Source organism: Streptomyces mashuensis (assembly GCF_014654785.1).
GTDB lineage: Bacteria > Actinomycetota > Actinomycetes > Streptomycetales > Streptomycetaceae > Streptomyces > Streptomyces mashuensis.
In genome coordinates this window covers 385,562-441,926 of the sequence record NZ_BNBD01000005.1, presented here as the reverse complement: position 1 = coordinate 441,926, position 56,365 = coordinate 385,562, and the positions used below count along the sequence as shown (strand labels likewise).

The 56,365-nt window shown below is 73.5% G+C and carries 53 protein-coding genes and 2 pseudogenes (1 of these 55 only partly in view); 13 read left to right on the top strand and 42 right to left on the bottom strand.

The window, feature by feature from the left end; genetic code table 11:
- Nucleotides 1-13: 13 nt before the first annotated feature.
- On the bottom strand, nt 14-1,015 hold the full coding sequence (locus tag IE305_RS16285; protein WP_373311652.1) for a LysR family transcriptional regulator: 1,002 nt from the start codon (nt 1,013-1,015) through the stop codon (nt 14-16).
- 66 nt (nt 1,016-1,081) lie between these two features.
- Between IE305_RS16285 and IE305_RS16280 the strand changes: the two genes are divergently transcribed.
- Nucleotides 1,082-2,395, top strand: a complete 1,314-nt coding sequence (locus IE305_RS16280) for an MFS transporter (RefSeq protein WP_190130279.1) — start codon at nt 1,082-1,084, stop codon at nt 2,393-2,395.
- A 50-nt stretch (nt 2,396-2,445) separates the two neighbouring features.
- Here IE305_RS16280 and IE305_RS16275 read toward each other — a convergent pair whose 3' ends face one another.
- The 5 genes from IE305_RS16275 to IE305_RS16255 form a co-directional block, all read right to left on the bottom strand.
- The gene (locus IE305_RS16275) at nt 2,446-3,582 is read right to left on the bottom strand and encodes a HEAT repeat domain-containing protein (RefSeq protein ID WP_190130278.1); all 1,137 of its coding nucleotides are present in this window, start codon (nt 3,580-3,582) and stop codon (nt 2,446-2,448) included.
- A complete protein-coding gene (locus IE305_RS16270) occupies nt 3,579-4,208 on the bottom strand; it encodes a DUF4291 domain-containing protein (protein ID WP_229891060.1) in 630 nt (209 codons plus the stop codon). Before IE305_RS16270 ends, IE305_RS16275 begins: the two co-directional genes overlap by 4 nt.
- 65 nt (nt 4,209-4,273) lie before the next feature.
- Entirely contained in the window at nt 4,274-4,870 is a 597-nt protein-coding gene (locus IE305_RS16265; RefSeq protein ID WP_229891027.1) for a Uma2 family endonuclease, read from the bottom strand.
- 109 nt (nt 4,871-4,979) lie between these two features.
- Nucleotides 4,980-6,071 (bottom strand): endonuclease/exonuclease/phosphatase family protein, encoded by a 1,092-nt coding sequence (locus IE305_RS16260; RefSeq protein WP_190130277.1) that lies wholly within the window; start codon nt 6,069-6,071, stop codon nt 4,980-4,982.
- A gap of 93 nt (nt 6,072-6,164) precedes the next feature.
- Entirely contained in the window at nt 6,165-6,830 is a 666-nt protein-coding gene (locus IE305_RS16255) for a DUF4097 family beta strand repeat-containing protein (RefSeq protein WP_190130276.1), read from the bottom strand.
- Nucleotides 6,831-7,078: 248 nt separating this feature from the next.
- On the opposite strand from IE305_RS16255, the gene IE305_RS16250 reads away from it, so the two are divergent.
- The 3 genes from IE305_RS16250 (at nt 7,079) to IE305_RS16240 (ending at nt 10,446) form a co-directional block, all read left to right on the top strand.
- Nucleotides 7,079-7,798, top strand: coding sequence for a GbsR/MarR family transcriptional regulator (locus IE305_RS16250; protein ID WP_190130275.1), 720 nt, complete (start codon nt 7,079-7,081; stop codon nt 7,796-7,798).
- Between the two features lie 187 nt (nt 7,799-7,985).
- Entirely contained in the window at nt 7,986-10,106 is a 2,121-nt protein-coding gene (locus IE305_RS16245) for a SpoIIE family protein phosphatase (protein WP_190130274.1), read from the top strand.
- Between the two features lie 25 nt (nt 10,107-10,131).
- The gene (locus IE305_RS16240) at nt 10,132-10,446 is read left to right on the top strand and encodes a hypothetical protein (RefSeq protein ID WP_190130273.1); all 315 of its coding nucleotides are present in this window, start codon (nt 10,132-10,134) and stop codon (nt 10,444-10,446) included.
- Nucleotides 10,447-10,487: 41 nt separating this feature from the next.
- Here the strand turns inward: IE305_RS16240 and IE305_RS16235 are convergent, their stop codons facing one another.
- From IE305_RS16235 to IE305_RS16220, 5 genes and pseudogenes are all read right to left on the bottom strand, one after another.
- Nucleotides 10,488-10,973 carry a DUF5959 family protein gene (locus tag IE305_RS16235; RefSeq protein WP_190130272.1) on the bottom strand — a complete coding sequence of 162 codons (486 nt, stop codon included), beginning with the start codon at nt 10,971-10,973 and terminating at the stop codon, nt 10,488-10,490.
- 384 nt (nt 10,974-11,357) lie between these two features.
- Nucleotides 11,358-11,489 carry a hypothetical protein gene (locus IE305_RS33505; RefSeq protein ID WP_268255932.1) on the bottom strand — a complete coding sequence of 44 codons (132 nt, stop codon included), beginning with the start codon at nt 11,487-11,489 and terminating at the stop codon, nt 11,358-11,360.
- A gap of 6 nt (nt 11,490-11,495) precedes the next feature.
- Nucleotides 11,496-11,651, bottom strand: a pseudogene (locus tag IE305_RS33050) (DUF397 domain-containing protein); the annotation flags it as partial.
- An 8-nt stretch (nt 11,652-11,659) separates the two neighbouring features.
- Nucleotides 11,660-11,863: a DUF397 domain-containing protein gene (locus IE305_RS16225; RefSeq protein ID WP_190130270.1), complete on the bottom strand. Its 204-nt coding sequence runs from the start codon at nt 11,861-11,863 to the stop codon at nt 11,660-11,662.
- Nucleotides 11,864-11,873: 10 nt separating this feature from the next.
- Nucleotides 11,874-12,752 carry a DUF5753 domain-containing protein gene (locus IE305_RS16220; protein ID WP_190130269.1) on the bottom strand — a complete coding sequence of 293 codons (879 nt, stop codon included), beginning with the start codon at nt 12,750-12,752 and terminating at the stop codon, nt 11,874-11,876.
- A 255-nt stretch (nt 12,753-13,007) separates the two neighbouring features.
- Between IE305_RS16220 and IE305_RS16215 the strand changes: the two genes are divergently transcribed.
- Together IE305_RS16215 and IE305_RS33795 are read left to right on the top strand one after the other, a co-directional pair.
- Complete coding sequence (locus IE305_RS16215) at nt 13,008-13,589, top strand: ATP-binding protein (RefSeq protein WP_229891025.1); 582 nt, start codon at nt 13,008-13,010, stop codon at nt 13,587-13,589.
- A complete protein-coding gene (locus IE305_RS33795; RefSeq protein ID WP_373311645.1) occupies nt 13,487-13,900 on the top strand; it encodes a DUF6255 family natural product biosynthesis protein in 414 nt (137 codons plus the stop codon). The genes IE305_RS16215 and IE305_RS33795 overlap by 103 nt, the downstream gene beginning before the upstream one ends.
- On the opposite strand, the gene IE305_RS16210 is transcribed toward IE305_RS33795, so the two are convergent.
- Genes IE305_RS16210 through IE305_RS16165 form a run of 10 tightly spaced genes read right to left on the bottom strand, consistent with a single transcriptional unit; the run spans nt 13,881 to nt 26,048 of the window.
- Nucleotides 13,881-14,744, bottom strand: coding sequence for an alanyl-tRNA editing protein (locus IE305_RS16210; RefSeq protein ID WP_190130268.1), 864 nt, complete (start codon nt 14,742-14,744; stop codon nt 13,881-13,883). The genes IE305_RS33795 and IE305_RS16210 overlap by 20 nt on opposite strands.
- Nucleotides 14,741-15,970 carry an ATP-grasp domain-containing protein gene (locus IE305_RS16205; RefSeq protein WP_190130267.1) on the bottom strand — a complete coding sequence of 410 codons (1,230 nt, stop codon included), beginning with the start codon at nt 15,968-15,970 and terminating at the stop codon, nt 14,741-14,743. Before IE305_RS16205 ends, IE305_RS16210 begins: the two co-directional genes overlap by 4 nt.
- A gap of 19 nt (nt 15,971-15,989) precedes the next feature.
- Entirely contained in the window at nt 15,990-17,627 is a 1,638-nt protein-coding gene (locus tag IE305_RS16200) for a class I tRNA ligase family protein (protein ID WP_190130266.1), read from the bottom strand.
- Between the two features lie 59 nt (nt 17,628-17,686).
- Nucleotides 17,687-18,766, bottom strand: coding sequence for an FAD-dependent oxidoreductase (locus tag IE305_RS16195; RefSeq protein ID WP_190130265.1), 1,080 nt, complete (start codon nt 18,764-18,766; stop codon nt 17,687-17,689).
- Nucleotides 18,767-18,769: 3 nt separating this feature from the next.
- Nucleotides 18,770-19,147 (bottom strand): cupin domain-containing protein, encoded by a 378-nt coding sequence (locus tag IE305_RS16190; protein ID WP_190130264.1) that lies wholly within the window; start codon nt 19,145-19,147, stop codon nt 18,770-18,772.
- Nucleotides 19,134-20,405 carry a lysine N(6)-hydroxylase/L-ornithine N(5)-oxygenase family protein gene (locus IE305_RS16185; protein WP_190130263.1) on the bottom strand — a complete coding sequence of 424 codons (1,272 nt, stop codon included), beginning with the start codon at nt 20,403-20,405 and terminating at the stop codon, nt 19,134-19,136. The genes IE305_RS16190 and IE305_RS16185 overlap by 14 nt, the downstream gene beginning before the upstream one ends.
- Nucleotides 20,398-21,690, bottom strand: a complete 1,293-nt coding sequence (locus IE305_RS16180; protein WP_190130262.1) for an ATP-grasp domain-containing protein — start codon at nt 21,688-21,690, stop codon at nt 20,398-20,400. Before IE305_RS16180 ends, IE305_RS16185 begins: the two co-directional genes overlap by 8 nt.
- Entirely contained in the window at nt 21,687-22,949 is a 1,263-nt protein-coding gene (locus IE305_RS16175; protein ID WP_190130261.1) for an MFS transporter, read from the bottom strand. Before IE305_RS16175 ends, IE305_RS16180 begins: the two co-directional genes overlap by 4 nt.
- Complete coding sequence (locus IE305_RS16170; RefSeq protein WP_190130260.1) at nt 22,949-24,226, bottom strand: ATP-grasp domain-containing protein; 1,278 nt, start codon at nt 24,224-24,226, stop codon at nt 22,949-22,951. Before IE305_RS16170 ends, IE305_RS16175 begins: the two co-directional genes overlap by 1 nt.
- Nucleotides 24,227-24,272: 46 nt before the next feature.
- Nucleotides 24,273-26,048 carry a DUF4350 domain-containing protein gene (locus IE305_RS16165; protein ID WP_190130259.1) on the bottom strand — a complete coding sequence of 592 codons (1,776 nt, stop codon included), beginning with the start codon at nt 26,046-26,048 and terminating at the stop codon, nt 24,273-24,275.
- 137 nt (nt 26,049-26,185) lie between these two features.
- Here IE305_RS16165 and IE305_RS16160 point away from each other — a divergent pair, with 137 nt between their 5' ends.
- On the top strand, nt 26,186-26,617 hold the full coding sequence (locus IE305_RS16160; protein ID WP_190130258.1) for a GNAT family N-acetyltransferase: 432 nt from the start codon (nt 26,186-26,188) through the stop codon (nt 26,615-26,617).
- Between the two features lie 74 nt (nt 26,618-26,691).
- Here IE305_RS16160 and IE305_RS16155 read toward each other — a convergent pair whose 3' ends face one another.
- The 11 genes and pseudogenes from IE305_RS16155 to IE305_RS16110 form a co-directional block, all read right to left on the bottom strand.
- Nucleotides 26,692-27,975 carry a thymidine phosphorylase gene (locus IE305_RS16155; RefSeq protein WP_190130257.1) on the bottom strand — a complete coding sequence of 428 codons (1,284 nt, stop codon included), beginning with the start codon at nt 27,973-27,975 and terminating at the stop codon, nt 26,692-26,694.
- Between the two features lie 96 nt (nt 27,976-28,071).
- The gene (locus IE305_RS16150; RefSeq protein ID WP_190130256.1) at nt 28,072-28,467 is read right to left on the bottom strand and encodes a cytidine deaminase; all 396 of its coding nucleotides are present in this window, start codon (nt 28,465-28,467) and stop codon (nt 28,072-28,074) included.
- The gene (locus tag IE305_RS16145; protein ID WP_229891056.1) at nt 28,464-29,723 is read right to left on the bottom strand and encodes an ABC transporter permease; all 1,260 of its coding nucleotides are present in this window, start codon (nt 29,721-29,723) and stop codon (nt 28,464-28,466) included. The genes IE305_RS16150 and IE305_RS16145 overlap by 4 nt, the downstream gene beginning before the upstream one ends.
- Before the next feature lie 32 nt (nt 29,724-29,755).
- Nucleotides 29,756-30,862: an ABC transporter permease gene (locus IE305_RS16140; RefSeq protein WP_190130254.1), complete on the bottom strand. Its 1,107-nt coding sequence runs from the start codon at nt 30,860-30,862 to the stop codon at nt 29,756-29,758.
- Nucleotides 30,859-32,463 (bottom strand): ABC transporter ATP-binding protein, encoded by a 1,605-nt coding sequence (locus IE305_RS16135; protein ID WP_190130253.1) that lies wholly within the window; start codon nt 32,461-32,463, stop codon nt 30,859-30,861. The genes IE305_RS16140 and IE305_RS16135 overlap by 4 nt, the downstream gene beginning before the upstream one ends.
- A gap of 273 nt (nt 32,464-32,736) precedes the next feature.
- Nucleotides 32,737-33,768, bottom strand: coding sequence for a BMP family lipoprotein (locus tag IE305_RS16130; RefSeq protein WP_190130252.1), 1,032 nt, complete (start codon nt 33,766-33,768; stop codon nt 32,737-32,739).
- 240 nt (nt 33,769-34,008) lie between these two features.
- Nucleotides 34,009-35,247, bottom strand: a complete 1,239-nt coding sequence (locus IE305_RS16125; protein ID WP_190130251.1) for an amidohydrolase — start codon at nt 35,245-35,247, stop codon at nt 34,009-34,011.
- A 106-nt stretch (nt 35,248-35,353) separates the two neighbouring features.
- The gene (locus IE305_RS16120) at nt 35,354-36,532 is read right to left on the bottom strand and encodes a hypothetical protein (RefSeq protein WP_190130250.1); all 1,179 of its coding nucleotides are present in this window, start codon (nt 36,530-36,532) and stop codon (nt 35,354-35,356) included.
- A 16-nt stretch (nt 36,533-36,548) separates the two neighbouring features.
- Nucleotides 36,549-37,457, bottom strand: coding sequence for an N-acetylneuraminate synthase family protein (locus IE305_RS33045; RefSeq protein ID WP_229891055.1), 909 nt, complete (start codon nt 37,455-37,457; stop codon nt 36,549-36,551).
- Nucleotides 37,458-37,811: 354 nt separating this feature from the next.
- Nucleotides 37,812-38,180 (bottom strand): annotated as a pseudogene (locus tag IE305_RS33040) (cytidylyltransferase domain-containing protein); the annotation flags it as partial.
- A 17-nt stretch (nt 38,181-38,197) separates the two neighbouring features.
- The gene (locus tag IE305_RS16110; RefSeq protein ID WP_373311644.1) at nt 38,198-39,568 is read right to left on the bottom strand and encodes a DUF6716 putative glycosyltransferase; all 1,371 of its coding nucleotides are present in this window, start codon (nt 39,566-39,568) and stop codon (nt 38,198-38,200) included.
- 186 nt (nt 39,569-39,754) lie between these two features.
- On the opposite strand from IE305_RS16110, the gene IE305_RS16105 reads away from it, so the two are divergent.
- From IE305_RS16105 to IE305_RS16095, 3 genes are read left to right on the top strand one after another with little or no spacing between them, the layout of a single operon-like run.
- Nucleotides 39,755-40,825 carry a glycosyltransferase family 2 protein gene (locus tag IE305_RS16105; RefSeq protein WP_190130248.1) on the top strand — a complete coding sequence of 357 codons (1,071 nt, stop codon included), beginning with the start codon at nt 39,755-39,757 and terminating at the stop codon, nt 40,823-40,825.
- Nucleotides 40,822-42,204 carry a polysialyltransferase family glycosyltransferase gene (locus IE305_RS16100; protein WP_190130247.1) on the top strand — a complete coding sequence of 461 codons (1,383 nt, stop codon included), beginning with the start codon at nt 40,822-40,824 and terminating at the stop codon, nt 42,202-42,204. The genes IE305_RS16105 and IE305_RS16100 overlap by 4 nt, the downstream gene beginning before the upstream one ends.
- Nucleotides 42,201-43,316 (top strand): acyltransferase family protein, encoded by a 1,116-nt coding sequence (locus IE305_RS16095; RefSeq protein WP_190130246.1) that lies wholly within the window; start codon nt 42,201-42,203, stop codon nt 43,314-43,316. Before IE305_RS16100 ends, IE305_RS16095 begins: the two co-directional genes overlap by 4 nt.
- Nucleotides 43,317-43,358: 42 nt before the next feature.
- On the opposite strand, the gene IE305_RS16090 is transcribed toward IE305_RS16095, so the two are convergent.
- A complete protein-coding gene (locus IE305_RS16090; protein ID WP_190130245.1) occupies nt 43,359-44,012 on the bottom strand; it encodes a TetR/AcrR family transcriptional regulator C-terminal domain-containing protein in 654 nt (217 codons plus the stop codon).
- A gap of 69 nt (nt 44,013-44,081) precedes the next feature.
- Between IE305_RS16090 and IE305_RS16085 the strand changes: the two genes are divergently transcribed.
- On the top strand, nt 44,082-45,635 hold the full coding sequence (locus IE305_RS16085) for an FAD-dependent monooxygenase (protein ID WP_190130244.1): 1,554 nt from the start codon (nt 44,082-44,084) through the stop codon (nt 45,633-45,635).
- A 20-nt stretch (nt 45,636-45,655) separates the two neighbouring features.
- Here IE305_RS16085 and IE305_RS16080 read toward each other — a convergent pair whose 3' ends face one another.
- From IE305_RS16080 to IE305_RS16070, 3 genes are all read right to left on the bottom strand, one after another.
- A complete protein-coding gene (locus IE305_RS16080; protein ID WP_190130243.1) occupies nt 45,656-46,051 on the bottom strand; it encodes a VOC family protein in 396 nt (131 codons plus the stop codon).
- Between the two features lie 65 nt (nt 46,052-46,116).
- Entirely contained in the window at nt 46,117-47,526 is a 1,410-nt protein-coding gene (locus IE305_RS16075; protein ID WP_190130242.1) for a GntP family permease, read from the bottom strand.
- Between the two features lie 74 nt (nt 47,527-47,600).
- Entirely contained in the window at nt 47,601-48,110 is a 510-nt protein-coding gene (locus tag IE305_RS16070) for a gluconokinase (protein ID WP_190130241.1), read from the bottom strand.
- Between the two features lie 152 nt (nt 48,111-48,262).
- On the opposite strand from IE305_RS16070, the gene IE305_RS16065 reads away from it, so the two are divergent.
- Nucleotides 48,263-48,970 (top strand): FadR/GntR family transcriptional regulator, encoded by a 708-nt coding sequence (locus IE305_RS16065; protein ID WP_190130240.1) that lies wholly within the window; start codon nt 48,263-48,265, stop codon nt 48,968-48,970.
- Between the two features lie 11 nt (nt 48,971-48,981).
- On the opposite strand, the gene IE305_RS16060 is transcribed toward IE305_RS16065, so the two are convergent.
- Nucleotides 48,982-50,415, bottom strand: a complete 1,434-nt coding sequence (locus IE305_RS16060) for an amidase (RefSeq protein ID WP_190130350.1) — start codon at nt 50,413-50,415, stop codon at nt 48,982-48,984.
- A gap of 159 nt (nt 50,416-50,574) precedes the next feature.
- On the opposite strand from IE305_RS16060, the gene IE305_RS16055 reads away from it, so the two are divergent.
- Nucleotides 50,575-52,101, top strand: a complete 1,527-nt coding sequence (locus tag IE305_RS16055) for an alpha/beta hydrolase (RefSeq protein WP_190130239.1) — start codon at nt 50,575-50,577, stop codon at nt 52,099-52,101.
- 22 nt (nt 52,102-52,123) lie between these two features.
- On the opposite strand, the gene IE305_RS16050 is transcribed toward IE305_RS16055, so the two are convergent.
- The 5 genes from IE305_RS16050 to IE305_RS16030 all read right to left on the bottom strand — a co-directional run.
- The gene (locus tag IE305_RS16050; protein WP_190130238.1) at nt 52,124-52,342 is read right to left on the bottom strand and encodes a hypothetical protein; all 219 of its coding nucleotides are present in this window, start codon (nt 52,340-52,342) and stop codon (nt 52,124-52,126) included.
- Between the two features lie 40 nt (nt 52,343-52,382).
- Entirely contained in the window at nt 52,383-53,966 is a 1,584-nt protein-coding gene (locus IE305_RS16045; RefSeq protein ID WP_190130237.1) for an acyl-CoA mutase large subunit family protein, read from the bottom strand.
- 230 nt (nt 53,967-54,196) lie between these two features.
- Nucleotides 54,197-55,243, bottom strand: coding sequence for a hypothetical protein (locus IE305_RS16040; RefSeq protein WP_190130236.1), 1,047 nt, complete (start codon nt 55,241-55,243; stop codon nt 54,197-54,199).
- A complete protein-coding gene (locus IE305_RS16035; RefSeq protein ID WP_190130235.1) occupies nt 55,243-55,899 on the bottom strand; it encodes an RNA polymerase sigma factor in 657 nt (218 codons plus the stop codon). Before IE305_RS16035 ends, IE305_RS16040 begins: the two co-directional genes overlap by 1 nt.
- A gap of 34 nt (nt 55,900-55,933) precedes the next feature.
- A protein-coding gene (locus IE305_RS16030; RefSeq protein WP_229891053.1) for a DUF4328 domain-containing protein crosses the window boundary here: on the bottom strand, nt 55,934-56,365 show its end. It continues 480 nt past the right edge of the window; 432 of the gene's 912 nt are visible here — the last part of the coding sequence; its start codon lies beyond the right edge, outside the window; the stop codon is at nt 55,934-55,936.

The following is a 56,365-nucleotide window of genomic DNA, read 5'->3' as shown; positions in this document are numbered from 1 at the left end:
ACCGCACCGCACGTCAGCGGTGCAGCAGCAGTTGACCGCGGCGGGAGAGCAGGAAGCGTTTGAAGGCGGCGACCGGGGGTGTGTCGGGGTGGCCGCCCAGCCAGGCGACGCCTATTTCGCGGACCGCGCGCGGGGCGGTGACCGTCAGTTCCACCACGCCCGGGCGCGGCACCGCCGGCGGGGGCAGCAGGCCCACGCCCAGGCCCGCCGCGACCAGGCCGCGCAAGGTCTCCGGGTCCTCGCCCTCGAACGCGATCTTCGGTGCGAAGCCGGCCTCCGCGCACAGCGCGTCGGTGATGCGGCGCAGGCCGTAGCCCGGTTCGAGGGTGACGAACTGCTCGGCCGCCGCCTCCGCCAGGCGGATGCGCTTCCGCACGGCCAGCGGGTGGTCGTCGGGCACCACCAGGCGCAGCTTCTGCTCGTCGAGGCGGCGCGCGACCAGGTCGGGGGCGTCGGGGACGGGTGAGGTGAGGCAGAGGTCGAGGTCGCCGTGGCGGAGGCGTTCCAGCATGGCCTCGCCGTAGTTCTGGATCAGCTGGAAGCGGACCCGGGGGTGGTCGGCGCGGAAGGCGCGGATGAGTTCGGGTACGGTCTCCGAGCCCATGGTGTGCAGGAAGCCGAACGCGACCTTGCCGGTCGCGGGGTCGGCGTCGGCCCGTACCGACTCGGCGGCGCGGTCCACTTCGGCGAGGGCGCGTTCGACGGAGGCGTGGAACGCACGGCCGGCGGCCGTGAGGGAGACGGTGCGGCCGTGCCGGGCGAACAACGCGACGCCCAGGTCGTCCTCCAGCCGGGCCATCGCCCGGCTCAGCGTCGACTGCGGCATGCCGAGGCTGTGCGCGGCGCGCGTGACGTGCTCGTACCGGGCGACGGCCGCGAACTGCGCGAGGCGGGGCGTGAGCGTCACCGCCCAGGAGCCGGTCTCCAGCTCCTCCGTTGTCGGGACGTCAAAGTTTTCGGTAACACTCCTGTTGCCGCGGCGTGACAACGACCTCTGTGACCTGCGCTCATGCACCACAGGAACGATTATGGCGAGTCCGTGCATTGGACGCATCAGATGCACGGTGCATACGTTCGATGCATGCCTCCCGCCGATATCAAGGCATCCGGCGCCCCGCTGCGCCCGGATGCCTCTGCTCCGTCTGCTCCCTCCGCTCCGTCGTCCCGCGCCTCCGACGACCGCCTCGCGCCCGGCGCCCCCGGCTACCGCCGGATGAGCTTCGCCCTCTTCGCGGCCGGCGTCGCCACCTTCGCGCTCCTCTACTCCACGCAGGCGCTCCTCCCGGCGATCTCCGGCGACCTCGGTGTGACGGCCGATCAGGCCAGCTGGACCGTGTCCGCCGCGACCGGCGGCCTCGCCCTGGCGGTCGTCCCGGTCAGCGCCCTGTCGGAGCGCTTCGGACGGCGGACGACGATGACGGTGGCGCTGTGCGTCGCGGCGTGCGTGGCCCTGCTGGTGCCGCTCGCGCCCACCCTCGGCTGGCTGGTCGCACTGCGCGCCGTGCAGGGCGCGGCCCTGGCGGGCGTGCCGGCGTCGGCGATGGCGTACCTGGCCGAGGAGGTCCGGCCGAAGGCACTGGTCGGCGCGATCGGCCTGTTCGTCGCGGGCAACGCGATCGGCGGCATGTCCGGCCGCATCCTGGCCGGCTGGGTCGCCCAGGCGTGGGGCTGGCGCGCCGGCCTCGCCGCGGTGGGCGCCCTGGCGGTGCTGTGCACGGTGGTGTTCCGGCTGATGGTGCCGCGGGCACGGCACTTCACCCCCGCGACGGTCTCGGCCCGCTCCCTGGGCCGTACGCTCGCCACGCACCTCTCCGACCCGCTGCTGCGCCGCCTGTACGCGCTGGGTGCGCTGTTCATGACGGTGTTCGGCGCGGTGTACACGGTGATCGGCTACCGCCTGGCGGAGGCCCCGTTCTCGCTGCCGCAGGGCGTCGTGGGCTCGATCTTCCTGATCTACCTGGTGGGTACGGTCTCCTCGGCCGCCGCCGGCAAGATCGTCGGCCGCCTGGGCCGGCGCGGCGCGCTGTACATCGCGGTGGGCGCGACGGGCGCGGGCCTGCTGCTGACGCTGTCGGCGTCGCTGCTGTCGGTCCTGCTGGGCCTGGTGCTGATCACGGCGGGCTTCTTCGCGGGCCACGCGGTCGCCTCGTCGGCGGTCAGCCGCACCGCCACCACGGGCCGCGCCCAGGCGTCGGCGCTCTACCAGACCGCGTACTACGTCGGCAGCTCGGTGGGCGGCACGCTCGGCGCGATGGCCTTCCGCTCGGCGGGCTGGGACGGCACGGTGGTCCTGGGCCTGGCCGCGATGGTCGCGGCGGCGTCGATCACGCTGTACGCGACGCGGAAGGCGATCCTGGAGCAGCGGCGGCGTGTGGTGATGACGTCGAAGGCGTGACGTGAGTGACGACGGAGGGCCGGCCCTGGGGGCCGGCCCTCCTTTTGTTGTCAACGGTTGCGGCGGTGTCGCCGGACCTGGTCCATGTCCCAGTAGTACGGCGAGGTCCGGTCGATGGTGCGGTCGAGGGCGTCCAGCAGGTCGTCGCCGCGCGGGTCGTCGCGCAGGGCGAGCCGGATCGCGGCGGTGATGCGTACGGCCTCCTCCGGGTCGGCGAGGCGGGCGGCGAGGGCGTCGGAGGGGGCGGGGTCGTCGGCGGGGGCGTTGAGGAGGGCCCGGCAGGCGGCCTCGCGGACCTGCGCGTCCGTGTCCCGGGTGCAGGCGAGGGCGGCGGCGAGGGCGTCGGCCCGCCCTTGCCGGACCGGCCAGTGCAGGCCGCCGACCGCCGCGGCCCGGACCTGGGCGTCGGCGTGGCGGGTGAGGCCGGGCATCGGCTCCTCGGCGCGGGGCTCCATGGCCTCGGCCAGTCCGGTGGTGAGGGGCCGCAGCACGCGGGGGTCTTCCTCCCGGGCCGCCCAGGGGAGGAAGAGGTCGACGAGGAGGGTGTCGAAGGGGGATTCCTCCTCCTCGCCGCTCTGGTCGTAGAGGTTGATGAGACGCAGCACCTCCGCGCCGAAGCAGCGGGCGAGCGGGTCGGGGTGGTGCTGCAGGGTGGCCGCGGCGTCCAGGACGAGCCGCAGTGCGCGGGGACCCTTGCGTGACGCGGCCGCAACGGTGGTCGCGCCCCACACGGGGTGGTCGACGTCGGGCTCGGTCAGGGCGCGGGCGAGCAGTTCGGCGAAGGGCGTCGCGATGCCGGAGGTCCACTCGAAGTGGGTGAGGAGCGCGGGGTGGGGCCGGGCCAGGGCGAGGGCGTCGCGGCCCTCGCGGTCCCGGGCCCGGGGGTCGGACCCGGCGAAGTGCAGGGCGAGGGCGATGTCGTGGGCGCCGCGGGCGACGGCGCGCAGGAGGGGCGTACGGCCGTCGGCGTCGGCGGCGTTCAAGCCCAGCTCTTCGGCGTCGGCCAGCAACAGCAGGGCGTCGAGGGCCCGCTGGTCGAGGGCGTCCGCGGCCAGGCGCAGGGCGGCAGCGAGGTGCGGGCCGCGCGCGTGCGGGCTGTCGTAGGGCTCCAGGAGGGCGGCCATGGCCGCGGTGTCGCTGGTGCGCACGGCGGCGAGGAGGGGGTGCTCGGGTTCGGCGGAGGTCATGCGCACAGGTGCTGGAGGAGTCCTTCGGTGAGGGGGTACGGCTCTTCGCGCGGCAGCAGTTCGCGCGCCGCGGTGAGGTCGTCGGCGCGGACCAGGTCGTGGATGCGGTGTGCGAGCGGCGTGACGTCGCGGATGGCGACGGTCCATTCGTCGGCGTACCGCCGGGCGGCGTCACCGGCGAGGCCGAGCTGCAACGACCGGTACGGCAGCGGCTGGAGGTGCAGATCGCGTTCGGGGTCCCACTGCACGCGCGCGGGCGCCTCGCGCAACTGCCGCTTCCAGGCGGCGGCGTCGGCGTGCAGCTGCCGGTCGTAGTGCGAGAGGCAGGCGTGCCGCAGGGCCCACTCGAAGCCGTCCCGGGTGATCTCGACGGCGAGGACGGTCTCCTGGTCCTGCTTGGTGGCCCAGCCGCAGCGGTACATCATCCACAGGAAGGACGGCTTGATCCACGTCATCCGGTCCCGCTTCCAGGCGGCCGGGAACCGCCCCTCGGCGGCTGCGGGCCGCCCGATGGCGGGCGCGTACGCCTGGTAGACGGTGACGGTGCCGGCGGTGTGGACGGCGCGTATGCGGTGGGTGGGCTCGGGCGGGGCCGGCAGGTCTTGCAGGTCTGACGGGTCTGGCAGCTCTGGCACGGGTCCAGGGTGCGGGCGGGGGGCGGTTTTGCGCCAGCGAATTACCTGGGAGCGAATTACAGGGGCGCGGGGAAGCCGTCCGTCTCCAGCGTGAAGCCGAAGGGCTCCGGCAGGGGGACGGGGTCGCCGAACTTCCCCGCGTGGAGCAGGCAGTAGACGTCACCCTTGGGCTCGCCGTAGAGCGTGATGGTGGGGCGCCCGGGCGCCCAGCGGTCGACGAGGAGGTAAAGAGGAACTCCGGCTCGGGCGTAGCCTGCGGCCTTCTTGATCCTGTCGTGATGGGCGTTGTCCTTGGAGGTGATCTCGATGACGAGCTCGGCAGCAGCGGCGGGTACGTAATGACCTGAGCTCTCCAGCAGCAGAGCCTCGGGCAGCACCACCAGGTCCGGAACGTACAGTCCGCGCCGCGAAGGTACGGCCAGGACCTGCGTCCGGTAGATCCCCCACTCGTCGGGGATCACCCGGTACAGGCGACGGTGAAGAAGGTTGGCGATGTGGTTGTGGGCGTTGGCGGGTGGGGGTGACACGGTGACGAGCCCCTCGATGACTTCCACCTTGCACCCCTGCGGCCCGTTCGTCTCCTCCCACATGCGGACGAGATCGTCCCAGTCGAGACGGTCTCCCCGGGAGTCGGCGGCGGTGAGTGCGCTCACGGCGGTCTCCTGGCTTCGGCGTCACCAATGCCAGCATGCCGAAGCGTTCCGTGACCGGTCCACCGACCCGGTTAGCCCGAAAGAATGATCGAGGGCAACTGCAGTTCCCTCACAGGTCCAGGTCCGCGTACAGCGAACAGTGGTCGGACGCCTCCGTCGCGCGCGACGTCACCGTCGGGAACGACGTGATGACGCCCGGGGCGTAGATGCCGCGCTGCTCCAGCGTCACGTTCTGCACCTTGCCCCACAGGTCCGGCGAGAACATCAAGTAGTCGATTTTGTTCTCGGGCTTGGCACCGGTGCCGAAGGTGCCGGGCGGGCCCGTGTAGCTGCTGTGGCTCATGGCGTCCCGCAGACCGGTCGCCAGGACGGCCGCCACGCCCGCACTGTCGGGGGTGTCGTTCATGTCACCGGCGACGACGACGTGCGACGAGCGTTCCAGCGCCGCCCGGTAGATCTCCGCGACGCGCTCGCCCTGCCGCTTGCGCTTCTCGTCGCCGCCGCCGAGCTTGCTCTTGAAGTGGTTGCCCAGCAGCCACAGCGAGGGTCCGCCGTCGAACTCGATCTCGTACTCCGGGCAGTCCCGACTGAAGATCGTCTTCCCGTCGGTCTTGTCCTCGTCGAAGATGTGCGAACGGATCGAGACGATGGGCCGCCGGCTCAGTACGCCGACGTCGATGCCACGGATGTCGTTCCCGTCGATGAGCATGTTGAACGGGTAGGGCTTCTCGTGCAGCAGGCCGCCCAGCACGTGGGAGTTGAAGCGGTCCAGCGTCAGCCGGTTCTCCACCTCGACGGTCAGCAGCACGTCCGCGTTCACGGCCGCGACGACGCGGGCGGTGTTCTCCACCGCCGTCCAGTCGAGGTCGCCGTCCACGAGCTCCGCCCAGCCGACCCAGTCGCCCCGGCCGGCCGCACCCACGGTGGTCGTACCGCCCTGCTTCTTGAGGAGCTTGGCGCCACCGCGGGGCTCGTTGAGCACGATCGTGTGGTCCGACGCGTCCGAGCCGACCGCGTGCGCGGCGAGGAGCGCGAGGATCTCCGTCTTGTCGTTCGAGGTGTAGGTGGTGTGGTCGAGGAGCTCGACCAGTTTCCGGAAGTCTTTCAGCACCGTCTGACGCTGTGCCTCGTCCTCGATTCCGTAAGCCACGGGCCGGCGGAAGAGGTTCTCGCAGTTGAAGGTACCGATGCGCATGGTCATGGGGGTTTCCTCCTCCCTTACCACAATTGTCCTGACCATGCGCGGAGGATGTCCAACGGACGGGCCACTCCTGTCGGCCCACTCCTGTCGGCACTACAGGCTGCGGGCGGTGATGTCGCCGTAGGAGGTGGTGGCGCGGATGTCGAGACCGGCGGTCCCGTCGCTCTTGAGGGCGTTGCTGATGCGGCCGTAGGTGGTGCCGGCGTCGAGGGCGGCCGAGACGCCGGCGGCTGCGGCCACCTCGATGTCGCCGGACTGGGTGCGGAGCACGACGGTGCCGCGCACGGCCTCGGCGATCCGGATGTCGCCCCGCGCGGTGCTGATCTCGGCGGGGCCGCCCAGCCGGCCGACCTCGACGTCGCCGTCGGTCGCGGCGAGGCGGAGGCTCGCGGCCTCGTCGACCTTGATGCTGCGGTACGCGCCCTCGAAGACGACGTCACCGAGGCGGCCCACGCCGCGCAGCTCACAAGCGGCGGTCCGCGCCTCGACGTTGGAGCCGGCGGGCAGCTGGACGGTGACCTCCACGGAGCCGGAGGGACCGAACAGCTGGTTCTTGGGCTCGGGGACGCGGATCTGGAGGACGCCGTCGGCGTAGGCGACGGTGGTCTCCTCGGCGGTCCGGACGTCGCGGCTCTTGGCGGGGTTGGCGGGCAGGACCTCGACGGTGGCGTCGGTGCGGTCGGCGGCGATGAGCTGGATGCGGCCGGCGGGGATGTCGAGGACGGCGGAGATGGTGGCGGGGGTGGCGAACTTCTGCATGGTGAGCTCCTGGGGCTTGCGCCGCGTTGTCGCGTCGCGTTGTTTCCGACGAGAGAAAAGCTACGTTGCACTTCACGGTTCCGGCAACAGCAACGTTGCACGGGAATGCCATTTACGCAGCTCAGAGCAGAGAATTCGTTGCAACGAATCGAAAAGCAACGCAACATCACTCACCGCCATCGTTGCAATGAAGTGACGATGAACGCTATCCTGGGGGGAACGGACGCCGGACGACGAAGGAGACCGCGATGCCGGGCGGCAGACTCACCCAGCAGGAACGTCAGCAGATCGCGCTGGGACTGGCCGACGGCCTCGCCTACGCCGAGATCGCCCGCCGCCTCGACCGCCCGACCTCCACGGTCACGCGCGAGGTCATGCGCAACGGCGGCCCCACCGCCTACCGCGCCGACCTGGCCCACCGCGCCACCGAACGCCGCGCCCACCGCCGCAGGCAGGCCACGCCCCGGGGAACGGAGGCGCCCCCGCAGGCGCACGGGCGCGACGCCGAGGCCGTGCGCGAGTACGAGGAGGCGTTCACCACCGTCCTCATGCAGTCGGGCACACCCAAGATGATGGCGCGCGTGCTGGCCTGTCTGTGCATCAGCGACACGGGCAGCCTCACCGCGTCGGAACTCGTCCAGCGCCTCCAGGTCAGCCCGGCGTCCATCTCGAAGGCGGTCGCGTTCCTGGAGAGCCAGGGCCTGGTCCGCCGGGAGCGCGACGAACGCCGCCGCGACCGCTACGTCGTCGACGACGACGTCTGGTACCAGTCGATGATGGCCAGCGTCCGCGGCACGGCCCACGTCGCCGAAACGGCCCGGCGCGGCGTCGGCGTCCTGGGCCAGGGCACTCCGGCCGCCGTCCGCCTGGAGAACATCGCCCGCTTCCTCGACTACGTGTCGGAGAGCATCGCGCGAGCGGCCGACCAGGCCCGGGAGGTCCTCCACACGAAGCCGGGGGCGCCCTAGGCGGCGCCCTGGGCGGCGCCCTAGGGGACGGGCAGGCGGGTCCCGCCGGATGGGCCGCCTGAGGCTGCGCCGGGGCGCGGACCGGGCGAGGCTGGAAGGTGGGCCGGGCGAGGCTGGGAGGTGGGCCGGGCGAGGCTGGGAGGTGAGCCGGGCGAGGCTGCGAGGTGGGCTGGCGAGGAGAAGTGCGATGACCGGTCACTGCGATCAGCCGGGGCCGGCTGATCCTCTGGGCGAGGCGCTGGCGGCGGTCGTGTACCGCACAGGTGCCGCGCACGGGGGTGTCTACCTGCGCGATCCGCGAGAGCCCGTGCTGGTTCTGGCGGTGATGTGCGGGCTGCCGGTGGAGGCGTCGGTACCGTACCGCCGAGTGCTGCTGACCCTGCCGGGCCCGACGGCCGACGCCGTACGGGAGGAGCGCCTGGTGTGGGTGGGGCAACAGGACGACATGGCCCGTCGGTACCCGCGTGCGGCGGCGTACTTCCCCTACCGGATCGGCCTCGCGTCCGCTCTCCTCAAGGGAGCGCGTCACTGCTGGGGTGCGCTGAACCTGGTGTGGCCGGCCGGGCGGTCGGCCCGTCTCGGCATCCGCGAGCGGGAGCGCATCGTCCGCGGCGCCCGGCGCATCGCGCATGCCCTGGACCGTGCCGCCGGCCCACTGGAGATCCCGGAGGAGCCACGCCTCGTCCCCACGTACCGCGCCGCCGCGGAACCGGGGCCTCCGGCGTTCGTGGCGGCCGACGTGCTCGACCGCCTGCCCGTGGGCGCGCTCGCCATGGACGTGGAAGGGCGTATCACGCTCGCCAACCCCGCCGCCGTCCGTCTCCTGGGCCGCTCCGCCGGAGACCTGCTGGGGACGCTGCCGTGGGAGTCACTGCCCTGGGTGAACACCGCCGCGTACGCGGACGCCCACCGCGCCGCGGTGAGCAGCCGCGAGCCGTCCACCCTGACCGTCCTCCGGCCACCGGACCGGTGGCTCGACCTCCGGATCTACCCGGACGAAAGCGGCATCACCCTCCTCATCACTCCCCACGCCTCCGAGGGAGGCCCGCCCCGGCCCGCCGGCCTGCCGTACGCCGGCACGACGTCCGAAGCGGGGATCTACCCGCTGATGCGCCTGGCCGCCGCGCTCACCGAGACCGTGCGGGTGCAGGACGTCGTCGACCAGGTCGCCCACCAGGTCCTGCCCACCTTCGGCGCCCAGGGCATGATCGTGGCAACCATTGAAGCCGACCGCATGCCGGTCGTCGGGCACTGCGGTTTCGCCCCGGAGGTCGTCGAACGGCTCGACAGCCTGCCCACGAACGCCGTCATCAGCCCCGTCGGCCGGTCCCTGGCCACCGGTACCGCCGCCTTCTTCGCCGACCGCACCGAGCTGGCCCGCGCCCACCCCGAGACGCCACCGATCAGCGACAAACAGGCCTGGGCGTTCCTCCCACTGATCACTTCCGGGCGCCCCATCGGCTACTGCCTCCTCGCCTACGACCGGCCCCACACCTTCACCGCCGCCGAACGCTCCCTCCTCACACCGCTGTCGGGGCTCATCGCCCAGGCCCTGGACCGTGCCCGCCTCTACGACGCCAAGCACAACCTCGCCCACGCCCTCCAGCAGACCCTGCTGCCCCAGGCCCTGCCCACGATGGACGGGCTCGACGTCGCCGCCCGCTACCTGCCCTCCAGCCACGGCCTGGACATCGGCGGCGACTTCTACGACCTCATCCGCCTCACCGGCACCACCGCCGCCGCCGTCATCGGCGACGTCCAGGGCCACGACGTGACCGCCGCCGCGCTCATGGGACAAGTACGCACCGCAGTCCACTCCCACGCCACCGCCGGCGCAACCCCCGGCCAGGTCCTCGCCCGCACCGACCGCGACCTGGCCGACCTGGACGCCACCCGGTTCGTCTCCTGCCTCTACGCCCACCTCGACCTGGCCCGCCACGAGGTGACCATCGCCGGCGCCGGCCACCCGCCCCCGATCCTGCGCCGGCCCGGCCACCGGGCCCAGGTCCTGGACATCGACCCAGGCCCGCCTCTCGGCCTCGGCCTCGGCCTGGGAACTCCGTCCTACCCCTCCACCACCCTCGCCCTGCCCGAGGGCGCGCTCCTCACCCTCTACACCGACGGCCTCGTGGAGACCCCCGGCACGGACATCGACCACACCACCGCCGACCTCGCCCAACACCTGTGCGCGTCAAGCGCGCTCCCCCTGCACCAACTCATCGACAACCTCGTCGACCACGCCCGCCCCACGGGCCAGTACACCGACGACATCGCGCTCCTGCTGCTCCAGCCGAAAGCGCGGGCTTGAAGCGGTGTGCGCCATGATGGTCCGCGTGAGCGAAGAAAATGTGTTCGAGTCCGTATCGCGCCTGTACCAGGAGTTCATGGAACTCCCCTTTCCTCCCGGACTGGCCGGCGCAGACCGGGCAGGCCACGACCTGGTGCTGCTGGACTCGGACACCGCCGCCTGCATCTTCGTCTGGATCGAGAACGGCGGCGAGCTCCAAGCGCGGAGTCGAAGCATTCTGCTTCGCTGCATCGCCCGCCTGGAACGGGTCATCCCTGCACTCGGCGAAGCGGACCACCCCGAGTACTGGCACCGCCTGCGCGAGATGGCTCACCTGGTCGCGGATGCGCCTCACACGTAGCCGCCACGTGAGACGACCTGTTGGCGCCGACTGGTCGCGGTTCAGCGCCGCCACTCGTAGGCGCCCGGCGACGTCCGGAGGACCTCGCTCGGCCACTCCCGCCGCACCAGTTGGAGCAGTCTCCGCTGGTCGTCGATCCAGCCGTCCTCAAGGCACAGGGGAAGGAACACGGAGATGCCGGAGCGCGCCACGTCTTCGACGTGGACAGCGGGCGTCCCATGTTCTTCGTTGAGAGCCTGGAACCGGATCTCAGGACTGCGGTCGTCATCCATCCAGCAGACGTCACCGCCCGCGGCAAGCACGTCCAGGGCGTGTGACCAGCCGTCCAGGTCGTCCGGAAACAAGCCGAGGTCCAGCCGCCCGGTCACGAAACCGCTCTCGATGAGCACCTCGGTGTCGAGAAGGTCGTGCAGCGGCAGCACTCCCGGCATCCGGCGGCCCAGCACACGTACCCGGAAGCTGTTGTCCCCGTCCGAGAGATGGATCAGATCCACCGCACACCCATACCCCTCACCGTCAACGCTCACGGCCCATCCTGTCGGCCGGTCCCTGCCACCGCCACCGAGTTGTCCGGGAGCCATTCCGTGAGTGTGCGCCCGCCCCCGCGCCGGTGGGCGCCTTGATCAGGGCGCGCTCGGCACCGCCTTTGCCGAGGCCGGCACCCGACCAGTGTGCCGCTTTCGCCCACGCGGCGCGGGTCCGCGTCGATCGCCACGAAGGCGCGCTCGTGGGTTGCCGTGACCACGACCGACCACGTGGTTCTCGTCGACGAGAAGCGCCGGCACGGGTGGCGGGGCGCAGGGTGTGAGCGGGGGCGGGGGCGGTTGCGGGGGTGATGGCACGCGCCCTGACCGGTCTCTCGTCGGTGGACCTCGGTCCTGGCTGGGGCGGTTGCCGTCTGTAGCACGGGTTCAGGTGAGGCGGTGAGCTTTGACAGCCCGCAGCAGGGCCGCGAGCGCGACGGGGGCGGTGGCTATGACGACGGCGGGGTCATCGCTCTCGCGGAGGTGGGCGCGGGCGCTGGCGGCGCGGTCGGACTTCACCGCCCGCAGGAACGCCGCCAGGGCGGCGGGGGTGGTTGTTATGGCAACGGCCGGCTGGTCGCCTTCCCGTAAGCAAAGATCGGCTCCCGGCAGCCGGGATACCTCGACACAATTGTTGTTCGCGCCCGTGCTGTAAGAGGACTTGCACCACCCCGCAGACATCGGTCAGTTCACTTGCCGCGGGTTGGCAGGCGACCGGCCCTGACGGCATTGAGCAGCGAGCCCAGTGCGGCTGGGCCGGTCGATATGACAACGGCGGGATCGTCGCTTTCGCGTAAGTGAACCCGGGCGCGGACATCAAGGCGGGCCAATTCAAGGCAGGAGCCTTGGGCCCCGGTGCTGTAGGACGACTTGCTCCATTCGAGACGCGACATCTGCCGACACCTATCGCAGTTCGTACAACACATGCTGTAGCAGGCTCAGCGAGTCTCCGGCCCCCAGCTCCTCCGGAGCGGCGTCCGGGTCGACCGGGGCGAGGGCCATCGAGGCCAGCCGCTCGAACATCCTCGCGTAGTCGTGGATGACAGCGCCATCCCCAATGAAGTCGGCTCCTTCGGGCTGTTCCTTGTACAGCGTGTCCAGCTCCGTCGTGGAGCCGCTGAAGAGCACGAAAGAACGGACGTGCGTTGAGTAGGGTCCCTGCTCGAACGGGTAGATCTGCAAGGTCACATGAGGCATGCGCGCGACTTCGATCAGCTTGTGCAGCTGTCTGCGCATCACCGATCTGTCGCCGACCTGCATGCGCAGGGCTGCCTCCGGGATGACCGCATGATAGGTCTCCAGCCTGGGCAACACGCGCTGGCGGTCCAGCCTGAACCCTACCCACCGATCCACATGACGGTGGTCGCCTTCGATGCTGGTGATCACTGCCCGTGCGTACTCCTCGGTCTGGAGCAGGCCGGGCACGACGCTCGACTCGTTGGCGCGAACGGCCACCGCCCGCGACTCCAGCTCCGCGAGGTCGAGCGCTCGTCGCTCCATCACGTCCCGGTAGTCGTCCCACCACCCCTTCCCCGTCTCCTGGGCCATCTCCATCAGCGCGTCGAAGTACGCGCCCGGTGGGCAGCCGTAGGCGCGCAGCACCTTGTAGAGGCGGTTGCGTGACACGTCGAGGCGGCCGGTCTCGATGTTGCTGATGCGGGCGCGGTCGGCGTCGAGCAGGGCGGCGGCCCGGTCGCCCGGGATGCCTGCCCGCACCCGCAGCTTGCGCAGCTCCGCGCCGAGACGGCGTTGCCGTTCGCTCGGCTGCTTCCTCGGTGGCATCGGACCTCCTCCTCGTTGGCCGCAGTCTGCCGACGCCGCAGCGGAAGGGTCTATTCATCGAGCCACTCGTCACCCACACGTGGCATCAAGGCCGTGATTCGTTGCGACGCCGTGAAACCTTTCACTACGGTCGAGCCCTCTCGCCCCGCCACGTGGCAGCGCGGAAGTGCACCTGTCGCCAAGCGAGTTGGCGCGGGCAATGACACCGCGGACTGCCGCTCGACCCCGGGCACGACACCCCACCGTGGAGACCCCATGAACCCCACCCCCCACTGCTCCCTCGTCTTCCCGCCGCACCCCGCATGGGTGCGGGCCGCGCGGGAGGTGGTGCGGACCGTCCTCGTGGCGGCGCGGCGGACCGACCTCGCCGACAGTGCCGTTGCGCTGACGTCCGAGACCGTGACCAACGCGGTCAACGCCTGTACTCGCAACCGCTGTTGCGCACCGGTGACGCTCGTTGCCGAGTGGAGCGCGCCGGGGCGGCTGCGGGTGTTCGTGTACGACGCGGCGGCCGGGGTGCCGGAGCGGCGGGAGGCGGTGGGGGTCGAGGCCGAGGCCGGGCGGGGGTTGATGCTGGTCGAGCGGGGTGCGGAGGCGTGGGGGGTGTGCACGCACGGGCCGGGGCAGGGCAAGGCCACCTGGTTCGTGGTGGGCGACCGGCCCGCCGGCCGTGCGAACCCGCGGAAGTCACCCGTGGGATGCACCGACTGCGCCACGCTGGAGGGCGCACGGCGGTGGGCCGTCGCCGAGGGCGACCACGAACGCATCGTCGACGCGACCGTGGCCGTACGGAGCCACTTCCGGAACGAACACATTCTGCCGAGGCTCACGTGGTGAGGCCGGGCGCCTGTGAGCACCGGGGCGGCTGGGCGCAGGAAGACGGCGTGCTGTGGTGCACGCGCTGTGGCACGCTTCGGTTCGCGGCGTACGGCGCGCTGCGGCCCCCGGGGTTGCCGGAGTTCACTTCGCGGAGCGAAGCATCGCGAAGCGCGACTGCGCCGCTGCGCGGCTTCGGGCGGGGGGCCGGCCGCCGTCGCCCGCCGGCTCGAACAGATCGCGAAGACCCTCGCCTTCGCCCTCACCGAACCCGCCGGCGCGCCGGGCTCGCCCTCACCGCATGGCGGCTCGCTACGCCCACCCCGTCGTGATGACGAGTTCCCCCGGCGCCGACTCGAACCTGATCTCCGGCTTTCCCAGCTCCGACGTGTTCGTCAGGTGCGTGCCGCCGCACGGCATGCGGGCCTCCCCGTCCGGCAGGGCGCACGTCCACCAGCGGCGGCCGTCCAGGTGGGGGCCCTCGCAGTGGATGCCCGCCGGGGCCGCCGCCTCCACCCACGCGGTGACCTGGGCGGTGACCGCGGCCTCCAGTTCGGGCAGGCGGTCGGTCAGGGCCTGGCTGTCGAAGCCCGACTTGCGCAGCGACTTGCCGAGCCGGTAGCGGTCGACGCTGCCGCGCCGCACGATGCGGGACTCGGTGATCGCCGCCTGGTCGAAGTCCGGGTTGCCCAGCGGGTCCGTGCGCGGCGTCTTCGACCACAGGCCCGCCAGGCACTTGTTGAGCGCCAGCGACATAAGGTGGCAGCCCGTGTGCCCCCGGCTGAGGTCGGCCCGCAGCTCCGGGTCGGCCGCGAGCACCGCCTCGTCCCCCGGCGCCGCCGCGGGCGCGCCGTCGGGCGTCGCCAGGACGTGCACGGCCACGAACGTCCAGCCGGGCGTTCCGCGCCGTACGGGGATGTCCCGGCCCAGGTGCAGGCCGTCGTCGCCGTCCGGGCCCGCCGCACCCGTGACGACGTCCACGACGTCGTACGCGCGGCCCGCCAGCGTCACCGTGCCCGTGTCGGCCGGCTGGTCGGGCCACGTGTGGTCGAGGGGGTGGAAGGGAGTGCGGTCCACGACCAGGAGGGTCCGCCCGTCGCCCGCCGGTTCCAGCCGGTCCACGCGGGCCGTCGCCGTCAGCGTGCCCTGGGGGAAGAGCACTTCGGTGCTGTTCATGGACCCTCTTTCCGCGCGTACTCCACCACGTAACCGTCCATGACCCGCCGCACCGCCGCCCGCAGGCTGCGTTCGTCCGGCCCCGACAGCCGGAACCGGCCCGGGACGTGGCAGTAGCCGCCGTTGCCGTCGAAGACCTCCCCGGCCTCGGGCAGCACCTCCGCGTACACCTGCGGCACCGACGCGATCACGGACGTACAGCGTAGGACACGGCCCGGCCGTTCGCGGGGCTCCGGCCACACCACCCAGCCGGCCGGGGTGTCGACGGGCGTGCGGTCCGCGGACTCCAGGGGGATGCCGAGGGCCGTACGGAACGTCTCCGTCACCAGGTCGATGCCGTGCAGCTCCCGGTGAACGTGCGGCACTTCCGCCCCGCCCGACCGCATGCCCACCTCCATGAACACCGGCTCCCCCGTGGGCCGCCGCACCACCTCCAGGTGGAAACAGCCGGTCTCCAGACCCAGCGCGCGCACGCAGCGCAGCGCGAACGCCGCCAGCAGCGAGCGCAGCCGGCCCGGGTCGAGGATCACCGAGCCCAGCGGCCGGCCACCGGCGTAGTCCAGCGGCGTGTTGACGTAGCCGGACACGCTCAGGAAGTGCTGCCGGCCCGCCACCAGCACACCGTCCACGTGGTAGATCTCCGTCGACACGAACTCCTCGCACTCGTACGTCGCGGCCCCGGCCGCGCCCAGCCCCTCCAGCGCGGCACGCAACGCGTCCTTGTCGGCGACGACCCGGACCCCCGCCGAGGCCGCGCCCCAGCGCGGCTTGAGCACCGCGGGCAGCCCGACCGCGGCCACGACGTCCTCGGCGGTCGTGTCCGGGGTCAGCGCCGTGAACCGGGGCACCGGGACGCCGGCCGCCGTCAGGCGCTCCTTCATGACGACCTTGTCCCGGAAGCCGCGCACCAGCCCGGCCGGCAGCCCCGGCGCGCCCAGCGCGTCCCGCACCTGCGCGGCGGTGAGGACGTCGAGCTCCGACAGGCCCACCACCCCGTCGAACGCGCCGTGCCGTGCCGCCAGCCGCCGGGCGGCCGCGAGCGCCGTGTCCGGGTCGAGGGCGGGAACGGTCTCCACGCGGTCCGCGGCCACGCCCAGCCCCGCGAGCACGGGGGCGCAGCGCGGCAGCGTCACGTACGAGAGCCGGCAGTCGTGTCCCGTGTGGTGGCGGGCGTAGTCGGCGTCCTCGTCGTCGTAGCGGTTGAGGACCAGGTAGTGCGGTGCCATGGGCGGTGTTCCTCTCCGGTCAGCGCAGCCCCGCCGGCAGGCAGGACGCGAACGTGGCGAACGGGACGGCGGAGAAGGCCCTCCGGTGGTCGCGGTGGTCGCCCACGGGGGCCGTACGGTCGGGGAAGGCGGCGAGCGTGGGGCTGCCGGGGGCGCCGAGCCGGTTCCACAGGGCGCCGCACCAGCCGGGCATGAAGGGGTGGCCGAGGAGGGCGAGGCCCTTGAGCCACCAGTACGGCGCGTCGGGGCCGCCGTCCGGCGGGCCCGCGCCGATCCACGCGTCGAGCACGGCCGCCGCGCCCGCCAGGTGCAGTCGCGGGCCGTCCAGCGCCCGGTCCAGCGCGTCGAGGTGCCGGCGGAGGTCCCGGAGCATGCCGTCACCGGGCCCGGAACGGACGGGGCCGGGAAGGCGTTCCCATGCGTTGGCCACCCGGGTTTCGAGGGTGCCGGCCAGGTGTGTCTCCAGCCAGGACAGGAACTCCTTCGGCTCGAAACTCACCGGCTCCCGCTCGGGGTTGTGCTTCGCCAGGTAGTACCGGACGGCGTCCACCGGCAGGCCCTCGACGCGGGCGAGCGCGGCGACCTCGATGGCGTGGCGGCGGCTGGTGGAGAACTTCTCGCCGCAGAGGGACGCGAACTCGTTGATCAGGACGCGGTCGTACGGCCGGGTGTCGCCGTGCTGCGGGGCGACGGCGTTGACGCACACGAGCGTCGAGATCACGTTGTCGCAGCCGAGGGAGGTGACGGTGGTGACGCCGGAGCCGGGCGCGAACGCGTTGACCGCCGCCGCCCCCGCCCCGGCCGTACGCTGCCCGTGGAGCTCGCCGAGCAGCCGGGCGAACATGAAGCCGCCGGTGTACGAGAACAGGGTCGCCGGCACCCCGCCCGCGCCCTCCCGGCCCGGAAGGGGCATCCCCCATACGTGCGGGGCGCTCAGCCGGACGGTGCCGCCCGTGCGGCGCAGCAGCGCACGTACCGTCTCGCGGTGGTGCGGGGCCACCTCCAGGCGGTCGAACTCCGGCTCCAGCCAGGCGAGGGGGGCCGTGCGGACGTACAGGGTGTCGATCGGCCGCCACTCCCACGCGTCCTCGGCGAAGCGGGGCCGCGGTTCGGCCAGCTCCTCCGGCGCGATCTGTGCGCCGCACGCCTCGCACCCGTAACCGGCCGCCTCGGCACCGCAGTCGGGGCAGCGGCCGAGGAGCATCGGCCCGGTGAGGTACCGGCCGGTGCGGGGCACGTAGGGGATGCGTTCGGTACGGGTCAGCAGCGCGCCGCGCTCGCGCAGCCGCCGCAGGCAGGCGGCGATCTCGGCGCGGAACGCGGTGTGCCACGGCTCGTCGGCAGGGTTGAGGTACGCGTCCGTGCCGATGCCCATGGCGGCCAGGTCCGCGTGGATCGCCGCGTGGTAGCGGCCGGCGACGGCGGCGGGGGTGCTGCCGTCGGTGCGGGCCTTCAGCTCGACCCACGGCTCGTACGTGTCGGTGCCGGTCATCACGACCGGCCGGTCGCCGCGCAGCCGCAGGTAGCGGGCGAGGACGTCGAGGCGCAGGAACGGGCCGGCGATGTGGCCGAGGTGCAGGGGGCCGTTGGGGGTGGGTTCGGGCGGGACGAGGAGGTAGGGGCGGGGCAGGTGGGGGGTCGGCAGCAGGTCCGGCATGTCCGGGGTCCTCCGTAGGGAAGGAGCCGTAGGGGAGGGAGGCGGCGGGGGATGAGGGGTCAGAGCGGGGGCAGCAGGTCCAGGGCCTGTTCGGCGACGGCGGGGGCGAGCCGGAAGCCGGAACCGGCGCCGCCGGTCGCGAGGACGGCGCCGGCCAGGTCGTCCAGTGGGGCGACGAGCGGCGAGCGGTCGGGCAGGTAGACGTCCGCCGCGACCCGGCAGCCCGTGATGCCGGCGCGGAACTCCGGTACGGCGGTGGCGAGGACGGCGCGCGCGAGGGCGGTGTCGGCGGCGTCCGGGGCGAGCCCGGCGGGGTCCGGCGGGCAGTCCCAGCCGGCGCTGGTGACGCTGAGCAGCCACTGGCCGGGGGCGCGCGGCAGCAGGAACGCCTCGTGCTCCTCCAGGTTCAGGAGGGGCGCCACGCCGGATGCGGGGTGCCGGGTGCGGAGGTGGAACGCCACCACCTTCTTCGTCCGCGCCCCGTACCGCCGGGCCGTGACCGCGAACGGGCCGTGCAGCACCCAGGCGCCCGGCGCGGCCAGCACCCGGCGGGCGGTGAGCGTGCTGCCGTCCCGGGCCACGAGCCGGTGCCCGGCCGTCCCGTACGGGGTGATGTCCCGTACGGGGAAATCCCTGACGAGGGCGTGCCGGGGGTTCTCCCGTAGGGGTCGCAGCAGCTGGCCGACCACCGCCCGCGGGTCGGAGACGCGGGCGGGGCCGGAACGGAGCAGCACGTCGTCCGGCCCGCCGAGGCGGGGGCCGAAGACGCCGCGCAGCCGTTCCTCGTCCGCGGCGTCGCAGGGCGTGAGCCGGTCGCCCACCAGCTCCTCCCCCACCGCGGGCACCATGCGGGCCGGCATCAGCCAGTACGAGGGCGGGGCCGCCGCGCCGAGCGCGGGCGCGACGGCGGCGAGCAGCGGCCGCAGCTCCAGGGCGCGCCGGGCGAGGCGGCGCCGGCCGGGCGTGTGCCCGGCGGGGATGTCCAGGGCGGCGGACCGGGCCGTCGCCCCGTGATGGAGGGGCCCGGCGGACACGGCGGCGACGGCCGCACCGGGGGCGCGGGCGAGGGCCAGGGCCACGGCGGTCGCGCCGATGACGCCCGTCCCGACGACGGCGAGGTCGAACACCTGGGGCGCCATGCGTCACGTCCGCCACCACAGCGACAGCACGGTCATGTCCTCTGCGCCCGCGACGAGTTGGTGCGTCTCGTCGCCGGCGAGGGCGATCAGCGTGCCGGGACCGGCCGGCCGGGCGAGCCCGGCGCAGTGGACGTGGCCGTGGCCCTGCTGGACGAGCCACAGCTCCTGGACGCCGGGGTGCCGGTCGGGGAGCGTGCGCGCGCCGGCCGGCACGGTGAAGACGGCCGCCTGGAACGGGACGGTGCCGACGGCGGCCACCACCTCGGGCGCGGCGAAGCCGGCGTCACGGCTGCGGGTGCCGGCCTCGTCCGTCTCCGGCGGCAGGAACGACACAGGGACGGACCGGGGAACACCCTCAAGGGGCTGGTCAGGTGTGGTCATGGGCAGTGGTCCGATCGGCGTCGGTGCGGTCGGTGCCGGTGATGCTGTCGGTGCCGGTGATGCTGTCGAGGACAGTGCGGCTGCGCCACGCCAGGAGGCTGAGTTGCGGGTCGGCGATGCCGAAGGCGTGCCGGGCCCCGTTCTGCACGTGGATGCGGTGCCCGGCGGGCCCGTCCCACTCCAGTGAGAAGTCGGCGCGGACACGCGGCAGCCCGTCCCGGAACCGGATGCGGGGCAGCAGCGGGCGCAGGCACGCGGGCAGGCCCTGGCGGTAGCCGGTGGCCAGGACGACGGCGTCGGCCTCGGCCTCCGCGGTGGCGTCCGCGGACTTCAGCACGAGCCGCAGCGCGCCGCCGGCGGCCCGGGTGAAGCCGGTGACCTCGTGGCCGGTGAGCAGGGTGACGGGGCCGGCGTCCTGCTCGACGTACGTGGCGAGGTAGAGCAGCTGGTAGAGCTCGGTGAGGAGCGTGTCGTCGATGCCGTCGCCCGCGTACTTCTGTGCGGCCAGCCGGGCCGCCTGCTCGGAGGCGGGCAGGTGGAAGAAGGCGCGGGCGGCGCCGGGCAGGAACAGGTCGTTGGTGAACGCCGACTCGTCGAGGGGCGGCAGGCCGGGGCGCCGGGTGATCCAGTGCAGCTCCGCGGGGCGCGCGCGGGCGGTCAGCAGGTGCCGTACGACCTCGGCGCCGCTCTGCCCGCCGCCGACGACGGCCACGCGCTTCCCGGCGAGCCCGTCGGCGTGCCGCAGGAACTGCCCGGAGTGGAAGACGGTGTCGTCCAGGGCGTCCCGGAAGGGTTCGGGCACGTAGGGGGTCTGGCCGGTGCCGAGGACGACGTGCCGGGCGCGGACGGTGCCGTGGCGGGTCTCCAGGGCGAAGCAACCGCCGGTGAAGTCGACGGCGTGCACCTCGTGGCCGAAGCGCACCGTGGGCAGCTGTTCCGCCACCCAGCGCAGGTACGCGTCGAACTCGGCGCGGTGCACGGCCCGGAAGCGGGCGTTGAGGAACTGGTGGAAGCGGCCCTGGGCGTGGAGGAATGCCAGGAACGTGTACGGGCTGGTGGGGTCGACGGGTGTGACGAGGTCCTTGAGGCAGGAGACCTGGAGGGTGGCGCCGGGCAGCAGCAGCCCGGGGTGCCAGGCGAACCGTTCGGCGCGCTCCAGGTGGACGCCGCGCAGGCCGGGGCGGGCCTGGGCCTGCGCGGCGAGGCTGAGGTTGGCGGGGCCGGCGCCGACCGCCGCGTAGTCGTACGGATCACCCATGGGCGTGCTCTTCGGCGTGCGTGTGGATGCGGACCGTGCGCGCCACCCTGCGGCGCACGGCCGCGAGTTCGGCGGGCGAGTCCGCGGTGAGGAGGGCGTGGCCCAGGCGGCAGCGGAAGTCGTCCAGGCCGGGGTGGACCGGGTCGCCGGGCCGGACGTCGAGGACGGCCTCCCGCACCCCGGGCGTGCGCCGGGCCTCGTCCAGGCCGGTGACGTGCGTGCAGCGCGTGCCGCCGGGCGCGGTGAAGAAGTGGATGCCGGCGCAGGGCGCCACGGGCCGGGTGCGGGCCCCGGCCGCATCCGGGTCGAGGCCGAGGTGTTCGGCGAGCCACAGCCGGGGCATGCTGACGCCGCGCACCAGCCGTACGAGGTCGGGGATGCGGTCGCCGGGGAGGCGGGCGCCGATCTCGACGAGGGCGGGTCCGGCGGCGGTCAGCCGCAGTTCGCAGTGGAAGGGGCCGGCCGTGATGCCGACGGCGGCCACGACCGCGTGCACGTACTCCTCGACGGCGGCCGCGGCGGTGTCCGGCAGGGCGGCGGGCACCACGTGGCCGAGCTCGGCGAAGTGCGGTTCCGGGCCGAGGATCTTCTCGGTGACGGCGAGCACGGCCGTCCGCCCCCCACGGCGGACGTGCCCCTCGACGCTGTACTCGGGCCCGGCCAGGTACTCCTCGACCAGCACCCGGCCGTCCATGGGGCGGCCGAGGTCGAGCAGCGGGTCGCCGGTGAGCCGGTCGTACGCGGCGGCGAGGCCGCGCTGGTCGTGGACCTTGGTGACGTGCAGGCTGCCGGACTGGTCCACGGGCTTCAGGACGCACGGGAAGCCGGTGTGCTCGCCCGCCGCGCGCAGCCCCGCGGCCGTGTCCACCTCCACGAAGCGCGGCCCGTGCAGGCCGGCCGCGGCGACGGCCTCCCGCATCCGCGCCTTGTCGCGGACCCGGTCCACGGTGCGCACGTCGAGGCCGGTGAGGCCGAGACCGGCGGCCAGGTGGGCGGCGGCCGGCACGTAGACGTCGCAGCCGGGGAACACGGCCGACAGCGGCAGCCGGGCGTGCAGGTCGCGCACCCGGGCGGTGAGGGCGTCCAGGTCGTTGGTCTCCACGGTGACGAGTGCGTCGAGGCGGTCCCGGAGCCGGTCGGGGACCGTGCGGTCGTCGCGGTCGGCGGAGGCGACGACGACGCGCAGGCCGAGCTCCAGCGCGGCGTCGGTCAGCAGGACGCCGCCGGACACCGCCTCGACGACGAGGATGCGGCCGGCGGGTTCGGTCGTGGTCGAGGCGGTCATGGCGTACCTCCCGTGGCTGGGGTGCCTTCCCGCTCTCCCACGGCTGCCGCGACGGTGTCCGGCTCTGCTTCCGGCTCCGGTGCACGCGGTCCCCGGGCCAGCGCCGGCACGAAGGACAGCGTCAGCAGCAGCGCGCCCACGGCGGCCGCGATCAGCAGCCAGCGCGGGTCGACGCGGCCGCCGAGGAGGGCGAGCGTGCCGCCGGCCAGTGGCAGCGGCACGATGACGAGCAGCCCGAACGCGGCCACGGTGCTGCCGTACACGGCGGCGGGGACGCGTTCGGCGCGGCTGGTGCGCATGTAGACGCTGAAGAGCGAGTCGAGGGCGAGGAACGCGCCCAGGCAGAGGGCGAAGACGGGCATGGTGGGGGCGCCGGCGAGCGCCAGGCACACGACGGACGAGCAGACGGCGGTCACGGCGCCGTACCGCCACAGCGCGAACCGCCGGATCAGCCAGGGCGAGAGGCCGACGGCGGCGATGGAGGCGATGCTGGCGGCGGAGTAGACGAAGCTGAGGGTGGTCTCGGAGGCGCCGTAGCGGGTGTGGGTGAGGCCGGCGGCGCTGCCGTTGATGAGCCCCAGCATGTAGTTGAGGCCCATGGTGAGGAGGATGACGGGCCGCAGCACGGGGTCCGTCAGGGTGCGGGTCAGGCCCTGTTTGAGGGAGGCCCGCCGGTCGAGGCCGGCGCGTTCGGCGGGCATGGTGCGGCCCAGCAGCAGCGACACGGCGTAGCAGGCGGTGGCCGCGCCGATGAACGCCTGGGCCGGCCCGAGCAGCAGGAGGCCGCCGAGGGCGGGCGCGGCGACGATGGTGACCTGTTCGAGGCCGGTGAGGGTGGACTGGACGGCGGGCTGTTCGGCGGGCGTGGCCAGCAGCCGGCCCGCCTTCTCGCCGGCGACGAAGGTCTGCTCGAAGAACACTCCGGCCACCGCGCCGAACGCGAGGACGACGGCGAGCGTGCTCTGCGGCCACCACGTGACGAGGAGCAGCGACAGCACGCCGGTGGCCAGGCGCACGGAGTCGCACAGCAGGAACATCTGCCGGATCGCGAGCCGGTCGACGACGAACCCGGCGCCCATGAGGGAGAGGATGCGCGGCGTCCACTGGAGGGCGAGGGCCAGCCCGGACCAGCTGAGTTCGCCGCTGGCCTGGTAGCAGAGCAGCGGGATGCCGAAGATCAGCAGGTTGTCGACGAGCCAGCCGGCGAAGCGGACGGCGAAGTACGGGGTGAGCCGCTTGGCGAGCGTCAGGCCGAGCATCAGGCGCGGACCGCCCGCACCGGCCGTCCCGGCTGTGCCGTCCGTACCGCCCGCACCTCGTCGCCGAGGGCCGTCCAGCGGTCGCCCGCGGCCTCCGGGGAGATGGCGGTGAAGAGGACGGAGGCGACGCGGCAGCGGAAGTCCACGGCGGGCGGGAGGGGCTCGCCGGGCGGGACGATCACGTGCCGGGAGACCAGCCAGGGCCGGTGCGCGAGCTCGTCCCAGCCGGTGAGGGCGTCGTACGAGGGCAGGCCGTCCGCGGTGAGGAAGCGGATGCCGGCGGCGGCCGCCGCGGGCGCGCGGAACGCGCCGAGCGCGGCCGGGTCACGGCCGGTGGCGGCGGCCAGCGCGACGCGGGGCAGGGCGACGCCGGTGGCCAGCTCCACGAGGTCGACGATGCGGTCGCCGGGCAGCCGGGCGGCGATCTCCATGAGGACGGGCCGGCCGGCGTCGAGCCGGAACTCGCAGTGGAAGGGGCCGGAGGTGATGCCCACGGCGCGGGCGACGGCGCTCGTGTGGTCGTCCACGAGGGTGCGTACGGCCGGGTCGAGGACGGCCGGGGTGAGGTGGCCGAGTTCGACGAACCACGGCTCGGGGCCGAGGAGTTTACGGGTGACGGCGGCCACGACGACGCGCCCGTCGAGCACGTAGCCGTCGGCGCTGTACTCGTCGCCGGGCACGTACTGCTCGATGATCGCCTGGTGGTTGAGTTCGCGGCCGAGGTCGAGCTCGTCCTCGGCGCGGATGGCGGCGACGGCGGCGCGGGCGGCCGCGACGTCCTCGACGCGGGTGACGTGGATGCTGCCGGACGACTCGACGGGCTTGACGACGGCGGGGAAGCCGACGTGGGCGCAGGCCGCGCCGGTCTCCGCGACGTCGTCGACGGCGGCGAACCGCGGGCCCGCGACCCCGGCGGCGGCCACCGCCTCCCGCATCCGGGCCTTGTGCCGGACCAGGTCGACCCGGGCCGGGTCGAGGCCGGGCAGTCCGAGGGCGCGGCAGAGCCGGGCCACGGCGGGCACGTAGAACTCGCAGCCGGCGACGACGCCGTCCAGCGGCGCCCGCTGGTGGGCCGCCTTCAGCGCGGCCTCCAGGGCCGCTTCGTCGTTCGTGTCGACCGTGAGGACCTCGCCGGCCAGCGCCCGGGTGTGCGGCGTCAGCGCGCGGTCGTCGCGGTCGTGGGAGGCGACGAGGACGTCCCAGCCGAGCGCGTGGGCGTGCTCGACGAGGGCGTTCCCGGACGAGACGGGCTCCACCACAACGATGCGAGGAGGCACGGAAACTCCAAAGGTCGGTAACGAGGCAGGAGTTACGAGGCAGGAGTTACAGGGCGAACGCGGTTTCGACGACACGGGAGCCCGCGCGACGGTACGCGGAGGACCGGGCGATGTCGACCGTCACGCACATGCGTTGCAGCCAGCGGTCCCGGCCGTCGTACCGCGGCGTGAACTCCGAACGTGCATGCACCGCCCGGCGGTTGTCGACGACGAGCAGGTCGCCGCGGTCGAGCCGGACCCAGCTGCCGCACGCGGCGACCGCCTCGCGCAGCGACTGCAGGGCCCGCCCGGCCTCCTCGGTCTCGCCGGTCATCAGGTCGAGGTCGTACGTGAGGTGCGGGTCGAAGGGGTCGCCGCTCAGCACCGGCAGCACGGGGCCGTTGCCCTGCTGCCCGTTGGCGCTGCCGAACGAGTAGTCGATGCCGGTGCGGAACAGCGGCCGGGTGAGCACGGCCCGCTCGCGGGCGCTGAGCAGCGGAAGCACCATCCGTACGCCGGCGTTGATGGTCCGCGCCGCCCGGTCGTGGTCGGGCCGCAGGCACAGCAGCATCACGTAGTCGGGCTTGAACGGGTGGAACGCGGCCTCGGTGTGGAAGTCCAGCAGGATCGACGAGCTCTCGGACGACAGCTTGTCGGCGTTGCCGGGCGTCGGCACCACGTTCTGGAACAGGGCACCGGACTTCTCCTGCGCGTACGCGTACGTCGACCCCAGCGCCTGCGCGAACATGGCCAGCCACAGCTCGCTCAGCCACGTGTCCTTGTGCACCACGGCCCTCGGGTCGCGGGGCGTGTCGGGGACGTGGCCCACGGGCAGGCCGCGGACCAGCAGCGCGCCGTAGTCGTTCGACTGGTGGCGGAAGTCGGTCACCGCGCGCCGCACGGACCAGGGCAGCCCGGCGTAGCGGAGTTCGGCCTCGCGGAGGAACAGCTCGGGGTCGTGGTGCGGGTCGGGCATGGCCTCGGCGGACACGCGCTGCAGGGCCTCGCCGGCGCCGGTGACGTCGACGACGTGGTCGCCGGCCAGGGCCGTCATGTCGCCGGCCGGGGGCAGGGGCCGCGAACGGTAGCGGTGCTCGTGCAGCGCCGCGTGGGCGGCACGGCGGGTGCGGGCGTCGTCGACGGTGCCGGTGCGCAGCCAGTCCAGCAGGTTGGCGAGGAAGCGGGCGTTGTCGTGGAAGCCGATGAAGGGCGCGGTGAACATCTCGGCGTTGCCTACGACGGCCACGCGGCCGCCGCCCGTGCTGCCGCAGGCGGCCACGGGTTCGCCGCCGACGGTCACGACCGGCCGGAGCGCGGAGTCCCCTGTCAGGCCGGTGATCCGCCGGGGGTGGTGCAGGTGCAGGGTGTGCACGCCGGTGGTGACGGGGTGGGCCGTCGCCTCGGGCGCGGTCTCGGCGCTGTGCCAGCGCACGTGCGGCAGGTCCGGCAGCGGGTCGCCGGTGAGCCGCTCCCCCAGCCGGGCGCCGCCGAGCCCCGGTAAGCCGGGGTGACCGGCTGCCCGCAGCCCGCCGTCGCCGAACAGCAACAGGCCGCCGCCGGCCCGGAGATGCCGCGTCAGCAGCCCGGCCTCGGCGGCGGCCGGGGCGGCACGTTCCGGGGTCGGCCCGCTGAGCGGCAGGAGCACCACGCCGGCACCGGACAGCTCCTCGTCCGCCCAGGGGCCGTCGACGACGCGCCAGTCCTGGCCGAGGGCGGCGGTGAGGAGCTGCCAGTGGCCGAGGTGGCCGAGGTCGGAGAATTCGGGTCGCGCACCGTGGGCCCACTTGCCCCCGGGTGCCGCGTACCAACGGGTCGTGTGCGACAGAACCAGTGCAACAGTCACGCCCTCACCGTAGGAACGCTCTGTATGGGCAACGTATGGTCCGCCGTATGGTGCCGCTCGACTGCGGTCGGGGCGCGGCCAGAGCGCGGTCAGGGCGCGGCCAGGGCGACGTCAGGGCGTGCGGTTAGGGTGCGGCCATGAAGATCTTCGATCTCGCGCCCGGTGACCCCCGGCTCGCCTCCGAACTCCTGCCCGTGCTGCAAGAACTGCGGCCGCACCTCACCGAGGAGACGTTCGAGGGGGTGTACGCGGAGGGCCACGGCCAGGGCCTGCGGTTCAGCGCCGCCTACGGGGACGACGGTGTGTGCGTGGGCGCCGCCGGCTGGCGGATCGTGGTGAACACGTCGGCGCTGCGCATGCTGTACGTGGACGACCTGGTGACCGCCGAGGGCGCACGCTCGGGCGGCGTCGGGCAGGCGCTGCTGGCCCACCTGGAGGAGCACGCCCGCGCGGCGGGCTGCCACCGCCTGACGCTGGACTCGGGCACGCACCGCGTGCACGCTCACCGGTTCTACCTGCGGGAGCGCATGGTGATCAGCTCCTTCCACTTCGAGAAGCAGCTGGGCTGACACCACTGTCGGTACGACGGAGGGGGCCGGTGGTGTGCACCACCGGCCCCCTCCGCGTGAGCGATCCGCCGTGATCAGGCGATGCGGTCGAGCACGATCGGGTTCGGCGTGAAGTCCGTACCCGCCGGGGCGATCTCGACGCCGCCCTCGAGCGCGGCGAGCGCGTAGTCGAACTTCTCCGGCGTGTCGGTGTGCAGGGTCATCAGCGGCTGGCCCGCGGTGACCGTGTCGCCCGGCTTGGCGTGCATCTCGATGCCGGCGCCGGCCTGCACCGGGTCCTCCTTGCGCGCGCGGCCGGCGCCCAGGCGCCAGGCCGAGACGCCGACGGCGTAGGCGTCCAGCTTGGTGAGGACACCGGAGTCGGCGGCCGTGACGACGTGCTGCTCACGGGCGACGGGCAGGGTGGCGTCGGGGTCGCCGCCCTGGGCCTGGATCATGCGGCGCCACACATCCATGGCGGAGCCGTCGGCGAGGGCCTTGGCCGGGTCGGCGTCCTTGATACCGGCCGCGTCGAGCATCTCGCGGGCCAGGGCGATGGTGAGCTCGACGACGTCGGCGGGGCCGCCGCCGGCGAGGACCTCGACCGACTCGCGGACCTCGAGGGCGTTGCCCGCGGTGAGGCCGAGCGGGGTCGACATGTCGGTGAGCAGCGCCACGGTCTTCACACCGTGGTCGGTGCCGAGGCCCACCATGGTGGAGGCGAGCTCGCGGGCGTCGTCGATGTTCTTCATGAAGGCGCCGGAGCCGACCTTCACGTCGAGGACGAGGGAGCCGGTGCCCTCCGCGATCTTCTTCGACATGATGGAGGAGGCGATCAGCGGGATGGCCTCGACGGTGCCGGTGACGTCGCGCAGCGCGTAGAGCTTCTTGTCGGCGGGGGCGAGGCCGTCGCCGGCGGCGCAGATGACCGAGCCGACGTTGCGCAGGACGTCCATCATCTCGTCGTTGGACAGCAGGGCGCGCCAGCCGGGGATGGACTCCAGCTTGTCCAGGGTGCCGCCGGTGTGGCCGAGGCCGCGGCCGGACAGCTGCGGGACGGCCGCGCCGCACGCGGCGACCAGCGGGGCCAGCGGCAGGGTGATCTTGTCGCCGACGCCGCCGGTGGAGTGCTTGTCGGCGGTGGGGACGGGCAGGGACGAGAAGTCCATGCGCTCGCCCGACTTGATCATCGCCGCGGTCCAGCGGGCGATCTCGGCGCGGTCCATGCCGTTGAGAAGGATCGCCATGGCGAGGGCGGACATCTGCTCGTCGGCGACGACACCGCGGGTGTAGGCGTCGATGACCCAGTCGATCTGCTCGTCGCTCAGGCGGCCGCGGTCACGCTTGGTGCGGATAACGGAAATGGCGTCCATCAGCACATTTTCCTTAAGGTTCGTAGTCCTCAGGTCTTCCCGGGGCCGGAAAGTGACCCGGACGGGCTGAAAGCTCAGCCCGTCCGGCGCTTAGGGATATTTTCAACGATTCAGGTCAGCAGGCCCAAACGCGTCCGGCAGCAGCTCGGACAGGGGCCGGATGCCCGACGCCGTGTCCACGGCCAGCTCGGGGCCGCCGTGCTCCCAGAGGAGCTGGCGGCAGCGGCCGCAGGGCATCAGGACGTTGCCGTGCCGGTCGCAGCAGGTGAAGGCCGTCAGCCGGCCGCCGCCCGAGGCGACCAGTGCGGAAACCATTCCGCACTCGGCGCAGAGGGCCACGCCGTACGCGGCGTTCTCCACGTTGCAGCCGGTCACGACGCGGCCGTCGTCCACGAGGGCCGCGGCGCCGACGGGGAAGCCGGAGTACGGGGCGTAGGCCCGGGACATGGCGTCCCGGGCCTGCGTCCGCAGGTCCTCCCAGTTCACGGAGGAGGTCACTTGCCCTGGCCCTTCCGGTACGGCTTGCCGTCGGCCTTCGGCATGCGCAGCCGTGTCGCGGACAGCGACAGCACCAGCAGCGTGGCGACGTACGGCGTGGCGTCGACGAACTCCAGCGGCACCGTCTTCGTGCCGGCGTACCAGCCGATCAGCAGCACGGCCACGACGGCGCTGGCGACGGCCACCTTGACCTTGCCGCCCTTGAACCGCCACAGGGCCAGGCCCACCAGCAGCACCGCGACGAGCAGCAGCAGCGCGTGGACGGTCGGGCCGCCCGAACGCAGCTGGAGGCTGTCCATGAAGCCGAACAGGCCGGCACCCATGGCCACGCCGCCCGGCCGCCAGTTGCCGAAGATCATGGTGGCGAGGCCGATGTAGCCACGGCCACCCGTCTGGCCGTCCGAGTACATGTGCGTGCCGATGGCCAGGAACGCGCCGCCGAGGCCGGCGAGGGCGCCCGAGACGATCACGGCCGCGTACTTGTACGTGTAGACGTTGACGCCGAGCGACTCGGCGGCCACCGGGCTCTCGCCGCAGGACCGCAGCCGCAGGCCGAACGAGGTGCGCCACAGCACGAAGAACGTGCCGACGAAGAGCAGCACCGCGACGATCGTCAGCCACGAGACGTCGGAGACGAGGCCGTCGAGCATGCCGGCGAGGTCGGAGACCAGGAACCAGTGGTGCTTCTCGATGGAGTGCAGCCAGTCGGACAGGCCGGGCACCGAGAAGTTCGGCATGTTCTCCATGACGGGCGACTGCTTGTCGTTGCCGCCCGCCTGCTGCGCCGCGCTGCCCGGGGCACCGAACCACAGCTTGGCCAGGTACTGGGTGACGCCCAGCGCCAGGATGTTCATGGCCACACCGGAGATGATGTGGTCCACGTTGAAGGTGACGGTGGCGATGGCGTGCAGCAGGCCGCCGAGGGCGCCGCCCACGATGCCGGCGGCCGCGGCCGCCCACGGGCCGTGCTGCCAGCCCACCCAGCCGGCGCTGAACGTGCCGAGCATCATCATGCCCTCGAGGCCGATGTTGACGACGCCGGAGCGCTCGGCCCACAGGCCGCCCAGACCCGCGAGGCCGATGGGCACGGCCGCGCCGAGCGCGCCGCTCCACTGGCCGGAGGAGGTCAGGTCGCCGGCGCCGGTGATGACGCGCAGCGCCGAGAGCAGCAGCAGGCCGCCCGCGAGGATCAGCAGGACGACGGGGTAGGAGAGCTTGCGGCGGCCCTTGTCGTCCTTCTTGTTCTTGCCGCTCAGCCGCTCGGCGAGAGCGGAGGTGAAGGTCGTGCTCACGCGGATACCTCCGCCTTGTCGCTCTTACGGGCCTGGGCGGCGAGCTCCTCGCCGACCTTGCGCTGCTGGGCCTTGAGGCCGTACCGGCGCACGACCTCGTAGGCGATGACGACGCACAGGACGATGACGCCCTGCATCACGCCGACGATCTCCTGGGCGTAGCCCTCGAACTCCAGCTGGGTGCCGGTGCGCTCCAGGAAGCCCCAGAGCAGGGCGGCGAGCGCCATGCCGACGGGGTTGTTGCGGCCCAGCAGGGCGATGGCGATGCCGGTGAAGCCGATGCCGGTGGGGAAGTCGGTGCCGTAGTTGTACGAGACGCCGAGCAGGGTCGGCATGCCGACGAGGCCGGCCATGGCGCCGGACAGCACCATGGACGTCACAACCATGCGCTTGACGTTGACGCCGCTGGCCTGGGCGGCCGACTCGGAACGGCCGACCGTGCGCAGGTCGAAGCCGAACCGGGTGCGGCTGAGGACGTACCAGTAGGCGACGCCCGCGAGGGCCGCGATCACCACGAAGCCGTAGACCGGCTTGGGCTGGGTCGGGATCTCGAAGAAGTGCGCGCTGTCGGGCAGGTAGGGCGTGTGGATCAGGTTGCCCTCCTTCTCTGCCAGCCGCCCGTCCTGCAGCAGGTAGCCGATGACCGACGCGCCGATGGCGTTCAGCATGATGGTGCTGATCACCTCGTTGACGTTGCGCGTGGTCTTCAGCAGGCCGGCGATGCCGGCCCAGATCGCGCCCACGGCCATGGCGACCAGGATGATCAGCGGGATCTGGATGATCCCGGGCAGGGTGAGCGCGCCACCGACGACGGCGGCGAAGAACGCCGCGATGCGGTACTGGCCGTCGACGCCGATGTTGAAGAGGTTCATCCGGAAGCCGATGGCGACGGCCAGCGCGGACAGGTAGTACGGCGTCGCCTTGTTGATGATCCAGACCTGGCTGTCGCTCTTGGAGCCGAAGTCCAGCATCACCTGGAAGGCGTGGAAGGGGTCCTTGCCCGTGGCGCCGATGATGGCGGACGTGATCACCAGGGCGGTGACGATGGCCAGCACGGGCGCGGCGACGGCCAGGATCAGCTTGTTCTTGTCGAACGTCTTCACTTCGAGTCACCGCCTTCCGGGGTCTCGTTGTCGGTCGTGTTCTCTTCGCCGGGGGCTTCGGCGGACTCCTCCGCCGGGGTCTCCTCCTGGTGCTCCAGGTGGCCCGACGCGGCACCCGTCATGGCGGAGCCCAGCTCCTCCGGGGTGATCGTGGCCGGGTCGGCGTCCGCGACCAGGCGGCCGCGGAACATCACCCGCAGCGTGTCGGAGAGCCCGATCAGCTCGTCCAGGTCGGCGGAGATCAGCAGCACCGCCAGGCCCTCGCGGCGCGCCTCGCGGATCTGGTCCCAGATCTGCGCCTGCGCGCCGACGTCCACGCCGCGCGTGGGGTGGGCGGCGATGAGCAGCTTGGGCTCGTGGCTCATCTCACGGCCGACGATCAGCTTCTGCTGGTTGCCGCCGGAGAGGGAGGCCGCGGTGACCTCGATGCCGGGGGTCCGCACGTCGTACTCGCGCACGATGCGCTCGGTGTCGTTGCGGGCGGCCTTGAGGTCGAGCAGGCCGCGCTTGCTGTTGGGCTTCTCGGTGACGTGGCCGAGGATGCGGTTCTCCCACAGCGGCGCCTCCAGCAGCAGGCCGTGGCGGTGGCGGTCCTCGGGGACGTAGCCGATGCCGCTCTCGCGCCGCTTGCGGGTGGGCGTCTGGGTGATGTCCTCGCCGTCGAGGGTCACGGTGCCGCCGTCGGGACGGCGCATGCCCATGATCGCCTCGACCAGCTCGGCCTGGCCGTTGCCCTCCACGCCCGCGAGGCCGAGGACCTCGCCCTTGTGGATGGTGAAGGAGATGCCGTCGAGGACGGCGCGGACGACGCCGTCGGAGTCGGTGGCCGACAGGTGCAGGCCGTCGACGGTGAGCATCGGCACGTCGGTGACGGTCGACTCGCGGGTCTCCGGCGAGGGCAGCTCCTCGCCCACCATCAGCTCGGCGAGCTGCTTGGGCGTGGTCTCGCTGGGGATCGCGGTGCCGACGGTGGTGCCGCGGCGGATGACGGTGATGTCGTCCGCGACGGAGAGCACCTCGCCCAGCTTGTGGGAGATGAAGATGACCGTGAGGCCCTCGGACTTCAGCTCGCGCAGGTTGTCGAAGAGCGCGTCGACCTCCTGCGGCACCAGGACGGCGGTCGGCTCGTCGAGGATGAGGGTGCGCGCGCCGCGGTAGAGGACCTTGAGGATCTCCACGCGCTGGCGGTCGGCGACGCCGAGGTCCTCGACGAGGACGTCGGGGCGCACGCCCAGGCCGTACGCGTCGGAGATCTCCTTGATCTTCGCGCGGGCCTTGTTGCCGATGCCGTGGAGCTTCTCGGCGCCGAGGACGACGTTCTCGAGGACGGTGAGGTTGTCCGCCAGCATGAAGTGCTGGTGGACCATGCCGATGCCGCGGGAGATGGCGTCGGCGGGGCTGTTCAGGCTGACCTGCTCGCCGTCCAGGGTGATGGTGCCCTCGTCCGGCTTCTGCATGCCGTAGAGGATCTTCATCAGGGTCGACTTGCCGGCGCCGTTCTCGCCGCACAGCGCGTGGACGGTGCCGCGGCGGACGGTCAGGTGGATGTCGTGGTTGGCCACGACTCCGGGGAACCGCTTGGTGATGCCGGCGAGTTCCACCGCGGGGGCGGTACTGCTGGTCTCTGTGGTGGACGCTTTGATGGCGCACTCTCCTCGGGGAAAGGGAGCGGGAGCGGGGAGCCGGTTGCTCCGTGCGGGGGTACGGGCGCCCGGCCGGGGCGGGGGCGACGCTACACGTGTCGACTCCGCATCAGGCGGTGCTACGCGCGTAGCGTTGTGCTCGTATGTGCGGGCCCGGTGGCCGGGGTGCCTCCCCTGCCGCCGGGCCCGCAGTCCTTGCGTGTCACTGGGCCGGCCGCTGCCGGCCCGGCGTCACGGGGCGGTCTTGACCTTGACCTGACCGCTCACGACCTTCTGCTTCGCGGCCTCGATCTTGTCCTTGATGTCGTCGATGAAGCCGCCCGAGGTGGACAGCGAGACGCCGCCGTCCTTGAGCAGGTACTGGTGGTTGCCCGTCAGCGGCTTGCCGTCCTTGACGCTCTTGGCGAGCTCGAAGACCGCCACGTCCACGTTCTTCACCACGGAGGTGAGGATGTGGTCCTTGTACTTGGCCAGGCCCGGCTGCTGGTACTGGTCCGAGTCGACGCCGATCGCCCAGGCGTCCTTCTGGCCCGCGATGGCCTCGATGGAGCCGTTGCCGGAGAGGCCGGCCGCCGTGTAGATCACGTCGATGCCGCGGTCGAGCATGCCCTTGGCCTTCTCCTTGGCGGCCGCGGGGTCGTTGAAGCCCTTGTCGTTGTTCGCGTACAGGTACTCCGAGGTGACCTCGACGTTCGGGTCGGTCTCCTTGGCGCCCTGCTCGAAACCGGCCTGGAACTTCTGGATCAGGGCGTTGTTCACGCCACCGATGAAGCCGACCTTGTGGTTCTTGGACTTCAGCGCGGCGGCGACGCCGGCCAGGTAGGAGCCCTCGTGCTCACCGAAGGTGATGCTGTCGATGTTCTTGCCCGGGGCAACCGAGTCCACCACGGCGAAGGTGGTGTTCGGGAAGTCCTTGGCGACCTTCTCGATCGACTTCGAGTAGTTGAAGCCCACGCCGATGACCGGGTTGTAGCCCGCCTCGGCCAGGGAGTTCAGCCGCTGCTCGCGGTCCGCCTCGGTCTCGCCGTTCTTCGCCGTCATGTCGCGGCCGGAGATCCCCAGCTCCTTCTGGGCACGGTCCATGCCGCGGGCGGCGGACTCGTTGAAGGAGTGGTCGTCACGGCCGCCGACGTCGTAGGCAAGACCGATGCCCTTGGACTTGCCGCCACCGGACTCGGTGGAGGACTCGCCGCAGGCGGAAAGGGTGAATGCGAGAGCCGCGGTGGCAACGCCCGCAGCAGTGATCTTGGATACCCGGCGCACGAGGGCCCCTTCACTCGAAGCGCCTCCATTGGCGCTGGTTCACGGGGGATCGTAACGCGCGTAGATGCAGATAAAAGGGGTAGCTGTAAGCCGTTATCGATTCGTCGCGAACCAGGCTTGATCCGGTCTTGACGGGTTTGACCGGTATCCGATCCGGTGGAATGGGCCGCGCCAGGGGCACAAGCCGGGAACGGCCCTTACCCAATTTCGTACGGGTCTACAAGGGGTCTGCGCGAGCTTCTACGGCATCCGGGCCCCGCCGTCGAGCAGCGCCGCCGCCGTGAACAGCTCGACGCCCACCTCGATGGCGCCCTCGTCCACGTCGAAGTCGCCGCAGTGCAGGTCACGGGGGGTGGTGTCGCCCACCGGGCGGACGCCCAGCCGGGCCATCGCGCCGGGCACGTGCTCCAGGTACCAGGAGAAGTCCTCGCCGCCCAGGCTCTGCTCGGTGTCCTCCACCGCGTACCGGCCGCGCCGGGCCGTCATGGCGCTGCGCAGCAGGGCGGTGGTCTCGGTGTCGTTGACCACCGGCGGGACGCCACGGACGTAGGTGATCTCCGACTTCGCGCGGTGCAGGGTGGCGACCTCGTCGACCGCGGCGTGCACCAGGTCGGGCGCCTCCCGCCAGGTGCGCAGGTCCAGGCAGCGGACCGTGCCGGCGACCTCGGCGCGCTGCGGGATGACGTTGCAGGCGTGCCCGGTCTCCAGCCGGCCCCAGGTGACGGAGAGCCCCGAACGGGCGTCGACCCTCCGGGCGAGCGTGGCGGGCACGTCGACGGCCACCCGGGCGGCGGCGGTGACCAGATCGGTGGTGAGGTGGGGGCGGGCGGTGTGGCCGCCGTTGCCGGTGAGGGCGACTTCCAGCCGGTCGCAGGCGGAGGTGATGGCCCCCGCGCGCAGCCCGATCCGGCCGACTTCCACCTTCGGGTCGCAGTGCACGGCCAGGATGCGGCCGGCGCCCTCCAGCGCGCCGTTCGCGATGGTGTCGAGGGCGCCGCCGGGCAGCACCTCCTCGGCGGGCTGGAAGACGAGCCGCACGGGGTTGGGCAGCAGCCCCTCCTCGGCCAGCCCGGCCAGCACCAGCCCGGCGCCCAGCACGACGGTGGTGTGCACGTCGTGGCCGCAGGCGTGGGCCATCTTGGGGACGGTGGAACGGTAGGGAACGGTCTTGGTGTCCGGGATGGGCAGTGCGTCCAGATCGGCGCGCAGGGCCAGGACCGGGCGGCCGGCGGAGGCGTACGAGGCCCCGTCCCGGCCGATGTCACAGATCAGCCCCGTGCCGCCGGCCAGGGTGCGTGGTCTGAGCCCGGCCTTCTCCAGCCTCGCCCGGACCGCCGCGGTGGTCCGGAACTCGCGGTTGCCAAGCTCCGGGTGCATGTGCAAGTCCCGGCGGAACGCGACGAGTTCGCTCCGCAGCCCGGGCGGGACCAGGCCGGGCAGGGCGCCGTCGGCGGTTGCGGGGTCGGCTTCGCAGGGCATCAGGTGATTCACCCTGCGTAGATTAGAGCCCCGAATGGGGCAACTGTCCCTCAATCAAGAAAAGTTCAGCCGCATGGATGGGTGTGCCGAGGGGTATGACCCGTATTTACGGCGTAGCTTCGCCGGTCCGGGGCGCCGGAACGGAGGGGCGGGGCATCCTGTGTGCGGCGCGTGCGGCTGCCGTGACGCCGGAGAGGAAGCCGTGCGCGCGGGGCGAGGCGTGTTCGGTGAGCCAGGCGGGGTCGATGTCGCAGACGGCGACGGACACGCCGGTGCCGGCCAGGGCCAGCGGCAGGGTGTGCACGACGGTGGAGGGGAAGCTGAGGACGGTGCGCCCGATGGGGCCGCGCCGGGCCACCAGCTCCAGCGGCAGCTCGGGCCGGACGACCTCCAGGCCGAGGCCGGTGGATATCCGGCGCAGCTTGTCGGTGTCCTCGCGGCGGTGGGCGAAGTAGCGGGTGGCGCCGTGGGCGCGGGCCAGCGCGGCGACGGCGGCGAGGTAGCGTCCGGCGTCGACCACGCCGGTCTCCACGAGCGAGGTGCCCACGAGGTCGGTGCCACGGGTGAGGCGGGGCGGGCCGTACGTGGACCGGGTCCACGCGAAGTCGTTGGCCGTGACCGTCACCCCGGGTGGGGGCTGCACGGGCATCGCGGTGAACAGCTCCACCCTCCGGTGGCGCCCCGGACCCAGCTTGCGCCGCGCCGCCGCGGCGAACGGCGCGAAGGCCAGCTCGCGCGCCCCCCGGCCGCCGCCGCTGCGGTGCCAGCGCACGAGGCGCTCGCCCCGCGCCAGTTGGGCGGCGTACTCCAGGGTGGCCGTGCCGTCGTCGACCACGACCACGTCACGCGTCCTGACCAGGGCGAGCAGCAGCTGCACGTAGCGGGAGAAGGGATCGCCCACGACCAGCCGTGCGGCCGCGCGCAGCGGCCCCGCGAGGCCGCGCACGGTGGCGAGCGGCGCGCCGGGCCCGCCCCGCGCCTCCTCCCAGCGCACCCGGTGTCCCAGGTCGCGGGCCAGTTCGGCCATCCGGCGGAGCTGACCGCGCGTCATGGGGTCGCGGGGCGCGAGGACGACGACGAGGAGGTCGCCGGCGAGCGGGGTGAGGTCGCGCTGCGCCGGCTGACGGGGCACGCCGTCGCACAACGGGCGCAGCGCGTGGGGGCGCGGCGGGGCGGGGTGCGCGGTGCGGTGGGCCCATTCGAGGACGTTGAGCAGTTGCACCGGGCTCTCGACGAAGGCGAGGACGGGGGCGGTGGCGGCGGCGGGTGCTGTGGTCGTGGTCACCGGGCGTCCGGGGCCGTCAGACCGCGACGGCTTCGCGGTCGCCGGTGCCGGGGACGCGGCGCAGTTTGCGCATGGGGGCGAGCTCGCTGTCGTACACCCGCTTCACCCCGTCCCCGAGGGCCTCCTCGACCACGCGGATGTCGCGGACGAGGCGCTGGAGGCCGCCCGGTTCGACGGAAGCGGCCTGGTCGGAGCCCCACATGGCGCGGTCGAGGGTGATGTGGCGCTCGACGAAGGACGCGCCGAGGGCGACGGCGGCGAGGGTGGTCTGGAGACCGGTCTCGTGGCCGGAGTAGCCGATGGGGACGTTGGGGTACTCGGCCATCAGGGTGCCGATGACGCGCAGGTTGAGCTCGGCGGCGCGGGCCGGGTAGGTGGAGGTGGCGTGGCAGAGCACGACGTTCCCGCTGCCGAGGACCTCGACGGCGTGCCGGATCTGCCGGGGCGTCGACATGCCGGTGGACAGCACGACGGTGCGGCCGGTCGCGCGCAGGGCGCGCAACAGCTCGTCGTCGGTGAGGCAGGCGGAGGCGACCTTGTGCGCGGGCGGGGCGAACTTCTCCAGGAAGGCCACGGACTCGACGTCCCAGGGCGAGGCGAACCAGGCGATGCCGCGCTCGCGGCAGTGCGCGTCGATCGCCCGGTACTCGTCCTCGCCGAACTCGACGCGGTGCCGGTAGTCGATGTACGTCATCCGGCCCCACGGCGTGTCGCGTTCCACGTCCCACTGGTCACGCGGGGTGCACACCTCGGGGGTGCGCTTCTGGAACTTCACGGCGTCGCAGCCGGCGTCGGCGGCGGCGTCGATCAGCGCGAGGGCCGTGCCGAGGTCGCCGTTGTGGTTGATGCCGATCTCGCCGGTGACGAAGACGGGGTGCCCGGGACCGACGGGCCGGTCCCCGAGGAGACGGGTACGGAGGCTCATACGAGGCGGTTCCTTCACGGGAGGGGACAGGGACAGGGGCGGGGGTACGGGGACGTCGAGGAGGGGGGCGAGGAGACGGGCCCGGTCGAGGTCGTGCGGGTCGTCGATCTCCAGCACGCGGGCGGGATCGGTGGCCACGAGGGCGATCCGCCCGAAGAACCGGTGCCGGGCCGTACGGAATCCCTCGGCCCGCATGGCGTAGGCGGCGCCGGTCTCGAGGAACTCGGGGGTGCGGTCCTGGCGCCGGGGGCGGTGGGCGGGGTCGTGGTTGACGCCGGCCGCCGCCTCCCCGTCCCGCCACACGAACCCGTGGAACGGCGCCACGGTCAGCGCGCAATCCGCCCCGCCCCCGGCAACGGCGGCGGCGACGCCGTCGACCTCGTCGGCGGTCAGGAACGGGCTCGTGCACTGCACCAGCAGCACCGTGTCGACGCGGGCCCCGGTCTGCCCCTCGTACACGTCGAGCGCATGCAACACCGCCCCTTCACTGCGCGCAGCGTCACCGGCGAGCGCGGCCGGCCGGTCCACCACCACGGCCCCGGCGGCCCGGGCCACCGCAGCCACGCCCGGATCATCCGTGCTCACCACCACATCCGTGACGCGGCCGGCCGCCCGGCAGGCCCGTACGGCGCGGGCCACCAGCGGCACGCCCCCCACGGGGGCGACGTTCTTGCCGGGGACGCCCTTGGAGCCGCCCCGGGCGGGGACGACGGCGAGGACCACGGGGGTCCGGCGCCCGCTCACAGCTCCCCCAGCCGGCGCACCGCGGGTGCGACGCGCTGCACCGCGTGCCGGTACACGCCGCGCGCGGCGTCGCGCAGGGCCCCGCGCGCGGCGCGCCGCAGCGCACTGCCTTCCTCCGCGGGGGCCGCGCGCCCCGGAAGGGGCCGCCCCTGGGGGTCGAAGCCGTACCGGGCGAGGATGCCGGGCAGGTACCCGGGGGCGGTGGCGGCGGTGTAGTAGGGGGCGAGCGGTGGCAGCCCCGTACGGGTCCCGACGAGCGCGGCGAGACGGATGCGCGCGACGTCGAACGCGCCCCGGGCGGCGCGCCTGGTGACGCCCTGCCGGGCCGTCCACCCGGGGTCCGGCTGCGGCCGGTGCCCGGCGTCGAGCTGGTCCCAGGAGGCGAGGCAGCCGGAGCCGAGGAAGTGGTGGTTGCCGAGGGCCTCGCGGATGCCGAGGTCGGTGAGGACGGCCGTGGGGATGCCGCGGTGCAGGGCCTCCAGGGCGGCGGTGGAGCTGACGGTGACGAGCAGGTCGGTGCGGTCCAGCAGCTCGCCCATGTTCCCGTACGCGAGGCGGCAGTTGGCGGGCAGTCCACCGGGGATGCGGGCGGCGAGCTTCTGGTACGGGAGTTCCTCGATGTGCGTGGTGTGCTCGCCGGGCCGGCTGCGGAGCTTGACGACGACCTGCCGGCCCGGGTGCCGCCGGGCATGGGCGGCGGCTCGTTCCAGCAGGTAGAGCCGCTCCTCCCGGCCCGCCGGGACCGACGGCTGCGTGGCGAACACGACGGTGTACGGGCGGCCTTCGGCGGGTGGCGGCGCCCCGCCGTACCCGTCGCCGTCGAGGAACGGCAACGCGCACGGCGTCACCCCGCCCGCATCCGCTCCGGCGCCCTCCAGGACGGCGCGGAAGCGCTCCACGTCGTGGGGCGAGTTGGCGAGGAGGACGTCGGCGCCGTGCCGGAGCAGCAGCCCGTCGGCGAGCTTCTCGTAGACGACGCCGACGTAGCCGGTGACGACGACGGGCCGCAGCGGGGCGCCCGCCCAGGCGTGGGCCAGGGCGTGCAGCATGGCCTGCACGCCGCCGCCGACGCAGGCGAGCACCACCACGTCGTACCGGTCGCGGCCGGCGGCCGCCGCGAAGCCGGGGCCGGTGACCTCGCGCAGGGCCTCGGCCCGTACGCCGGCCTCGGCGAGCTGGCGGGCCGTGGGGGTGGCGCGGCCGCGCAGCAGGAAGCCGTCGACGCGGGCCCCGGGGGCCAGCCGGCGGGCGCAGGTCGCCCCCCATTTCCACCGGGTGTCCGAATCCGCGAGCACGGCGACGCGCCATGCGGACGGCGGGGCGTCCGGGAAAGCCGGGGCGGCCGGGGAATCGGCAGGAGAGGGCACGGAGATGACGATAGGAATGGATTCCGGTTGGCCGCCCAACGGCACTTCAACAAGCAGTGAACAGCGCGTCGACGCACGGCGAACCGCCCTTCCGGAGCAGGCGGTTCATCGATTCGCCGTGCGCCGTTCACCCCGTCTTCCGTCCGCTGTCGGACCGAATGCCGGCGATCGGCCTACCGTCCTTCCGTGGTCACACTCTCGGTCATCGTGCCCTTCTTCAATGTGGAGCCGTACGCGCCGGACGCGCTGCGCTCCCTCCGGGCGAACGCACGCGAGGATTTCGAATTCCTGCTCGTCGACGACGCGTCGACGGACGGCACGCCCGAGGTCCTCGCGCGGGCCGAGCGGGAGGCGCAGGACCTGCCCGGCAGCGTGCGGGTGCTCCGGCACGACGCGAACCAGGGCCTGGCCACCGCCCGCAACACCGGCCTGGACGCGGCCCGCGGCACGTTCGTCACATTCCTCGACGGCGACGACTGGCTCGCCCCCGGGCACCTGGCCCGGCTGGTGGCGGCCGCCGAGGCGCTGGGCGTGGACTTCGTCCGCACCGACCACGTGCAGTGCACCGGCCGTGTCCGGACCGTGCAGCGCGCGCCCGTGGGCCCGCGCGGCGTGGCGCTCGACCCGCGCGCGGCGATCCTGCCGGCCGGCCGGCCGACCTCCGTCGACTACGCGTACGCCTGGGCGGGCGTCTACCACCGCCGGCTCCTCGACCGCGGGCTGCTGCACTTCCGGCCCGGGCTGCGCACCGCCGAGGACCGGCCGTGGATCTGGCGGCTGCACCGCGAGGCGGAATCCTTCGCCGCCGTCGGCCTGCTCGGCGTTTTCTACCGGCGCGGTGTCGCCACGTCGCTCACGCAGATCGGTGACATCCGGCAGCTGGATTTCCTCCGCGCGTTCGACCAGGTGATCGAGGAAACGGCCGCCGACCGTGATGCGGCCGCATTTCTGCCGAAAGCCGTCCGCACGTATTGCGCCATCATTGCGCACCATCTTTCCCATGCGCAGGGCGGAAAGGGGGATGCGCATGCGGAAGGCGGGAAAAGATTCGAACCGGCGGTCGCGAAAATGCTCCGGTCGATGAGCGCGGACGCCTTGCGGCGTCTTCCGCGGCCGCTCGTGGAGGACGCGCTGAATTCCATGGACGCCGACCGCGCCGCCCGGCTGCGTGCCCTGCGCCGCCGGTTCCCCCGCCCGGCCCGGCACCCGGCCGCACGCCCCGCCCCGGCCGCTCCGGCGGGGGTGGCCGCCCGATGACGACCGTCCGCCGCCGTACACAGCTGCTGCTCGCCTCCACGTTCTACGGCGCCGTGACCCTGGCCGCCGCCCTCGACGCCGGGCTGCTGCCGGCCGCCGACCGGCGACTGCTGGTCGTCGCCAACACCGCGGCCGTGCCGGAGACGACGCCCGCCCTGGACGAGGCGCCCGGCTTCGAGGCGCTGCGGGCCCGCTTCGACGGGGTGCTGTCGTGGAACGACACCATCCGCCCCTTCCACCCCTCCGGCTGGTCGCCCCGCCCCGACGACGCCCCCCTGTGGGAGCGCCACCTGCGGCTGCTGTGGGGCCTCGGCACGGCCGAGGCGCCGGACGAGATCACGGTCGTGCTGGAGTCCTTGCAGGTCAGCCCCGCCTCCGCGGTGGCACGGATCTTCGCCGACGCCCCGCTGCACGCCTACGCCGACGGCCTGATGAGCTACGGCCCCACCCGCACGAAACTCGACCCGCTGGTCGGCACCCGCGTGACGCAGCTGCTCCACCCCGACCTCGTACCCGGGCTGCGGCCGCTGCTGCTCGGCGAGTTCGGCGTGCCCGCCCGTACCGTGCCCGCCGACGTGCTGACCAAGGTGTTCGGCGAGGTGGCCGACGCGGCGGCCACCGCCCTGCCGCCCGTCCCCGAGGGCACCGCCCTGCTGCTCGGCCAGTACCTGTCGGCGCTGGACATCCTCACGCCCGCGGAGGAGGAAGCGCTGTACGCGCGGATGCTGCGCGGCGCGGTGGCGCGCGGCCACCGCGAGGTGGTGTTCAAGCCGCACCCCTCGGCGCCCGCCCGCTTCCGCCGGCTGCTGGCGGACGAGGCGGACCGGCTCGGCGCCCGGCTGACCGTCGCCGACGCGCCCGTACCGGCCGAGACGCTGTTCGCGCGGGCGCGGCCGGCGCTGGTCGTGGCCTGCTTCTCCACCGCCCTGTTCACCGCCCGTGCGCTCTACGGGCTGCCGGTCGCGGCCTGCGGCACGGATCTGCTGCTGGAGCGGCTCACCCCGTACGAGAACAGCAACCGTGTGCCCGTCACCCTCACCGACGCACTGCTGCCCCGGCTGGAGGGCGACGGTCCGCCACCGGACCCCGGCCCCGTCCCCGATGTGGCGGGGCTGCTGGCCGCCGTCGGGTACACGATGCAGCCGCAGGTGCGGCCCGACCTGCGGGCCGCCGCCGAGCGGCACCTGGCCGCGCACCCGGACGCCGCCCGGACGCGCCGCTGGTTCAAGCGGCGCCGGCTCGCCGCGCTGGGCCTGCCGGGCGCGCCCGTTCCCGCGCCCCTGGCCCGCCTGCCACGCCACCCCGCGGTGCGGCGGGCGGCCCGCCGGGCCCGTGCCGCCTACCGGCGGGTGCGCGCCGGTCTGGGGGTGGCGTCGTGACCGTCACCGACCCGGTCGTCCTGCCGCGGCAACCCGCCCCCGGCAGGGAGTCCCGTAAGGGGCGGCACGGGCGGCTCGTCGCCCTGGACGGGTTGCGGCTCGTCGCCGCACTCATGGTCGCGCTCTACCATTACGGGGGCCGCGACGGCGACGTCAGCCGCGCCTGGGGCGCCTCGCCGCGCCACGAGTTCCCGCACCTGTCGGAGGCGTTCGCCTACGGCTGCCTCGGGGTGCAGATCTTCTTCGTCATCAGCGGCTTCGTCATCTGCATGAGCGGCTGGGGCCGCTCCGCCCGCTCCTTCTTCGCCTCCCGCGCCGCCCGCCTCTACCCCGCGTACTGGGCGGCGATCGCGCTGGTCACGCTGGTGTTCGCGCTGCCCTGGGTGACGTACAGGACGGTCTCCGCGAGCGACACGCTGGTGAACCTGACGATGCTCCAGCAGCCGGCGGGCGCGGAGCGCGTGCTCGGCGTGTGCTGGACGCTCTGGGCCGAGGTGCGCTTCTACGCGCTCTTCGCGCTGTTCGTCGTGCTCCCCGGCGCCACCCGCCACCGTGTCGTGCTCTTCTGCGCCGTGTGGTCGCTGATGACGGTGATCACGACCGCGTCGCACGTGGAGTTCCTGCGGGTGGTGGTGATGCCCGAGCACTCGGCGTTCTTCATCGGCGGGATCGGCCTGTACCTGGTGCACCGCTTCGGCCATGACGCGCTGAGCTGGGGCGTCGTGGCGGTCGGCTTCCTGCTGGGCCAGCACTACGCGGTGGCGGGCCTGGCCCACCCGCCGGGCCCGCAGTACTTCTCGTACCGCCACCCCGTCGTGATCATCGCCGTGCTCGCGGCCGGCTTCGCGGTGGTGGCGCTGGTGGCGGTGGGCCGGCTGCGGTGGGCGCGGTGGCGCTGGCTGCCGTTCGCGGGCGCGCTGACGTACCCCTTCTACCTGGTGCACGAACACCTGGGGTGGGTCGCGATCGGCGCGCTCCACCGGGGGCTGGGCATCCCCTCGTCCGTGACGTTCGCCCTCACCATCGGGGTGATGCTGCTGCTGGCCTGGACGCTGCATGTGGTGGTGGAGCGGCGGGTCACGCCGGTGCTGCGGCGGGCGCTGGACCGCTGAGGGCGCCCGGCCCGTAGGGGCCCGCCTTACGGGCCGGGGGCCTTACGGGCCGGGGACCGCCGCCGTCGCGGCCAGACCGGCGACGAGGGCGGCCAGGCCCTCCTCGTAGCCCCGGTCCAGGTCCTCGAAGAACTCCCAGCCCGCCTCGCTGGCCATCGGGTAGCCCTCCATCGTGCGGGCGCGGTCGTCCAGGTCGTACTGCGGGTCGCGGGGTTTGCCCGGCTCCGGGTACACCGACTGCTCCTCGATGACGTAGCCCATCGTGAAGACGTGCGCCGTGTACCAGGCGCGTGCGCCGCGGCGCACGCCCGAGCCCGTCTGCTCCGTCCACACCTTCAGGAACCGTTCCAGCGGGATGGCGAACCAGTTCTCCGTGAACCGCGTGCCGCTGAACGCCTTGCCGCCGTCGCGGTAGCCGAGCAGCGCGCGGCGCAGGACGCGGGCGGCCTCCGTCAGGTGCTCCTCCCAGCCCGCGTCCTCGGGGATGGCGGCCAGCGGCTCCAGCATGCGCCGCATCATCTCGGTCGCCATGTCGTCCAGCAGCTCCTGCTTGTTGGCGAAGTGCCAGTACAGCGCGGGTGCGCGCACGTCGAGTTCCTGGGCGATGCGGCGGAGCGTGAGCCCGTCGAGGCCGCCCTCGTTGAGGAGGCGCAGTGCGGTGTCGGTCACTTTGGCGCGGTCGATGCGAGAAGCCACCTTGACAGCTTAACGCTGTTCAGTTCACTGTGGGGGAACGGAACTTAACAACGTTAAGGGGGGTTTCCGATGCAGCAGGACACCACATACGAGACCGAGGTCCTCATCGCCGGGGCCGGGCCGACCGGCCTCGTCCTCGCCATCGAGCTCGCCCGCCGGGGCGTGCGCCACCGCATCGTCGAGCGCTCCGAGCGCGGCTTCCCCGGCTCGCGCGGTACGGGCCTCCAGCCCCGCACCCTCGAGCTCTTCGACGACCTCGGCGTGATCGACGCCGTACTGCGCGACAGCGTGGTCATCCCGCTGATGCAGAAGTGGGAGGGCCGGCAGCGCATGGGCACGTGGCAGCTCTCCATGCCCGCCGCCGACTCCCCCACCGTGCCGTACCGCGACGCGCGGATGCTGCCGCAGTGGCGCACGGTGGAGCTGCTCTGCGCACGCCTGGAGGAGCTGGGCGGGCGGATCGACTTCGGCACCGAGCTGACCGGATTCACGCAGGACGCGGACGGTGTCACCGCCACCCTGACCGGGCCCGGGGGCGCGCCGGAGACCGTGCGCGCCGGCTGGCTGGTCGCGGCGGACGGCGGCCGCAGCTCCATCCGCAAGGAGCTGGGCGTGCCGTTCACCGGCGAGACGCTCATGGACGGCCACAGCCTGGTGGCCGACGTGCTGCTGGACGGCCCGGACCGGCCGCTGCTGGACCGTGAGCACTGGCACATGTGGTCGAACATGCAGGGGGCGCTGGTCGGCCTGCGGCCGCTGGAGGGCACCGACGCCGTCCAGGTCGTCACGGGCTTCCGGGGAACGGGGGACGAACCCGTCGAGGGCCGGGACACCACTCCGGAGGCGCTGACGCGCCTGATCTGCGAGCGCACGCAGCTGGACCTCACCGTGCGGGAGGTCCGGTGGGCGTCGGTGTTCCGGCTGCGGTCGGCGATGGCGGACCGGTTCCGCGAGGGCCGCGTCCTGCTAGCGGGCGACGCCGCGCACGTGCACCCGCCCACCGGCGGCCAGGGCCTCAACACCAGCGTGCAGGACGCGTACAACCTCGGCTGGAAGCTGGCCGCGCTGCTGCGGGGCGCGCCGGAGGCGCTGCTCGACTCGTACGACGCCGAGCGCCGGCGCGTGGCGGCCGACGTGCTGGCGCTCAGCGCGAAGGTGCTGCGCGCGGACCTGAGCGAGCGCGAGGCGGGGATGTCCACGCGCGGGGAGGACACCCACCAGCTGAAGCTGGGCTACCCCGGGAGCGCCCTCAGCCGCGAGCTGCGGCGCGCGGTCCCGGAAGGGGCGCTGCGGGCGGGCGACCGCGCCCCCGACGCGCCGTGCACCGACCCTTCGGGGGCTCCCGTACGGCTCTTCGACGTCTTCCGGGGCCCGCACTTCACGCTGCTGGACGTGACGGGGGCGGCTGCCGCCCTGCCGGAGGCGCCGTGGCTGCGGACGTGCCGGGTGGGGAACGGCCCGGAGGCCGGCCTGCGCGACGCGGAGGGCGTGGTGAAGTCCGCGTACGGGTCGGGGTACTTCCTGGTACGCCCGGACGGGTACGTGGCGCTGGCGACGGACGACGTGGCGGACGTGACGGCGTACGCGCGGGAGTGGCTGGGGGCGGCCGGGGCGGCCGCGTGACCCCCTAGGTGACTGATCGTCTAAGGGGACGGGGCCAGGGTGCGCACGACGTCGAACTCGTTGCCCTCGGGGTCGGCCATCACCACCCAGCTCTGGCCGGGCTCCCGGCCCACGTCCGCCTTTGTGGCGCCGAGGGCGACCAGCCTGGCCACCTCGTCGGCGGTGCTGCCGTCGATCGGGCTGACGTCCAGGTGGAGCCGGTTCTTCACGGTCTTGCCCTCGGGCACCTTGATGAAGAGCAGGGTGGGCGGCATCTGGCGGGCCCGGACCTCCTCGACGGTCGGCTCCCAGGAACCGATCTCGACCTTGCCCTCGCTCCGGTCGATCACCTTGAAGTCCAGGACCGCGCACCAGAAGGCCGCGAGCCGCTCCGGATCGTGGCAGTCGACAACCAACTCGGTGAACCTACTGGTCATTGCTCCCCCAGGCAGTGCGGACGGGGGCTCAGCCTATGTGACCGAGCCCCCCTCCGGGCCGGGCTCTACACCACCAGCGACAGCAGGAGCACGCAGCCCAGGCCGACGACGGAGATGACGGTCTCCATCAGGGACCACGTCTTCACCGTCTGCCCCACGCTCATCCCGAAGTACTCCTTCACCATCCAGAACCCGGCGTCGTTGACGTGCGAGAAGAACAGCGAGCCCGCGCCCACGGCCAGCACGAGCAGTGCGGCGTGGGCGCTGCTCATGTCGGCGGCCAGCGGGGCGACGAGCCCGGCGGCGGAGATGGTGGCGACGGTGGCCGAGCCGGTGGCGAGCCGGATGCCGACGGCGATGAGCCAGCCGAGCAGCAGGGCGGGGACGGACCAGTCCTCGGAGACGTCGAGGATCATCCGGCCGACGCCGGCGTCGACGAGCGTCTGCTTGAAGCCCCCGCCGGCGCCGACGATCAGCAGGATGCCGGCGATGGGCGCGAGGGCCTTCTCCACCGTGCCGGAGATCCGGTCGCGGCCGATGCCGGCGGGCCGGCCGAGGGTGAACAGCGCGGTGAGGACGGCCGCGAGGAGCGCGACGAGCGGCGAGCCGACGACGTCGGCGACGCGCTGCACGTGGCTGTGCGGGTCGTCGACGACGACGTCGGTGAGCGCCTTGGCCAGCATGAGGACGACGGGCAGCAGCACCGTGGCGACGGTGGCGCCGAAACCGGGGCGGCGCTCGGGCCGTTCGCCGTCCGTCGTCTCCAGGGCGAGCTTCTCCGGTGGGGTGACGTCCACCCAGCGGGCGGCGTACCGGGAGAAGAGGGGGCCGGCGACGATCGCGGTGGGGACGGCGACCAGCACGCCGAAGGCGAGGGTGAGGCCGAGGTCGGCGCCGATGGCGTCGATCGCGGCGAGCGGCCCGGGGTGCGGCGGCACGAGGCCGTGCATGACGGAGAGGCCGGCGAGGGCGGGGATGCCGATGCGCATCAGGGCGTGGCCGCCGCGCCGGGCCACGAGCAGGACGACGGGGATCAGCAGCACGATCCCCACCTCGAAGAAGAGCGGCAGCCCGATGACGCCGGCGATGAGCACCATCGCCCACGGCATGGAGCGGGTGCCGGCCCGCGCCAGGATCGTGTCGACGATCTGGTCGGCGCCGCCGGAGTCGGCCAGCAGCCGGCCGAGGACCGAGCCGAGCGCGATGAGCACACCGACGCCGGCGACCGTGCTGCCGAGGCCGGCGGTGAACGACGCGATGACCTTGTCGAGCGGGGCGCCCGCGACGGCCCCGAGGACGAGGGTGCCGATGGTGAGGGAGAGGAAGGCGTGCAGCTTGAGGCGGGTGATGAGGAGGACGATGACGGCGATGCCGACGAGGACGGCTATGCCCAGCTGTGCGTGGCCCGCCGAGGTGATCGGTGCGATCGTTCCGGTGGGGGCCGCGGCCGGCATCTCGACGCTGAGAATGCTCACGGGGCTCCTAGGGGAGGGGATCAAAGGGGGGTGCGCCCCTTACGGGAGGGCGTCCCTTAAAGGGAGGGCGGCACTTAAAGGGCGCGCAGGGCCGCGACCGCCTGTGCGGCGACGGCCTCCGGCCCGGCGGTGACGTCGACGCGCAGGCCCGTCTCGTCGTCCTCCAGGGGTTCGAGGGCGGCGAACTGGGAGTCCAGCATGCGGGCGGTCATGAAGTGACCGGTGCGTGCGGCCATGCGGTGGGCGATGAGGTCCCGGTCGCCGGCGAGGTGCAGGAAGAACAGCTGCGGCGCGACGGCGCGCAGCCGGTCGCGGTAGGCGCGCTTGAGCGCCGAGCAGCTGACGACGCCGCCCCGCCCGGCCCGCGCGGCGGCCCACTGCCCGACGGCGTCGAGCCAGGGGGCGCGGTCGGCGTCGTCGAGGGGGGTGCCGGCGGACATCTTGGCGATGTTGGCCGCGGGGTGGAAGTCGTCACCCTCGGCGTAGGGGACGCCCAGGGCGCCGGCCACCAGCGGGCCGACGGTGCTCTTGCCCGTACCGGCGACGCCCATGACCACGACGACGGGAGGGTGGGCGGCGGTCATGGGTACCTCGCTGTCCTGGACCGGGGGTGGTGCGGTGCTGCTGCGTCTGCGTCTGCGTCGTTCACTGAAACGCAACATGTACGACGTATTCAAGCCTCGTGATTAAAACGTCATACTTAATTGCCGGTGGGGCGGGACCGTAGGCTGATCCCATGGACAAGGAGCAGGGCGGACAGGGGCAGCACGCGCGCGTGCTGGACGCCCTCGGGCCCGCGATCACGGCGGGCGACTACCCGCCGGGCAGCGTGCTGCGCACCGACGAGCTGGAGCAGCGCTACGCGGTGAGCCGTACGGTCGTCCGCGAGGTCATACGGGTCCTGGAGTCCATGCACCTGGTCGCCTCCCGGCGGCGCGTGGGCGTGACCGTGCTGCCCGCCGAGGAGTGGAACGTCTACGACCCCCGCGTCATCCGCTGGCGCCTGGCCGGCCCGGACCGGCCCCGCCAGCTGCGGTCCCTGACCGTGCTGCGCTCGGCGGTCGAGCCGGTGGCGGCCGGCCTGGCCGCGCGGCTGGCCACGCCGGAGCAGTGCGCCGAGCTGACCTCGCACGCGCTCGGCATGGTCGCCACCTCGCGCGGCCGGCAGCTGGCCGAGTACCTGGTGCACGACGTCGCGTTCCACCGCGTGATCCTGCGCGCCTCCGGCAACGAGATGTTCGCGAGGCTCGGCGACGTGGTGGCGGGCGTGCTGACGGGCCGGACGCAGCACGGCGTCATGTTCGCCGACCCCGACCCGGCGGCGGTGACGCTGCACGTAAGGGTGGCGGAGGCGGTGCGGGAACGGGACGCGGAGCGGGCGGAGTCGCTGACGCGCGAGATCGTGACCGGGGCGATGGCCGAACTGGACGTCCTGGCGCCGTAGCCCACGGCCCCTCAGCGGGGCCGGCCGGCGGGCCACCGTTCGTACCAGCGCCGGTCCTCCTCCAGCTGGGCGGCGAGGGAGAGGAGCAACGGCTCGCTGTTGGACGGCCCGAGCAGCTGGGCGCCGAGCGGCAGCCCGTCGTCGGTGAACCCCGACGGCACGCTGAGGGCCGGCCAGCCCAGGACGTTCCACGGCCACGCGTAAGGACAGGCCGCGGTCATACGGGCGTTGGTGTCGCGGGCGCTCAGCCCGTCCAGCTCGCCGGTGCGCAGCGGTGGTACGGCCGTGGTCGGCGTCAGGACGGCGTCGAACCGCCAGAACAGCTCGCTGAGCCGGCGCCGCAGGGGCGCTTCGGCGGCGCGCGCGACCCTCAGCACTCCCCCGCCGAGCAGCATTCCGCCGCGCGCGTTGGCGTGCGTCCGGGCGTCGAGGAGCGCCCGGTCGGGCACGCGGGCCGTCCAGTCGCGCACACCGGCCATCGACCGGGGCACGAAGGTGAGCCCGATGGGCCCGTAGCGCGGGTTCTCCTCCACCACTTCGTGGCCCAGCGCCTCCAGCCGTTCGGCGATGCCGAGGGTGGCGGCGCGCACGGCGGGGTGCAGCCAGTGCCGCACGGCGGCGAAGGCCGGCCGCAGCGCCAGCACGATCCGCAGCCGCCGTCTGGGCCCGTGCCCGGCCGCGGCGACGACGTCGACGGCGGGCGGCCGGTGCAGGTCGCCGTCGTGCGAGCCACTGGCGGCCTGGAGCAGGAGCGCGGCGTCGGCGACGGTACGGGCGAGGGGGCCGTGACAGGTGATGCCGCGGAACGCCTCGCGCTCGGGCCAGGTGGAGATGCGGCCGCGCTGCGGCTTGATGCCCACGAGGTGGGTCCAGGCGGCGGGGATGCGGATGGAGCCGGCGCCGTCCGAGCCGAGCGCGGCCGGCACGAGCCCGGCGGCGACGGCCGCTGCCGACCCGCCGGAGGAACCGCCGGGCGAGTGCTCCAGGCTCCACGGGTTGCGGGTGACGCCGAAGGCGGTGCCGTGGGTGACGGGCCACTGGCCCAGCTCCGGCGTGTTGGTCTTGCCGACGACGACGGCGCCGGCGGCCCGTAATCGGCGCACCGCCTCGCTGTCGGCCTTCTTCGCCGGGAAGCGGCCGGGGCAGCCGAACGCGGTCGGTTCCCCCGCCACGTCCATGTCGTCCTTCACCGCCACCGGCACGCCGAGCAGCGCGGCCCGCTCCCCCGCGGCCAGCCGCCGGTCGGCCTCGTCGGCCTCGCGCAGCGCCGCCTCGGCCCGCACGACGCGGAAGGCATTGAGGGTGTGCCGGGTCGCCTCGATGCGCCGCAGGGACCGCTCGACGAGTTCCCTCGACGACACCTCGCCCCGGGCCAGCGCCCCGGCCTGCTCGCCCAGCCCCTCCCACACGCCACCGGCCGCCGCGGCGCTCGGCAGCCCGCTCATGGAACCGGTCACCGATTCCCTCCCCTCACCACCCGAACACACCTTGACGGCACAGTAGTTGCCCGCTACGGGCGGTCGGGAACCGCGCTGGACCCGTAGGGGACACAACCGGGGACATCCCCGATGGCAACGCGCTTCCCGGCGGCAAGACTTGGGCGCATGAACCTCACGCAGCGCACCGCGCTCACGCTGGCTCTCTCGTCCGCGGCCGTCGTGACCGCCTCCGTCCTCACCGTGCCCACGGCCACGGCCGCGACGGCCGCCCCCGCCGGGCCCGCGGGCAGCTCCCTCTCCTGGAAACCCTGCCCGGCGGATCTGGGCGGCACGGCCGGCACCGAGTGCGCCGACCTGTCGTTACCTCTCGACTACCGCGCACCGGATGGCCCGCAGGTCACCATCGCCGTGTCACGGCTGCGCAGCGACCGGCCGGAGGCGCGACGGGGAACGCTGATGGTCGTGCCCGGCGGGCCCGGCGGCTCGGGCCGGGAAAGGCTGGCGCGCAGGGGCGCGCAGCTGCAGGCGGCCACCGGCGGCGCCTACGACCTGGTCAGCCTCGACCCGCGCGGCGTCGGCGGCAGCACCCACGCCGGCTGCGGCCTGGAGAAGGACGACCTGGAACTGACGCACCTGCGGGCCTGGCCGGCCGCCGACGGCAGCATCGACGCCAACGCCACCCGGGCCCGGCGCATCGCCGACGCCTGCACCCGCAACGGCGGCGCGATGCTCCGCTCCCTCAGCACCGCCAACGAGGTCCGCGACATCGACAGCATCCGTCAGGCCCTGGGCGAGAAGAAGCTGTCCCTGTGGGGCACCTCGTACGGGACGTACGTGACGGCGTCCTACGCCCAGACCCACCCCGGCCGCACCGACCGGGTGCTGCTCGACAGCACCGGCGACCCCGACCCGTCCCGCGTCGGGCGCGGCTGGCTGGCGAACATGGCCGGCGGGGCCGACGACCGCTTCCCCGACTTCGCCCGCTGGGCCGCCGACCCGGCCCGCGACCGCCGGCACCGCATCGCCGAACGCCCCGAAGACGTGCGCGGCGTCGTCCTCGCCGTGGCGCGCAAGCTCGACCAGGCGCCCGAGCAGGACGCCGCGGGCCGGCCGCGGCTCACCGGCAACCGGCTGCGGGAGGCGCTGCTGCAGTCGCTCTACAGCGACGCGGCGTTCGCCGACGTCGCCCGGCTCGTCGTCACCGCCCGGGACGCCGGTGACACCCCCGTCCCCTACGACCCGGTGTACCTGCCGGACTCGGACGCGGCCGTGTTCCTCGGCGTCGTCTGCAACGACGTCCGCTGGCCCCGCTCCCTGCCGTCCTACGCCCGCGCCGTCGCCGAGGACCGGCGCGCCCACCCGCTCACCGCGGGCATGCCGGTCAACGTGGAGGCCTGCGCCTTCTGGCCCGACGGGCCGGCCGACAAGCCCGTCCGCATCACACCGCAGGGCCCGTCGAACGTCCTCATGGTGCAGAACCTCCGCGACCCCGCCACGCCCCACCGCGGCGCCCTGAAGATGCGCGAGGCCCTCGGCGACCGGGCCCGCATGGTCTCCGTCGACGCCGGTGGCCACGGCGCCTACCTCGCCTCGCGGGACACCGACGGCCCTGCGCGCGAGTGCGCCGACCGGCTCGCCACCGCCTTCCTGAAGGACGGCATACGCCCGGACGGGGACACCCTCTGCCGCTGACGCCGGACGAGGCCGGACGGCTTCAGAAGAGCTGTTGCTGTCCCTCCATCTCCGGCTCCTCCGGGTCGAACAGCCGCGGCTCGGTCGCCAGCAGCGGCGCCGAGCGGCGGGACCCGGGGCAGGAGACGAGCTCGAAGGAGAAGGCGGGCCGCCGGCCCGGCGGGTCGTGGCGGGCGTAGCGACCGCCGACGACGGCGATCTCGCGGGCGCAGACGGGACAAGCACGGCGGGGTGAGGACATACCCACCAGTGTCCCCCACCCGGCGGCGCCCCGGGCACGCTCAGAGGGCCTCGGCCGGCGTGTGACTGCCCCACACGTCCCGCAGCGCGCCGCAGACCTCGCCCACCGTGGCCCGCGCGCGCAACGCCTCCTTCAACGGTGGGAGGACGTTCCGCGAGGGGTCGCGGGCGGCGTCGCGGAGCACGTCCAGGGCCGCCGCGACCGCCGTGCCGTCCCGTTCGGCGCGCAGCCGGGCGAGCCGTTCGCGCTGCCGGGTCTCGATGGCGGGGTCGACGCGCAGGGGCTCGTAGTGCTCCTCCTCGTCGAGCCGGAAGCGGTTGACGCCGACCACGACGCGTTCGCCACGTTCGGTCTCCTGGGCGACGCGGTACGCGTTGCGTTCGATCTCGGCCTTCTGGAAGCCCTGCTCGATCGCGGCGACGGCACCGCCGCGCCCCTCCACCTCGTCCATCAGTTCCAGGGCGGCGAACTCCAGCTCGTCGGTCAGGGACTCGACCACGTACGACCCCGCGAACGGGTCGACCGTCGCGGGCACATCCGTCTCGTACGCGAGCACCTGCTGGGTGCGCAGGGCGAGCCGGGCCGCCTTGTCGCTGGGCAGGGCGAGGGCCTCGTCGAAGGAGTTGGTATGGAGCGACTGGGTACCGCCGAGCACGGCCGCCAGGGCCTGCACGGTGACGCGCGCCAGGTTCACCTCGGGCTGCTGCGCGGTGAGCTGGACCCCGGCCGTCTGGGTGTGGAAGCGCAGCATCTGCGACTTGGGGTCGTGCGCACCGAACTCGTCCCGCATGATCCGCGCCCAGATACGTCGGGCCGCGCGGAACTTGGCCACCTCCTCCAGCAGCGTCGTACGGGCGACGAAGAAGAAGGAGATGCGCGGCGCGAAGTCGTCCACGGCCATGCCCGCGGCGACGGCCGTCCGGACGTACTCCACGGCGTCGGCCAGCGTGAAGGCCACTTCCTGCGCGGGCGAGGCCCCCGCCTCGGCCATGTGGTAGCCGGAGACGGAGATGGTGTTCCAGCGCGGCAGCTCGGTCCGGCAGTAGGCGAAGATGTCGGCGGTCAGCCGCAGCGACGGCTTGGGCGGGAAGATGTAGGTGCCCCGCGCGATGTACTCCTTGAGCACGTCGTTCTGGACGGTGCCCGTCAGCCGGTCGCCGGGCACGCCCTGTTCCTCGGCCACCAGCTGGTAGAGCAGGAGCAGCACGGCCGCCGGGGCGTTGATGGTCATGGAGGTGGAGACCTCGCCGAGCGGGATGCCGGCGAAGAGCTCGCGCATGTCCTCGACCGAGTCGACCGCCACGCCGACCTTGCCCACCTCGCCGCTCGCCAGGGGCGCGTCGGAGTCGTGGCCCATCTGGGTGGGCAGGTCGAAGGCGACGGACAGGCCGTGCCCGCCGTGCTCGATGAGCTGCCGGTAGCGGGCGTTGGACTCGGCGGCCGTGCCGAAGCCGGCGTACTGCCGCATGGTCCAGGGCCGGCCCGTGTACATGGTGGGGTGGATGCCCCGGGTGAAGGGGAAGGAGCCGGGCGTGCCGAGCCGGTCGGCGGGGTCCCAGCCGGCGAGGTTCTCCGGGCCGTACACAGGCCGGATCGGCAGTCCGGACTCGGTCGATCGCGCCATGGGCCTCTCGCCTCCCGCTCTCCGCTCGGCGGTGGGCCCCGGTCGCAGGCTCGGGGGCCCCGCTTGGACTGTAGCGGCCGGAGCTGCGGGACCCGGCGACCCACACGCGTACGGCGCGGGAGGGGCGCGGGCAGGACCGGGGGAGGAGCCCTGCCCGCGCCGACGCGCGGAGCCGACGGTATGGGGGGAACTCCGGCTCCTGCGCAGCCGATGACCAGTCGGCTCACTCCCTACAGCGCCGTGCTCCCCGAAAACGTCACACCCGGCAGTTGCGGCAGCCCCGGCAGCCCCGCCTGGGGGCGGGAGCCGGGGGTGGAACGGGGGTTCGAGCCGCCGCGGCCGCCGCCGTTGCGGGCGATGTCGCCCTCGTCGCCGTCCCCGTCGTCGCCCTCGGCGGCGAGCAGCCGCTCGCAGTACGCGCGGACGCCGGCCGCACCGCCGGCGCTGCGTTCGAGGGTGCGGGCGTCCTCGTCGTCGAGGCCGCCGCCGCGGCGCTTGCTCTGTTGGAGGAAGGTCTGGCAGAGCCGCACAGCCAGGGCGCGGGCCGGGTCGGCGGTGGCGGGACCGCCCTTGTCGGTGCCGCCGTCGTGGGGCGGGGTGGCCGAGGAGCCGTGGTCCGGTTCGTGGTCCGGGTCGCCGGGCGTGGCGGTGCCGCCGGTGCTGCCGGGGCCGGGGGTGCCGGTGGCGCCGGGGGTGCGGTAGGGGCGCGGGGTGCCGGAGGCGCCGGGCGTGGGGCTGCCCGGGGTGCCGGGGTGCGGGGTGGTGCTGCGGCCCCCGTCGGTCTCCGCGGCCGTGGGCAGGCCGGCGGCGGGCGCGGCGGCCTGCCGGCCGGGGCTGCGGAAGGGGCTGGGCAGCACCCCGGTGCCGGCGGCCACGGCCACACCGCCGACGGCGCACCCGGCCAGGGTGAGTGCCAGGGCCGCCCTGGCGGGCCGCCGCAGGCGGAACCGTGCCTTGGCGGGGCGGGCGGTGGCGGCGGCCCGTGCGACGCGGGCCTCGCGGAACGCGGCGAGCGCGGCCTCCTCCCCGGGCAGCGGCTCGCTCCCCGGCCCGGCGGCCACGTGCGCGGGCGTACGCAGCACCCGCAGCGCAGCCTCCAGCCGCGCCGCACCGTCCACGCCACCCACGCCGTCCGCACCGGCGTCCGTGCCACACGAGGGGGAAGGGGAGGCGGGGGTGGGGGTGGGGGTGGGGGCGGGGGGGATGAGCGGAGAGCCCGTCAGCAGCCGCTCTGCGGCAGCGTCATCCAGCCAGTCGTACCGGTGGTCGTCCGCCATCACATGTCCTTCTGCGTCCGCGCGCGCATTTGCGTCACACCGGCAGAAGCGTTGTGTCCGCTTGCTCCGGTGGGGGGCCGGCGCCGCCCTGCGGCGGCTTCGGTGCCGCCCCCGGTCACCAGCTCGGCCAGCCGCCGCAGGCCCCGGTGGGCGGCGGTCCGTACCGCGCCGGGGCGCTTGCCCAGCACCCCGGCGGCCGACTTGGCGTCCAGTCCCACGACCACGCGCAGCACCACGGCCTCGGCCTGGTCCTGCGGCAGCTGGGCGATCAGGGCGAAGGTGCGCCCCGTGCCGAGGGCCTCCAGGGCCTCGCCCGCCGTGTCGGCGTCGGCGGGGCGGCCGGCGAGTTCGCTGTCGTCCCCGCCGATGGCGGGGCGCCGGCCGCGCATGCGTATGTGGTCCAGTGCGCGGTTGCGGGCTATACGCGCGGCCCAGCCGCGGAAACGGTCGGCGTCGCCGGTGAACCGGTCGAGGTCGCGCGCTATCTGCAGCCACGCCTCGGACGTCACGTCCTCCGCGTCGGCGTCGCCGACGAGCGTACGGACGTAGCCGAGCAACCGGGGATGCACGGACCGGTAGACGGTCCGGAATGCCGTTTCGTCCCCGTCCTGCGCCGCGCGCACCGCGGCGGTCAGCTCAGCGTCGTCCCCCTGCACGCTCTCATCCTGCACCAATTGCCGTACCCGGGGTTCAGGAGCCCGCCGGACCGTTGCCGAAAGGATTCTGCGCAGGCGGCACAGGGGGTGCGGCCGGCGCACCGTACGGCGCCGCCGGCGCCGCCTGCCACCCCGCACCCGGACCACCCGGCACACCCGGCGCACCCGGACCCGCCGCGAGCCGCTGCCCCTGGAGACCCATCAGCTGGCGGACCACCAGAATGGCCAGCACACCCGCGACCGGGTACAGCACGCAGGCCACGTCGGAGATGAGCAGTCCCGTCTTCATCGTCTCGAGGGCGCTGCGCATCTCGTCCTCGTCGGCGAACGCGTTCGCCGCGCTCGCCGCCAGCTGAATGCCGGAGACGAAGCTGACGACCGCACTGACGCAGGCGGCCACCTGGACCGCCACCCACGCGGCCCACCAGCCGTTCAGCAGGCCCTTGGGCGCGCTCTGCGGGCCGCC

Excerpts from the sequence above, each read along its gene's own strand:
- IE305_RS16100 (WP_190130247.1), top strand. The coding sequence starts at position 40,822 with ATGACGACCGTCCGCCGCCGTACACAGCTGCTGCTCGCCTCCACGTTC.
- IE305_RS16040 (WP_190130236.1), bottom strand. The coding sequence starts at position 55,243 with ATGGCGGACGACCACCGGTACGACTGGCTGGATGACGCTGCCGCAGAG.
- IE305_RS16220 (WP_190130269.1), bottom strand. The coding sequence starts at position 12,752 with ATGCCACCGAGGAAGCAGCCGAGCGAACGGCAACGCCGTCTCGGCGCG.
- IE305_RS16210 (WP_190130268.1), bottom strand. The coding sequence starts at position 14,744 with ATGAACAGCACCGAAGTGCTCTTCCCCCAGGGCACGCTGACGGCGACG.
- IE305_RS16070 (WP_190130241.1), bottom strand. The coding sequence starts at position 48,110 with ATGACCGCCGCCCACCCTCCCGTCGTCGTGGTCATGGGCGTCGCCGGT.
- IE305_RS16215 (WP_229891025.1), top strand. The coding sequence starts at position 13,008 with ATGAACCCCACCCCCCACTGCTCCCTCGTCTTCCCGCCGCACCCCGCA.
- IE305_RS16160 (WP_190130258.1), top strand. The coding sequence starts at position 26,186 with ATGAAGATCTTCGATCTCGCGCCCGGTGACCCCCGGCTCGCCTCCGAA.
- IE305_RS33045 (WP_229891055.1), bottom strand. The coding sequence starts at position 37,457 with ATGAGCCTCCGTACCCGTCTCCTCGGGGACCGGCCCGTCGGTCCCGGG.
- IE305_RS16180 (WP_190130262.1), bottom strand. The coding sequence starts at position 21,690 with ATGACCGCCTCGACCACGACCGAACCCGCCGGCCGCATCCTCGTCGTC.
- IE305_RS16065 (WP_190130240.1), top strand. The coding sequence starts at position 48,263 with ATGGACAAGGAGCAGGGCGGACAGGGGCAGCACGCGCGCGTGCTGGAC.
- IE305_RS16175 (WP_190130261.1), bottom strand. The coding sequence starts at position 22,949 with ATGCTCGGCCTGACGCTCGCCAAGCGGCTCACCCCGTACTTCGCCGTC.
- IE305_RS16260 (WP_190130277.1), bottom strand. The coding sequence starts at position 6,071 with ATGACCATGCGCATCGGTACCTTCAACTGCGAGAACCTCTTCCGCCGG.
- IE305_RS16085 (WP_190130244.1), top strand. The coding sequence starts at position 44,082 with ATGCAGCAGGACACCACATACGAGACCGAGGTCCTCATCGCCGGGGCC.
- IE305_RS16200 (WP_190130266.1), bottom strand. The coding sequence starts at position 17,627 with ATGCCGGACCTGCTGCCGACCCCCCACCTGCCCCGCCCCTACCTCCTC.
- IE305_RS16255 (WP_190130276.1), bottom strand. The coding sequence starts at position 6,830 with ATGCAGAAGTTCGCCACCCCCGCCACCATCTCCGCCGTCCTCGACATC.
- IE305_RS16245 (WP_190130274.1), top strand. The coding sequence starts at position 7,986 with ATGACCGGTCACTGCGATCAGCCGGGGCCGGCTGATCCTCTGGGCGAG.
- IE305_RS16195 (WP_190130265.1), bottom strand. The coding sequence starts at position 18,766 with ATGGCGCCCCAGGTGTTCGACCTCGCCGTCGTCGGGACGGGCGTCATC.
- IE305_RS16045 (WP_190130237.1), bottom strand. The coding sequence starts at position 53,966 with ATGGCGCGATCGACCGAGTCCGGACTGCCGATCCGGCCTGTGTACGGC.
- IE305_RS16125 (WP_190130251.1), bottom strand. The coding sequence starts at position 35,247 with ATGCCCTGCGAAGCCGACCCCGCAACCGCCGACGGCGCCCTGCCCGGC.
- IE305_RS16055 (WP_190130239.1), top strand. The coding sequence starts at position 50,575 with ATGAACCTCACGCAGCGCACCGCGCTCACGCTGGCTCTCTCGTCCGCG.
- IE305_RS16250 (WP_190130275.1), top strand. The coding sequence starts at position 7,079 with ATGCCGGGCGGCAGACTCACCCAGCAGGAACGTCAGCAGATCGCGCTG.
- IE305_RS16080 (WP_190130243.1), bottom strand. The coding sequence starts at position 46,051 with ATGACCAGTAGGTTCACCGAGTTGGTTGTCGACTGCCACGATCCGGAG.
- IE305_RS16275 (WP_190130278.1), bottom strand. The coding sequence starts at position 3,582 with ATGACCTCCGCCGAACCCGAGCACCCCCTCCTCGCCGCCGTGCGCACC.
- IE305_RS16060 (WP_190130350.1), bottom strand. The coding sequence starts at position 50,415 with ATGAGCGGGCTGCCGAGCGCCGCGGCGGCCGGTGGCGTGTGGGAGGGG.
- IE305_RS16185 (WP_190130263.1), bottom strand. The coding sequence starts at position 20,405 with ATGGGTGATCCGTACGACTACGCGGCGGTCGGCGCCGGCCCCGCCAAC.
- IE305_RS16190 (WP_190130264.1), bottom strand. The coding sequence starts at position 19,147 with ATGACCACACCTGACCAGCCCCTTGAGGGTGTTCCCCGGTCCGTCCCT.
- IE305_RS16205 (WP_190130267.1), bottom strand. The coding sequence starts at position 15,970 with ATGGCACCGCACTACCTGGTCCTCAACCGCTACGACGACGAGGACGCC.
- IE305_RS16280 (WP_190130279.1), top strand. The coding sequence starts at position 1,082 with ATGCCTCCCGCCGATATCAAGGCATCCGGCGCCCCGCTGCGCCCGGAT.
- IE305_RS16225 (WP_190130270.1), bottom strand. The coding sequence starts at position 11,863 with ATGTCGCGTCTCGAATGGAGCAAGTCGTCCTACAGCACCGGGGCCCAA.
- IE305_RS16050 (WP_190130238.1), bottom strand. The coding sequence starts at position 52,342 with ATGTCCTCACCCCGCCGTGCTTGTCCCGTCTGCGCCCGCGAGATCGCC.